Here is a 57,671-nt window from a genome sequence, read left to right as displayed (position 1 = left end):
GTAGTTAATTAATTCCAGCACACGGCCAAAAATTTCATTTAGCCACACCCGATCTTCAGGCTTGTTATATTTTTCTTGTAGCTGCTGCATAATCCATTCAGTAGTGCGCTTTGATGCCAAACAAGCTTGGTTTTGCTGCCATTCTGCAAAGGTCATTTTTTCAAGCTGCATGGCCGCTAAACGTAAAAATAGATCGGCCTGCAAAAATAACGGCGTGCGATTTAAGATATGCTCAAAAATCTCTACACCTTGGCTGGCTTCTTTTACTAATTGCGCACGCTTGTTCTGCGCTATCGCAACAAACTTGCCGCCAGGCTTTAAAACTCGCAGTATTTCTTTGGTTGCCGCAGCGGTATCACCGTACTCAAGGCCGAATTGGCTTAATACACAATCCACCGATTCATCGGCAAAGGGTAGTTTAGCCATATCGGTATTGCCGTGAAATTGCACATTTTGCACACGTTGGGCAAGCTCTGGCTTATCTTTCAGTGCGGCTTCGGGATTAATCTCGGCGCTATCTATACCCTGTATCTGCCAATCTTTGCCATGTTTTTTGGCATATGCGGCTACTACTGCAGCAAGTGCACCATTACCACAGGCAAGATCAACAATAGTTGCTTGTTTGGGGAATTCACTTAATTCTTGTTCCCATAATGCGGTTAATTCCGGCTGATAGCTTGGATCTTTATCGCCTGCAGCAAAGCTGCTTAGAGTTTTAGAGTACTGCCAATGGTTGTTCCAATGCTTCATATTATTATTCTCTTTAAAGGTAAGATTTGTTTCTTGCCGAATTCGCTTTACACTGCTGGATAGCTTAACCTGCCACTTACACGAAATACACTAACGGAATTTAATAAAATGACCGACTTTCGTCAGCAAGCTCTGGATTACCATGCTCTTCCCACGCCCGGCAAAATTAGTATTGAACTTACTAAGCCAGCGGAAACCGCGCGTGATTTAGCTCTCGCATATAGCCCTGGTGTAGCCGAACCGGTTCGGGCAATTGCTGAGAATCCTGAAGATGTATATCGTTACACTGCGAAAGGCAACCTCGTTGCGGTGATTAGTAATGGCACTGCGATTTTAGGGCTTGGTAACCTAGGGCCGAGTGCCTCAAAGCCGGTTATGGAAGGCAAAGCTTTATTGTTTAAGCGCTTTGCCGGCCTAGATTCTATTGATATCGAAGTAACCCACCGCACAACGCAAGATTTTATCAATACCGTTGCCAACATTGCGGGTACGTTTGGCGGTATCAATTTAGAAGATATTAAAGCTCCAGAGTGCTTTGAGATTGAACAAGCACTGATCGAGCGTTGCGATATTCCAGTATTCCATGATGATCAGCATGGTACGGCCATTGTAACGGCAGCTGGTTTATTAAACGCCCTCGAAATTCAAGGTAAAAACATCAAAGATGTACAAATTGTGTGTTTAGGGGCCGGGGCAGCTGCCATTGCTTGTATGGAGCTGTTGATTAAGTGCGGCGCTCAGCGTGAGCACATCTACATGCTCGATTCTAAAGGTGTAATTCATACTCGCCGTACCGATTTAAATGAATATAAACAATTATTTGCCAACAACACGGATAAGCGCACGCTACAAGAAGTAATTAACGGCGCCGATGTATTTGTAGGTGTATCTGGCCCCAACTTACTTGGTGCAGACGATTTGGCATTAATGGCAGAGAACCCGGTAGTGTTTGCCTGCTCAAATCCAGATCCAGAAATAGATCCGGATATCGCGAATGCAGCGCGCGATGATTTAATTATGGCCACAGGCCGCTCTGATTATCCAAACCAAGTAAATAACGTGCTGTGTTTTCCATTTATTTTCCGTGGCGCACTTGATGTTCGCGCTAGCGCGATTAATGATGAAATGAAGCTAGCGGCTGTAAATGCCATTCGCTCGTTAGCAAAAGAGCCAGTGCCTGAAGTGGTTCTTACTGCTGCAGGTATTGATACACTTGAATTTGGCAGAAAATATATTATACCAAAACCGATGGACCCAAGATTATGTGGGCGAGTAGCACGCGCAGTGGCGTTAGCCGCCGTTGCATCAGGTGTGGCAAGGATTGATTTACCTGCCAACTATATGGAAGATCGTTCTTAGGTACACTATTTGAGGGCAACACGATGTTTATATCAAGCATGAAGCGTTTGCTAACCATGAGCGTATTACTGGCTACCGTAGTTGCGTTAAGCGCTTGCCAATCGGCTCCCGATGAAAACGGCGCCCGCGTGGAAATTAATTATAACCCAACTATTTTGCGGCCATTTCCAGATGACACCAGCATGCCAATGCGGCACTCCGGGCCAATTGATATTGAGTGGTATGATGAAGCGCTTAGCAAAGCTCATCGTGAGTTTGTGGCCGGGGGCAGCCGTTCCGATGATAAACCAGAGATTTTATTAGAGGCAGAGCGGCATTTGCGCCGAGCACTCAACCAGCCCGTACGTTTTGGTGTAACAGGCCATCGTTTATGGGTAGAGCCGCGCGGCTTAGATGTAAATTACCGCTTAGTGGCGGAAGCTTTCGCTGGAACAGGATTGTTTAAACGTGTGCAGGTAGGCCATTTGAGCTATCAATAACTGGCGGTAGCAAGTGTTGCCGTAACAGCAAAAACCAGAGCATATGCTCTGGTTTTTTATTGCTTACGCAGCTAGTTATTCATCACATAAATCATCTTCAGAATAGGGGATGCCATGCGCATCAAGGTATTCTCGCACCGCTTGCGGGATTTTATGTGGGTTGTCTTTGCGTAAATCATGATCATCCGGCAGTGGCTGCCCGGTGAATGCATGGAGGAATGCTTCGCACAGCAATTCACTATTGGTAGCATGGCGCAAGTTGGCTACTTGCCGGCGGGTACGCTCATCGGTGAGCACTTTAAGTACTTTTACCGGAATTGATACGGTGATCTTTTTTACCTGCGTACTCTTTTTGCCGTGTTCCGCGTACGGGTAAATGTATTCGCCATCCCAATCCATAATGAAAACCTCCGGTAAATAGGGTTCGTAGCTGCTAGAAAAACGTTATTATGCGGTAATGTTCTATATTATGCCCTTTTTTAATCTATTTAGCCATCTAAACTTCTATTTAAAGGAAGTTTTCGTTATGATGTATACAATTCAATTCATTTAGTGAGGCTACTAGCTGTTCGCATGAATACACTTCAATCTCCTACGCCAGAACGCATTCGTGCTATTGCCGATGAAATTCACGTGCATAAGTTCGGCGGTAGTAGCCTCGCCGACGCTTATTGTTATCGGCGGGTAGCCCGTATCGTAACTGAGCACGCTGGCGTAAGTGATTTAGTGGTTGTTTCCGCTGCCGGTGATACCACCAACCGCATTATAGCCATCGCGGAAGCACGAGAGAGCCAGCCCGATTATGCGGCAACGCTCTTTTCTTCACTAAAGCGTTATCAGCAGGGGCTAATTGAAGAACTGTTAACTGGGCGCTCATTGAACCAACTATTAGCAGATTCAGAAGCCGATTTTCAGCGCTGGCAGCGTTGGCTAGTTGGCGAGGAAGATATTGACCGTGCTGAGCTATGTGCCTATGGCGAACTTTGGAGTTCACGATTGCTGGCCGCATTGTTACAAAAGCAAGGTTCACGTGCCGATTACATAGACGCGCGCACTTTTTTAGAAGCAACGGATGCCGCCGAACCAGTAATTGATAGTGCAGCCTCGCGCGAAAAGTTGCTCGCCCGGTTAGGCCCTTATCCTGGCACACGTTTTATTGTTACCGGCTTTATCTGCAGTGAAAGTGGTAGTGGCCGCACTTTGTTACTCGGAAGAAATGGCTCGGATTATTCAGCAACTTTAATTGCTAGCCTTATTGATAGCCGCCAAACCACTATTTGGAAGGATGTAGCCGGCGTTTATTCTGCAGATCCGCGTAAAGTTGAGCGCGTGGTGAGCCTACCTTCGTTAGATTGGAGCGAAGCTGAAGAGCTTGCTCGCCTTGGCAGCCCTGTGTTGCACCCGCGTACCTTTCAACCTGTAAATCGCGAGCGCATGGTAATTAGTGTGCGCTCAAGCTTGAAAGTTGAAAGCCAGCAAACACGAATTGGCCAGTATGATTACACCGAGGCGCAAGGCAAAGTACTTACCTCGCTGGCCGATGTGGCGTTATTTAGTATTGGTTTACAACATGCGGGCCTCATTTCACGTTTTGCAGGCAACCAACTGCAACCACTAGTAACCTGGGATGAAGAAAGCACCAGCGAGCGCTTCTATGCCTTTCACCAAAACCATTTAGATTATATCCGTAATTGGGTAGCACAAAACGATGCAGAACATCATGTACATGAGGTAAGTGGCTACAGCATGGTGGCGCTAGTAGGCGCGCGAATTCAAGAAACTAAGCAGTTTGCTGTATTGCGCCGGGAAGTGGGTGAGCAAGAACTGCGCCGATTCATTGTGGCAGAGAACAAAACCTCGGCAATCGCGATACTGGGCCAGAAACTCGATAACCGCTTATTTAACCGCTTGCATAGCCAGCTCTTTAACTTCCGCCGGAGCGTAGGGATTTTAGTATTTGGCTGCGGCAACATCGGTAGTGAGTGGCTGGATTTGTACCGCCAGCAGCTTGATCGTATGAATGAGAACGTGGATGTGCGGGTGCTGGGTATCGCCAACTCAAAGCGTTTATGGCTTGATTACAGCGGTGTTGATTTACAAGATTGGCATGAAACTTTTGCTCGCCTAGCACGCCCTTATCTACTTACTGAGTTATTGCGGGAGCTACCGAATGCCCCTTGTGATGAGCTTATCTTAATGGATTTAACCGATTCCGGTACCATTGCGCAACTCTACCCAAGCTTCTTCGCCAACGGCATGCATATTATTAGTGCCAATAAGCGTGCAGGTTCGGCAGAGGAATCGCTGTATCGAGAAATTCGTACCATCCAACACGAATATAAACGTGAGTGGCTATACAACACCACGGTTGGCGCTGGCCTACCGCTAAATTATGCGCTCAATGATTTGATTCGCAGCGGTGATAATATTCGCAGTATTTCCGGAATTTTCTCTGGCACCATGAGTTGGTTATTTGAAAACTTCGATGGCCAAGTGAAATTCAGTGATTTAGTGCTGCAAGCTAAAGCTGAAGGTTTCACCGAGCCAGATCCGCGGGAAGATTTATCCTGCCATGATATCGTTCGGAAACTGCTGATTGTGGCGCGGGAAATTGGCGCCAGCTTAGATTGGGATGATATTGAAATTAATGGCTTAGTGCCTGAGCACTTACAAAACTTGCCCGTTGCGGCGTTTATGCAACGGTTGAATGAGCTTAACGCCCCCATGCAAGCATTATGGGAAGAGGCGCAACAAGAGCGCAAAGTGCCACGCTTAATGGCGAGTTTCTCAATTACGGAAGGGCGCAGCCATGCACGGGTTGGTATCGAGTACATTTCTGTAGAAGATATGCTTACTAACCTCATTCCAGGCGAGAATATCTTTGTAATCTACAGTGAGTGGTACCACGATATGCCGTTGGTAATTAGCGGCCCTGGCGCGGGCCGCAAAGTTACTGCTGGTGGAGTGCAATCTGATTTACATCAATTACTCGCCAAACTTGCTGTAGCCGAGCGTTAAAATAACCGCTCCTCGTCTTCAAATATCTCTGGTGTACGCCGAGTTGAATCTGCGAAATCTGTAGGTTCAGTGCCGCGAATAAAGTACTCAAACATACTGGTATGATCGTTACGATTAGTAAGCTTACCGCTAGGCTGATCGATACGCACAGACACCATATTTTCAGGCAATGCAAAGGCTGGGCTACTTACATGTTGTAGCGCTGTTTCCATGTAGCGCACCCATCCTGGTAATGCAGTAGTAGCACCCGCTTCTGAGCCAACAATCGGCTGCCGTTGCCGGCCTAAATTACTATTCAAGCTAGAGCGGCCTAGGGCGAACTCAAGATTATCGAAACCCACCCAAGTAGCGGCTACAGTGCCGCGAGTAAAGCCTACAAACCAAGTATCTCGAACATCGTTCGTGGTACCTGTTTTGCCGGCCAAGTTGCGGTTACGTAACGATTGCGCGCGCCAACCGGTGCCGTTCCAGCCAGTTTGGTGTGCCCAACTACCGCCGCCCCAAATCGCTGATTGCAATGCTTCAGCCACTAAATAAGCTACTTGTTCTGGAATTACCTGCGGTGCTTGCGACCACTCACTTAAAATTGCCGCATTCACATCATCATCGTTACTAAATTCCACGCCAGCTTCTTCAGCCGCGCAACGTGCGCAGGCGTAGGTAGGGCTTGCCTGAAACACAATGTTGCCATCTGAATCTTCAATTCGATCAATAAAATGCGGCGTAACTAAGTAGCCGCCATTGGCAAATACGGCAAAGCCACGAGCCATTTCTAATGGGGTAAATGAAGCCGCTCCGAGTGATAACGATTCATTGCGTTGTACATCGTTTGCTAAAAAGCCAAACCGCTCAAGGTAATCGGCGGTTTCATTTACACCTAACTCGCGAATTAAACGCACCGACACCACGTTTTTAGAACGTGCAAGAGCTTCCCGAAGGCGAATTGGCCCATCATAAACTTCCGGCGAATTTCGCGGCCGCCATGCCGAACCTGAACCTGGATTCCATTGTGTTATCGGCGCGTCATTTACCAACGTGGCTAAGGTGAAATTGTGGTCTAGCGCTGCGGCGTAAATAAAGGGTTTAATAGTAGAGCCCACTTGCCGTTTGGCCTGGGTTGCACGATTAAACTGGCTATGATTAAAGCTATACCCACCCACAATACTTTGTATGCTGCCATTGTTCGGATTCAGCGCCACAATTGCCGAGCTAGGTGCAGGCATCTGCGCTAAACGATATGCCTCATCAAATGGCCGCACGATAATATGATCACCAACATTGAGGATATCGCCAGCCGTTTGTGGTGCGCGCCCTTGCCGCTCTGCATCAATATACGCGCGGGCCCAATCTAGATTCTTCCATGCAATCGTTGTTCGCGAGCCAGAACGCAACATCACCGTAACCGATTGTTCGCCAACATCCATTACCACGGCATGCTGTAAACGGCCAAAGCGAGGTTGCCGCTGTAGATAGGCAATAATTTCACCATCTGGCCATGCCTGTCCACCGAGCTCAATCATGGTTGCTAACGTACGCTCATCAGGAAGTTGCTGCACTCTGCTGCTTTGCGCCTGAAAGTACTGCTCAGGATCTACGCCCCACAAGCGCATTTCTGGGCCTCGATATCCGTGCCGCTCATCATAGGCGTGCAGGTTCTCTCGCAGCGCATCTTCCGCTGCTAGCTGAACTTCAGAGTTCACCGTGGTGAATACTTTATAACCGCCATTATATGCGTCATCTAAACCGAAGCGTTCGATCATTTCTTGGCGCACCATTTCCGCTAAATATGGCGCGTTTAGCTCTAGTTCTGCAGTGTGATAACGAGCCGTTACTGGCGCCAGCGTAGCAGCTTCAAATTGGTCTCGAGTAATGTACCCCTCATCGAGCATCCGCGTTAGCACGATGCGCCGACGCTGCACAGATGCCGCCGGGTTAGAAATAGGGTTTAAAATTGAAGGGCCTTGCGGCATGCCTGCCAATGTAGCAATTTCCGCTAACGTAAGCTCATGGATATCACGGCCATAATACACTTGCGCAGCCGCGCCCACACCGAACGCACGATGCCCCAGCTCAAGTTTATTCAGATACAGTTCAAGGATTTCTTCTTTGCTCAACAGTTGTTCAATGTGTAAAGCGATAAAAGCTTCCTTTATCTTCCGCATCCAGGCCCGTTCTCGGGTAAGGAAGAAATTTCGCGCAAGCTGCATGGTAATCGTACTGGCACCTTCGCGAATTTCGCCAGTACTTACTAATACGCGGAAGGCACGCATTACGCCAATGGGATCTACACCTCGGTGGCTATAGAAGCGCGAATCTTCGGTAGCCAAAATTGCATCAATCATCTCTTGCGGGATTTCATCGAGGGTAAGCGGAATACGGCGCTGCTCACCGAATTGCGACATCAATCTGCCATCAGCGGTATACACTTGCATCGGGGTTTGAAAGCGCACATCTTGAAGGGTATCTACGCTTGGCAACTCATCCTTTACGTATAAATACAGCCCGGCCACTGAGGCAACGCCAAGCATACCAACCGCAATTATGGTGAGTAGAAAATATTTTAAAAATCGAATCACAAAAATTCCGCCATTGCGTCGTTATAAGCTGCCCATTATAGGCGAATTTTCAGCTAAATTTAACTGTTAGCAAATACTGATCGTTCATCTTAACAGCCACAAGGATAGTGCAGATATGTTTTTACAGATTAAATTACCCACATTACCAACAATTTACACAAACATTACCGGCGGTATGCATTTACAAGGAAGTACCCTTACCATTGTGTTGCTTGATACACCGAGTGATAACCCCGAGCGCTGGCAACTGGTGCATTGCGCACAAGTTAATATGGATGATAACCCACAGCTAGATTGCGCCGAGTTTGATGCACGCCAATTCCCTATCTTTTGGCATGGCTGCAGCACAGAAGTTCGCAGCATTCCGCTTATGTTGCCTGCGGGCTACAACTACGATGATGTTCTTGCTCACGCCGAGCAAAAATTCAAAGAAATTCCCAATCACGAAACCTTACAGTGGGAATTGTGGAGTGATGACAATGATAGCGAATATGAAATTTACGTAACGGCAAAACAAAGCGTTGCGATGATTCGCGAGTTTCTAACCTTTGATATGCGAAATCTGTTAGAAAGTTGGGTGCCGATCTCCTGCTTACCCGAGCATTTAAAGCAAGCCGAAACACTGGCAAATCGCCAACAACAGCAAACCAGCAGTGGAACTTGTAATGCACCGCAACCAGCCTTATGCGCGGCCATTGCCGCCGTTATTTATGGCGTTATGAACGCGGAAAGCCTGTATTAATGGCGAACTTCATTAGGCCATTTGCGCAGCGTTTGCAGGCAAAACGCAAACAAATGGCCATTGAAATTACGGTAGTAGCCGCTGTTGCAGGCATCACCATGCTATGGCTTTGGTGGCAGCTACCGCCTGCGCTTAGCCATAATCAACAGCAAACGATTGCGCGGGCTAATACGCCTCAGCCGATTCTCGAAACGCATCGTGTGGCCGCTCAGTTGAACCTGTTGCAAGATATTGCAGTGCAACTTGCTCTGGTTCCTGCCGCAGAGTTAACGGATATCGAAATCACCGGTAGCCAAGCAAGTGTTCATTTTGTGGTGCAGAATTCAGCAAGCGCTCATCGCTTTAATCAATGGCAATTTCGAAACTGGCAGTTAAGCAAGGTACGTTTGCATTCGCATGGTGATGATTGGCAAGTAAACCTACAACTCACATTGCAATAAATAGAATAACCAAAGTTATGCAAATACATTATTTCGATCGATTATTAGTACTTTCTAAACTACAGCGCCGAAGCATACTTTTTCTGGGCGCTACGCTTGTTGTTACGGCTGTTTACAAGCTAGGCATAGGCCAGGAGTGGCAGCAGCGAACAGCATTGCAACATAGCTTGGCAAGCGCTAAAGCACAACTTTCTGTACCTAGCGAAGAAGTGCGTTTAGCAACTTATGCTGAATTACCAACAATACCCCATAACATTCATTTAAAAGCCTTTAGCCGCGAAGGAAGTTTAGTGCAACTTACCCTGCATGGAGATTTCGCCGAATTAGCAAACTGGCTGCAACAACTGGCCGGTATCAATTGGGCGCCAACTTATAAACGTTGGCAATGGCAGCCCCAACACATTGAACTTATATTGCACCTGCAGCAGTTGAGTATGCAGGCTGCAGAGTTCACTTCGGCTCCACAAAACCCCTTTCCAGCTCTATCGCATACCCCAAAAGCTGCAGAGGTGCCGATTTCTGAGCCTTGCTGGCATCGTTTTCCTGAAGATTTTTCAATAGTAGCGATACGCAACCAAGAAGCTTTGCTGCACTACAATAATCACACCACACGATGGCTTAGTGTGGGCGCAGCGATTCCGCCTTATGCGTTGATTATTCAGTACATTGGCGAGGGTAGTTTGGTAATTGCGCACCATCACAAAAATACGGATACAGAATTACCCTCGGCTAAACCACTCAAAAGTGAGTGCGCACCCAGCACGCTTCAGCTCAACATCCCAACACAACAATACTTACGTTGGTTGCCATGAGAGGTACAAATTGCGATAATCGCCTGTCTTTTTTTCTGGGGCACAGGGGTGAATCCACACTCGTTAATTCGTAATAGTATTTATAGAAGTGATGTACCGAAGCTATGGCTGACAAGCGTAACATTTTTCTGATTGGCCCTATGGGGGCAGGTAAAAGCACCATTGGGCGACAACTCGCTAGCGCTCTTCATCTAGAGTTCTTTGATTCCGATACTGAAATTGAGCGCCGCACCGGTGCCGATATTAGCTGGGTATTTGAATTAGAAGGGGAAGAAGGATTTCGTGATCGTGAAGAAAAAATGATCAGTGAGCTTACTGAACATAACGGCATTGTGTTGGCTACTGGTGGTGGCTCGATACTGAGTAAAGAAAACCGCAGCAAACTTGCGGCACGTGGTGTTGTTGTATACCTGCAAACCAATATTGACAAGCAAGTAGCACGTACCCAACGAGATAAACGCCGGCCGTTAATCGCGAACGCAGATAACCCGCGAGAAGTGCTGGAAAACCTTGCCGAAGAGCGTGACCCTCTGTACGAGGAAATTGCTGATATTGTGATTCAAACGAACGAACAAAGTGCCAAAGTGGTTGCCAACGAAATTATTGAGAAGCTGGGGTTATAATGATGAGTGCACCAACGCAGAGTTTAACTGTATCCCTTGGTGCACCCGCGCATGGCGCCCGTAGTTATCCAATTTTTGTAGGCAGCGGCCTAATCAGCACTGCAGTAGCCGATATTTTTAATAACGTGCTGCCAAGTGCTGGCAAACAAATCTTAATTGTTAGTAATAACACAATTGCAGAGCACTATTTAGCCACTCTTATCGCCAACTTAACCGCTGCTGGTATTGAGCGTGAACACATTCAGCAAGCGCTGATTCCCGATGGGGAAACGTTTAAAAATCTCACGATTTACAGCGAGATTATGGACGTACTGGTGAAGCACCGCTTTAATCGCGATTGCACCATTATTGCTTTGGGTGGTGGCGTTGTTGGCGATATGGCCGGCTTCGTAGCCGCTACATGGCAACGTGGCGTGCCGTTTCTGCAAATCCCCACCACACTGCTGGCGCAAGTTGATTCGTCGGTAGGTGGAAAAACGGCTGTAAATCACCCTAGTGGCAAAAACTTAATTGGCGCGTTTCACCAGCCTGCTGCAGTAATTATTGATATTGATTCCCTCGCTACACTTCCTGCTCGTGAATTCAAAGCAGGGTTAGCCGAAGTGATCAAATATGGCGTTATGGCTGATGCAGATTTCTTTGCTTGGCTAGAAGAAAACATGCCGCTGCTACTCAGCCGCGACGCGGAAGCGCTCATCTACGCCATTACCAAAAGTTGTGAACTGAAGGCAAGAATTGTAGCTGCCGATGAAACCGAGCAAGGTGTTCGTGCGTTACTTAACTTGGGCCACACGTTTGGCCATGCAATTGAAGCGGCAACCCATTATAAAACTTGGTTGCATGGTGAAGCAGTTGCCGTGGGTATGATCATGGCCGCATATTTAGCAGTGCAGCAGGGATATCTTGCTAGCAGCGATGCCACTCGTATCGAACAGCTTATTGATGCCGCCGGATTACCGAAGTATCCACCGAAGAACATCAGTAACAGCGAATGGCTAGAACTTATGGCTCGCGATAAAAAAGTGAAGCACGGTAAATTGCGTTTTATTCTTCCTACCGGTTTAGGCCGAGCCAGTATTTTCAGCGATATCTCGAGCGATGCGCTAGTTGCTGTTATTGAATCGCTCTAAACAATGCCTTTTCGCGGCTTTCACGATACACTCACTGCACTAGTTAACCACAAATAATAATATGAAAAAGCAGCGCGCGTTCCTGAAATGGGCAGGTGGAAAATACACATTAGTTGAACCCATTCGGCAGTTACTGCCGGCTGGCGATAAGCTAATTGAACCCTTTGTGGGTGCGGGCTCGGTGTTTTTGAATACGGATTACGATAAGTATTTATTAAACGACATCAACGCCGATTTAATAAACCTCTACAAATTTTTAAAGCGCCGGCCGAAAACCTACATTGAAGATGCTCGTAAATTATTTGTGCCTAGCAATAACGAAGAACAAGCCTATTACGCGCTGCGCAAAGCATTTAACGCCAGTACCGATACCTACGAACGTTCATTACTATTTCTGTATTTGAATCGGCATGGTTATAACGGCCTCTGCCGCTATAACTCCCGTGGCTTGTTCAATGTGCCCTTTGGCCGTTACCGTGCACCGTATTTTCCTGCCGCTGAGCTTGAGTTCTTTGCTGAGAAAGCCAAAAAAGCAACCTTCACCTGCGAGCCTTTTCAAAATAGCTTTCGCCGCGCTCGCCGAGGCCATGTAGTGTATTGTGATCCGCCCTATCTTCCGCTCAGCCCAACAGCGAATTTCACGAGCTACTCGGGCAATGGTTTTGGGCTTGATGAACAATTGTTACTAGCGCAAAAATCCATTCAAGCGGCAAAAAAGCGCGGAATTCCCGTGTTGATCAGCAATCATGATACCGAAACGGCGCGGCTATTTTATGAAGCAGCTGAGTTAACAACCTTGCAGGTACACCGCTTTATCAGCCAAAATGGAGCTAATCGTAAAAAGGTGGGTGAACTGTTAGCTTATTTCGCCCCCACGTTAATTGCCCAAGCAAAATAATTGCGCTACGGAGGGAATGCATGCTGCACTTCACCACAAGTACCTTTGCAGAATTGAATGGCCGCCAAGTTCACGACATCTTTAAGCTACGGCAAGATATTTTTATCGTAGAGCAGAATTGTCCGTACCACGATATCGATGGTACCGATGCAAACTGGCTGCATTTATGTGGCTTTGATAACGAAGGTTTAGTGGCTTATGCCCGCTTACATTGCCCTGGTGATGAAACCTCAGAAATTGGCCGAGTTGTGGTACACCAACGCGGCCGGGGTAAAAGCTATGGCCGTGAGCTCATGGAGCGGGCGGTAACCGAGATTCTGGCACGCGCTCCAAACCAGCCAATCGAATTGAATGCGCAAACCTACCTACTTGAGTTTTATGGTTCGCTGGGCTTTGTGCCCATTGGCGAAGAATATCTAGAAGACGATATCCCTCATAAGCTCATGGAATACCGCAAGTGAGCTTTCCAGTGCCATTACTAGCAGCTGAACCGGAGCTACAGGCTGCAGCTGCAGCGTTAGCAAGCGAGTATCAGTTGCCCGCCACTGATACCGGTGCTGATTTTCTGCTGGAGCTCACCCGCGAAGGATTACAGTTACGCTGGCGCAGTAAGCCTGAATACCAACCATTAACCCTTGATTACACCCGCGGTAAGCAAGCTTGGCGGCAACAACTTGGCGGCGGTAAACAAGAAGCGGTAGTTAGGGCAGTGGGCCTAGGCAAAGGCTTTCGCCCACGGGTAATTGATGCTACCGCAGGGCTTGGCCGTGATGGCCTCATGCTTGCGCACGCAGGCTGCGAGGTATGGTTACTAGAGCGAAATCCTGCCATTCACGCTTTATTAGAACACGCCATTGTACATCTACAACAATTCCATCTAGAGCAGGGGCACGCCGAGCACTGGAGTTGCCACCGAGTGCATATGCTGCCGCCGGGAAGTTTGTTAAATGCCGCCGATATTCAGGAGCAACTACTTGCCATTGCACCGCACACTATCTATTTAGATCCGATGTTTCCAGAGAAAGAAAAATCAGCTGCGGTTAAAAAAGAAATGCAAATTTTACAACATTTGGTGGGCGCTGATTTAGATGCCGATAGCCTGTTACCGGCTGCATTAGCAGTTGCAAGCTGCCGGGTGGTAGTGAAACGCCCAGCACGCGCACCATTTCTTGCTGGGCAAACCCCAAGTAGCCAAATCGCCAGTAAAAAACATCGCTTTGATGTTTATATTAAGCAGGCTTACCCGAGAACAACTGCATAGCGCCGCTTTCAATTAAGCTGGCCATCCTCTCAGCGCGATGGCGAAATACGCAACGCGCCACTTTCAACGGTAAGTGATAAAGGAACCTGCATAAGTAGGTTTTGCGTGCGATCTTCTGGGTTTAACCGATATACCGGCTGTTGCGCTAAATACTCATCTAGAATATCCAGTACCTGCTGATCAATGGCGTTCAAACTGCCACTGAAGCCCGCCGCGTTAACGCTCGAATTAATAATATTTAAACGCCGCACGTAAATGGCTTTCTCTTCACCATCATACATGGGCGCCCCTTCAACCCCCAAGGTGAGTTGCACCGGGTATTTGCGCCCAAACACTTCAAAAGCCAAGCTAAAATCACCTGCCAAACGCACTAGATCCGTATCGTCTGGGCCTATTTCAGCTTGTAGTGAATTTACTTCTAAAGGTACACCAAACCCCATAATGCGTACTTCCTGCTGAGCCTGATCAAGCTGCCGCACAATCATCCGTTCTAACTCTGGTTCAGTAATTCGGTAGCTACTGAGCTCTGCCAGTTGCGCACATGCGCCAAGAATAATTGCCGGGATAACAAAGCTTAATGAGAGAACAATTTTACGCATTTCAGTAATTCCTTAGTAGAACATTGGTAACAACGATACCCACAAAATAACTAGAAACAAAGTTAATCTTGGTTGGCTAGGCCAGTTCAGGTATTCTTAGCGCCAGATAGCTTAGAATATACTCGCTTATAGTTTAAATAACTGATTCGAAAATATAACAACAAAGGCACCCGTATGGAGAATAAGAAACCGTTTAAGGTTCCGCACACGCTCACCTTGCTATTTGCAATGATGATTGTGGCAATGTTTGCTACTTGGATTGTTCCACAAGGCTTTTTCCAAACTGTTCTTAACGAAGCAAACCGTGAAGTAGTTGTTCCGGGCACGTTTACGTTAGTAGAAGAGCGCCAGTATCTTACCCCATGGCAATTACTTACTGCAGTACCGCGCGCCTTTGCCGCCGCACAGGATATTATCTTCTTCGTGTTTATTGTAGGTGGTGTTTTGGCGATTGCGCGCCGCACCGGCACCGTAGATGCGTTAATTGGTAATCTACTTGAGAAGAACAAAGAAACGCCGCAAAAATTAATTTTTATGGTGATTTTTATGTTCTCGTTGGCCTCTGGTGCCATTGGTACCGCCGGCGAGTATATCCCATTTGTATTAATTCTGGTGGGCTTGTGTAAAGCGATGCGGTTAGATGCCATGACCGCCGTGGGCATGACAGTAGCCGGTTATGGTGTTGGTTATGGTGCTTCTGCATTTAACCCATTCACCGTACTGATTGCACAGGGCATCGCAGAAGTGCCACCGTATTCAGGATTATGGCTGCGCCTCGCTATTATTGTACCGTTCGTACTTATCGCCTATCACCATGTGTGGAAGTACGCGAAGAAAGTAATGGCAGATCCGCAGCAATCGCTGGTTGCCGATTTACCTTGCCCACTGGATGGTAAGGAGAAAACGGAATATCCAACGCTTAATCGCCGCCATCGCTCAATTTTGTTTACCTTCCTGATTACTATTGGTATCGCTATTTATGGTATCTCACAGCATGGCTGGTATTTATACGAGCTGGGCGCTTGTTTTGTGGGTTGGGGGATTCTCATCACCCTGCTAGGCCGCTTGAAGTTTGATGAAGCCGCCGATAGCTTTATTGAGGGCGTAAAAGATTTAACCACCACAGCCGTACTTATTGGTGTAGCCCGCGGTATTGCACTAATTCTCGAAGATGGCCAGATTCTACATAGCATTGTAAATGGCCTCGCTATGCCTCTATCTCATGTTCCTGCTGCTATTTCTGCGGTAGGTATGTTGATTATCCAAACCATTCTGAACTTGTTTGTACCTTCTGGTTCAGGGCAAGCATTTGTAACTATGCCGCTGATGGCGCCACTCAGTGATTTAGTTGGCGTGCCCCGCCAAGTTGCGGTATTGGCCTACCAGTTTGGTGATGGCTTCTCAAATATGATTGTACCAACCAATGCGGTGCTCATGGGGATTATCGGTATTGCCGGCGTGCCTTATGATCGCTGGTTCCGTTTCTGCCTACCGCTCCTTGGTAAGCTTATGTTGTTTGCAACCATTATATTAATACTAGCAGTGGTATTCGGTTATGGCGCCGATCATCACTTAGCAGAGGTTACAGCTCAGCTCGTAAGCTAAGCACTGGTAGTAAAGAACGAGTATTTAGCACTTCGTAACAAAAAACCTCTACAGGCTTCGCCGGTAGAGGTTTTTTATGCTTTAACGAGCAGTAACGAGCACCAAGAATTGGTGTACTAAACCTTAATTAACGGCCATAACCATAAATTAACTCAGAAACTGAACCAGCGGGGCTATCAACACCGTTCGTGCGATCGAACACAACCTGACATCCTAAGCTTTGCACACCACAATCTTGTGCTCTACGAATACGCGTGCCGGTAGTTGGCCGGCGCATTGTTTCTGTTAACCGAGCAAGAGTATTCGCAAATGCTGCCTCGCCACGAATTTCAATTACTTCCATGTTTAAGCTGCTCTCGATACTAGCAACTATTTCCGCAGATGCTTCCGTGTTTTGCTGGCTAAAAAACCGTGCATAAGCGCGCAATTTCTCTCGTGAATCGCGATAATTGCGAATGGCTAATGTTGAATACAGCGCCGCAGCTTTTTCTATTTCCGGTTCACCGCTCACCATCCCATTTTCAAGCAAACCCGCCAGCAAGTACATTGACCCGAAGTGACCCGTATCGGCCGCGCCAGCAAGTAGCTCTATTGCGTTTTGATCAGCCATATCCTCTCGCAATTTCCGCGCTGCTTTCTCGTACATCGCTGGTGCATGCCCAGCTCCCACTGCACGCTCAAGAAAATAATCGGCACGCTCAAGATCAGCATCAACTACGTGCCCGTTGCGTAACCATTGTGATTTCACAAAATAGGCTTGCGGATTACGATTCCGAATCGCCTCACGCATCCATCGCATGGCAATCACTTCATCTGGCTCAACGCCTTCGCCGTTCGCATAAGTTACCGAAAGCATAATCATCGCCTCGGAAGAGCCGTGCTGAGCCGCGCGCTTCAGGCTTTCTAACTGCTCTTCACTTTCAATGCCAGCAGCTTGCGCACTGCCTTGCACTGCCAGAAGCCCTGCGATTAATATAAGCTGCTTTATATTCATAGTTGTTCCCTTCTTTCACGATAGTTTGGAGAACCCATATACTTACAGGTATAATTCATCTTAAGAGCTTTACTACTCTTTACTCCGTAGCTTTTTGGTTTTCGTATAACTCTCGATTGCTACCACCTTGCTCTAATAATAGGCAAATCATTCGCTGAATGCATAGTTGATATGTAACAAGATATGTTGATGATAGCCATAACACAGCATTGCATGTGCTTTTGGAACGTTCGAAGATGCCCGCAACAGAACTCTCTACGTTTGATACCGTTGTTATTGGTGCCGGTGCCGCTGGCCTAATGTGCGCGGCTACTGCCGCCAAGCGCGGTTTATCGGTAGCGGTGCTCGAACACGCCAAACAAGCAGGTAAAAAGATTCTCATTTCAGGTGGTGGCCGTTGCAACTTCACCAATATGTACACTGCACCAGAAAATTTTCTTTCCGATAATCCGCACTTTTGTAAATCTGCTTTAAGCCGTTACACCCAGTGGGATTTTTTGGCCATGGTAGAAAAGCACGGTATTGCATGGCATGAAAAATCACTCGGCCAACTATTTTGCAATGATTCGGCGAAAGATATTGTGCGAATGCTCCTCAAAGAATGCCAAGGTGCCGGCGCGCAGGTTAAGCTTCGCACCGAAATAATTACCGTTGCCGAGCACAACGGTATTTATCATGTAAATACCAGTGCCGGTGAGTTTACAACAACGAACTTGGTAATTGCCTGCGGCGGATTATCAATGCCGAAACTTGGCGCTACCCCATTTGGTTATAAAGTAGCAGAGCAATTTGGCCATACCATCAAGCCAGTGCGTGCTGGTTTAGTTCCATTTACATTGCAGGATACCGATAAAGCCGCACTCGCTGATTTATCCGGCGTTGCGGCCGATGTAGTAGCCAGTAATCAACGCGCCAGCTTTAAAGAAGCCATGTTGTTTACCCACCGCGGATTAAGCGGGCCCGCCATGCTGCAGATGTCTTCCTATTGGTACCCTGGGGAAACCTTACAGGTAAATCTACTACCTAACGAAGACGCTCACGCCCTAATTAAGCAAGCTAAGCAACAACAGCCGCGTAGCTCCTTAATTGCTTTATTCAGCAAATATCTGCCCAAGCGTATGGTGCAAACACTGGCAGCTCACGGCCAGTGGCCAACGAAAAACCTAGCGGATATCAGCAACAGCGAACTTGAACGTGTTGCCGGGCTAATTTTCGCATGGCCAATAAAGCCGAATGGTACCGAAGGGTATCGCACCGCCGAAGTAACCATTGGTGGTATTGATGTAAACCAAGTAAGCTCAAAAACTATGGAAAGTAAGCTGCAACCAGGCCTGTACTTCATAGGCGAAGTGCTAGATGTAACTGGCTGGCTTGGTGGCTATAACTTCCAGTGGGCGTGGAGTAGCGGTTGGGTATGTGGCGAATCGATTCCGCATATCTTCCAGAATCTCTAGTAGCGCTTCATAGCTTTCTATATCTTCAACTCGGAGAGCTTCGCATGATGCGGTGCATTCGACGTCGTCACTGCCAAAGCCGACATTGAAAGCGGAGTACGAGCCGGTTGCATCTGAGTTGCTCTGAGCTATCTGATAATCGAGAAGCCTTTTACCACTTTCGAATGTTCTAATAAATGCCCGATAAAAAGGTGCAAACTTGGATAGTTCAACATCGGCTTCTTTCGCTAGCATCGCTGTCTCTATTTCGTACCGCTTCCATATAATCGCCATGGATTCATCTGTTATTTCTGCATAAGGTTTAGTGTAAAAATCAATTTCACTTAGAATTTCGCGATCGGATAAAGCATCAAGCTCTGGGAGGGGGAGCATACCCGCTTGAAATTTGACTATAACGAGGAACGCGCGGTTTAATTCAGCGTTATTCATTGCCAGTGAATGTGCGGACACTCGCATCGCTTCAGCAATTGGGTTTATTTTCTTTTGCTCTGTTTCAGCTATTCCGGCAAAGCTAATAAAGCATGAGAAAATTGCGAGTGCGGTTATTCCTATTATCGACTTGAACATTGGTTAATTCCTTTTACACTTTGATTGAACATCTAAACCCTAGATGAGTGCTACTTTAGCAACACCAAATACTTTTCTAACATCCCCTCAAAAAAATAGCAAATTGTGAAAACATGCTGTATGACCAACTACAACATACTGATATTCTACATATAAAAGCGCCGCACCTTTACCTGAGTAAAATGTGCGGCGCTTTTCATATTGGCTACACTTATCCGCTATTCGCAGTTGAATTTCACTTCAAAGTGCACAATCATATTGATTACGTCACCTTCAATCTGCTCGTAGTAGTTCGCATAAGTAACGAGATTATCGTTATCTTCACTTTCGTTCAGGCGATAAGGGAAGCCGCCATTGGCAACAACATTCTCTGGATAGCCTTCGCCAGCAAACAGATGAATTGCAGCAAACACATAACCAGGGTTTGCATACGCATCAACATTTAACCAGCCATTTTCATCAAATGTATATGAGATCTCGCCAGCTTCGTGTCCTTTCGAAAGATCATTTTGTCCGGCGCCTGCCCATACCGTGGCGGTAGCATTCTCAGTACCACGTTCGATACCTTCGATTGCCCAACCCCAACGGCTTACGCCAGCAAAGCTATCTAGCGTTACATTGCCAAATGCATAGCCTGTATCTTCGCCTGTACACACCACAGGATCATCACCACCGTTGCCGGGGCAAACAGCTTGGTATTGGAAGTAGGTTGCCCAGCCGCCACGTTGGGTAAACCGATCGCCATCAGCCCATGCTGTTTCTATTTGATCGCCGTTACTCACTACCGCGTGAAAAGCGATATAGAAATTCGAATCACAGGTAGCATCGAAATCCGCGAGATCAAAAACGTAGATTAAAGAAGTGCCATCTACATACTCTTTATACGAAAACTGCCCTATCATAGGGTTGCCTGGGCGATTGGTGGGAATATCATCGAATGATGTTCCTAACGCCAACTGCGTTTCGCCCATCGTCCATCCATCTTGGGTGGTAACGGAAATTGTGATTGTATCCGTGTCGTTACTTACACACAGGGTTCCTGCATCATAATTTTGCCCGGCAATTAATGTTTCACATTGCTCTGCTGCATTTGCATTTGTTAATGCCATTGCACTAAATAGCATCACAAAGCCAGCTAACCACATACTTACATGTTTCATTTCATCCACCTTAGCGGAAACTGCTTTGATAAAAGTTGCATCAATTCTGCTAGATACTGCTTACATTCTTAGAACAGAAACCTACTCTACGCACAACATGGTTGCGAGTGGTTAAAATATAGGCGATGGGTGGTGGAATGCATATATCTGACGATCCTCATAATAACGTAATGCATTGTTTTAAATGGAATATTTTTAATATTATGATTGCTATATGAAAGTATTCATAACGCGCTTTCTGAGCACTTGCGTGCCCAAGCTGGCGTTTGAATTGTTCATTTATCGCTCTATTTTTTTATGGGGGATGAACGCCTTAGCGCCAACCTAAGGTGATATGCTCAGCGTTCTCTTGTTTTAAACGTTCGCGTAATTTGGCCATAGGTTCACGTAATGAGGGTACTTGCAGCTGGAATAAGGGTAACGTTAGAAAAGTGCTGAACGCGTTCTTGCAATGCAGCTGAGCTTAATAAACGGAGCGGTGTATAACCAATGAGTATTCGTGAGAGAGAAGTGGGTGACCTCATCCTTGAGGTCATCGAAATCCTTTCGATAAGCTCTCCCGGAGCATTCCTATTCTTCCTTATCCATTCCATGAATTTGTTACGTGTAGCATCTTGGTTAGCTCGGTTTGTGATATGCTTATCACTACCATCGGCGGTGAGGAGGAGGTGCACACATCCATGTGCGCTAAACTTCTGTTTTTATCGATTTGTAAATTCGTTAATTTGTACTCTTTAACTTATAAGCTAAGGTTACCATCGTGGTTGCTAATGAGGAACTCATAAAGTGTTACAAAATGTTAACATTAAGGTTCCCTAATAAGACCAAAGCCCAGATAAAATCTGGGCTTTGCAGTACGCCTACATATTTCAACAGCTTATAACTGTAGTTTAATTGAGAAATTCCTGAATCAAATCAGCCTGTAATTGAATATTAAACACACCATCTAAATGCCCCCATGGCCCTTCTATTTCTGCGTATTCACTATCTACCCCATGAGCTAACAATACATTATGCGCACGCTTAGCTAGGTACGGTTGTAACAATAGATCGTTGGTTGCTGGCAAAAACAGGGTTTTTGCGGTTACGCTTTCTAAGCCCTTTTCAAGGTTTTCCGCATATCCCGCCATAAATAGCTGGTTGGCCCGCACTAAATACAAGATATGATTGGCATCAGCGTATGTTGCACGCAGCTTCGCTGCTGCCTGGAGTTGCTCAACCACCATAAAATTACTACGTATATCGCGCAAAGGCGCTTCCTCTCGCGCCGAGCTATCGGCATACAGTTGGTTAATAATTAGCGGGTGCATTGCGGTTAAGGTAATCATGCCTAATGTTTGTTCAAGCCCTGCATTAGGCGCTTCACCATCGTAATAATTACCATCATTCCAATTCGGGTCATGCACAATTGGGTTAGCCCATTGCTGCAAGCTGGCAATAGTCCATGGATCGGCTTCACCCATCCCAATTACCGAAATCATCCGCGCTACACGATCTGGGTATGCCGCCGCCCAATCCAATGCTTGTAAAGAGCCCATTGAAGCACCTATCACGGCATGCAGCTTCTCGATTCCTAAAGAATCAATAACCAACTTTTGCACATTCACAAAATCACGAATGGTAACCACCGGGAAATCTAGCCCCCATGGCTTGCCAGTTTCTGGGTTAATGGTTGCGGGGCCGGTAGTAATTACATTTGGGTTGGTTGGCTCTTGATTTACCAACGTATCAACACTGATCACATAGAATTTGTTGGTATCTATGGCTTTGCCCGGGCCAATAATTGCGTTCCAATACCCTGGTTGGGCATCCTCCGCACTGTATCGGCCAGCTGCATGGCTATTGCCAGAAAAAAAGTGGGCAATTAAAATGGCATTATCTTTGGCTTCATTCAATTCGCCATAAGCTTCCCAGCCTACCCTTACCTCTGGAATGATTTCACCACCATAGGTTGTAAAGTTGCTCGTTTGAAACTCTTGTTTTTCAACCAATGGCAGTTCAGCAGCTTGTGCCGTTAAACTTACCACAAACATACTAATGCAAATGATGAGAGCCGCAGTAACAGCGTGTTGATATTTAATAACCCTTAAAACGCTCGCATATCGCGATTGCAAATAACGCTGCATTTTATACCCCTCGTTCTTCTAGATAATTAATGTAAGCATCGCGCAATTCATTCTTACGCACTTTGCCCGTTCCTGTTTTCGGCAACTCATGCACAAATTCAACGGCATCAGGCGTCCACCATTTCGCAATCTTGCCACTTAAATACTGCAAAATATCGGTTTCGCTAGCCTGCATCCCTTTGTTCAAAACTACCAGTAACAGTGGCCGTTCATCCCATTTCGGATGCTTTACTCCCACCACCGCGCATTCATTTACGGCCGAGTGTAAGCTCACAATATTTTCAATTTCCAGCGAGCTTATCCATTCACCACCACTTTTAATAACATCTTTCTTGCGGTCTACTACCCGCATGTATCCTTCATGATCAATTACGGCAATATCACCGGTGGCTAACCAACCATCGGGAAAACTACTGAGATCATCATTCTTATAGTATTGGCTACAAATCCATGGCCCACGCACGCGCAGTTCGCCCGAGCTTTCGCCATCATGGGCTACCAAACTATCGTCAGCAGCAAATATGTCCATTTCCACACCAAATGCCGCTCTGCCCGCCGTTGTTTGTAATGCATAGCGCTGCTCTAGCGGCAGCTGCATAATCGCTGGCGTTGGCGGTAAGCTCGTGGCAAGAGGGCCCGTTTCGGTCATTCCCCAAATGGGTTGCCAATATACGCCATACCGTTCTTGATACGTACGTACCATCCCAATCGGGGATGCTGCACCACCTACACACACACGCTCAAGCGGTACTTTACTTATCCCTTGCTCTTGCAAATAATTATGTAGGGTTAGCCAAATCGTGGGTACGCCCAAGCCAACATTTACTTGTTCTTGTTCAATTAATTGCCACATGGCGGCACCGCTCATACCACTGCCAGGCAGCACCAGCTTACAACCAGCCAATGGCGCTGCGTAAGGCGCACCCCATGCGCCAGCATGATACATAGCTACCATTGGCATCAATACCGTATTGGCACGCAAATCGAGTAACGCTGGAGACACCGTTGCTTGCGCATGTAACACCATGGCGCGGTGCGAATACAGCACACCTTTCGGGTTTCCGGTAGTACCCGAGGTGTAGCACAACGAGGCCGCTTGATTTTCATCAAACCGCGGCCACAGGTACGTATCTCCTTCATCACCCACTGCGGCTAATAGGGTTTCATAACAATACACATTAGTAAGCGAGGTTTCTGGCATGTGCTCTGCATCGGTAAGCACAATAAAGCCTTTAACCGTGGGTAAACGCGGCTGAATTTCTTCTAGCATGGCCAAAAAGCCTAAATCAACAAACACATACTTATCTTCTGCATGGTTGATGATGTATTCCACCTGGTCTGCAAATAACCGTGGATTTACCGTGTGCAATACTGCGCCGATGCCTGAAACGGCGTAATACAATTCAAGGTGTCGGTAAGTATTCCACGCCATGGAAGCAATGCAATCATTCACACCCACACCTAGCTGCTCGAGCGCATGCGCTAAGCGACAGCTACGCTGCCACGCATCACGATAGGTATAGCGATGGATATCACCCTCTAAACGTTGGCTCACAATTTCCTGATGGGGAAACTGCTGCCGAGCGTAATCAAGTAAATCGATCACCAAAAGCTGGGTGTTCATCATATTGCCGTGCATACCTATCTACCTCATGTTCTTACTATACAGCTCAACTGCATCGTTACTCACTAAGTGCCTACAACATTGCTACGTGCTGCGCTGCAGAAGCCCAGCATTCCCGCACTTAAAACAGGTTAAACAACAATATCGCTATGCTTAAACCAATTACCGGTACTACCACGGTAACCGCACCCACAGCCCAATACGCATCTTTATGCGTTTCATTACAAATGCCGCGAATGGTAGTTACTACGTAGCCGTTATGTGGCAACGAATCGAGAGCACCCGAAGAAATAGATACCACCCGATGCAGTTGGTCTGGGCTTACTCCTGCGGCTAGGTAATGTGGCCCTACTTCGGGTAACGCAATTACTTGGCCACCGGATGCTGAGCCGGTTAACCCGGCAATCACGCTTACGGCTACCGCGGCACCCACAAGCTCGTTGCCCGGTAGCGATGTCATGGCCACTACCGCTTGCTCAAAAGCTGGCGTTACTCGCGCTACTGCACCAAAACCAACTACCGCAGCGGTATTACCAATCGCTACTAAGGCGCCAGTAGTAGCTTGCGCCAGCGCATTTTGCATATCATTAAAGTATTTAAAGTTAATAATCATGATGGCAAGCACGCCGCCTGTTAAGGCAATAATCAGTGCCATTTGCGAGTATTTTTCATGAAACATAAACGATAAACTCAGCACCACAATTAACGGAATTAAGCCCGTAATCGGGTGCGGCCGGCGGCGATCTACCAGCTGCGGATCGCTGGCCCGCTCAACAAAATGCTCACCGCGTGCTACCGCTTTGTTAATAATCTTCATTAACCACCAGTAGCCAATAATGGCCATAATTACCGCCACTACCAAGCTCACTTCCCACGCTGCATAAGGTGAAGTGCCTAAGTACTGAATGGGAATCCAGTTTTGAATTTCCGGCGAACCGGCCGAGGTCATCGTGAAAGTTACCGAGCCGAATGCCAGTGCTGCAGGAATAAAGCGGCGTGGTAAATTGGCATCTTTAAACAAACTTAATGCCATTGGGTAAACAGAAAATGCCACCACGAAAACACTTACACCGCCATAAGTAAGAATGGCACAGGCCATAACTACGGCTAACACCGCCTGCTTCTTGCCGAGCTTGTTAATAATGAATTCAGCAACACTATCGGCGGCGCCCGTATCTTCCATGAACTTGCCGAAGATAGAGCCGAGCAAGAACATAAAGAACCACGAGGCCACAAAGCCAGAGAAGCCGTTCATGTAGTTTTCTACGAAGTTAACATCGCCAAGAAATACAGGAATACCGCTACATAGGGCCACAATCAGTGCACAGATCGGCGCGCTGATGAACAAATTCCAACCACGCAAGGTAAGCAGGATAAGCAGCACCAAGCCCCCAACTAAGCCAATCATACTTAGCATAAAAACCTCTTTTTCTTATTTACCCAGTGTGAACACTGGTTATTATTCTCGATTTTGTTGATGTTCGTATTGTTGTCCAAGATGCTCAGTTTCCATACTGTACTATGGTACAGGTCACAAATTCTTCAACTTAAGCTAATGTTGCATCCGTAACAAAAAATAACGTCCAAAAAGGGCACACCCTTGGGGGAATAACAATGACAACATTTAATCGTACATCATTTCGCCGCAGCCTTTGTGCTGTAGCAGTATCAAGTGCAATTCTGGGGCTCAGCGCGCCAGTACTTGCTCAAGATACAGCCGAAGAAGAACAAGCAACACGCCTAGAACGTATTGAAGTTACTGCCCGCCGTACTGCAGAAAACCTACAAGAAGTTCCGGTTGCGGTAACTTCTATTAGCGAGGCGCAATTACTTGAGCGGGGTATTTCCAACATTCTTGAAGTTGCACAATTCTCGCCCAACACAACCTTGCAAACGAGCCGCGCAACGAACTCCACCATTACGGCATTTATTCGTGGCGTTGGCCAAGAAGATCCGCTGTGGGGTTATGAGCCTGGTGTGGGTATTTACATTGACGATATCTACGTTGCCCGCCCACAAGGTGCAGTACTTGATATCTTAAACGTAGAGCGTATCGAAGTATTACGAGGCCCACAGGGCACGCTGTATGGCAAGAACACCATTGGTGGGGCAGTAAAATATGTAACCCGCCGCATGTCGGGTGATCGCGAATTTTCCATTTCAGGCACTGTGGGTAGTTACGATCAGCGTGATGTAAAGGTAACGGGCGAATTACCGATTATCGATAACACACTGTACTTTGGTTTTGGTTACGCCAACCTGCAACGGGATGGCTACGGAACGTTCTTAACTAGCGATCTACCAAACCAAGACCGGGAAAATTACAACAAAGATGTACAAGCAATGCGGGCTACTCTCGAATGGACCCCATCAGATACCACATTTGTACGTTTAGCTTGGGATAAAACCGATGATAAATCCAACTCTAAAGGTGGCTATCGCTTATTACCAAGCATTCTCACTAATGCTCCAGTACCTGATAGTATTTACGATTCTTATACCAGTTTACCTACCGAAAACCGCGTAGAAACAGAGGGCGTAAGCTTAACGATTGAGCAAGAAATAAATGCTGAATGGCAGTTCCGTTCCATCACCGCGAATCGCGAAAACTTCTCACCGGTGAACATCGATTTTGATAATACATCATTACGTATTTTTGATGTGCCCGCAATTTATGATGATAAGTGGTTTACTCAGGAGTTTCAGTTTAACTACCGTTCAGATAACTTAAGTTTTGTATCGGGCTTGTATTACTACGATGCAGATTCGTGCGGTACCTTTGATGCCATTCTTGAAGTGCTCGGCCAAACAGCATTTGGCACTCCTGGCTTAACTCGTGAAGTATCAGGTTGCTCAAATAGTACTAGCACTGCTGCATATGGCCAGGGTACTTATCAACTGGATGATAAATGGTCTTTCACCGCTGGCTTGCGCTACACCCGCGATAAAAAAGAAGCATTGGTTCGAAATGGCCTAATTTTCGATACGGTATATCCGGCATCAGGCTGGATTCCTGGCTACGTGCGCGACCCATCAGTTGGTACGCCAGTAGTGTTAGATGATAGCAAAACGTGGAATAAGGTTACTCCGCGCTTAGGTGCCGAGTACCGTTACAGCAGCGATACCATGTTCTATGCAAGCTTTGGCCAAGGTTTTAAATCGGGAACCTTTAACCCCCGTGCAGAAACCGCAGAGCCAGCAGCAAACCCAGAAGATGTGTATTCATACGAAATTGGTGTGAAAAGTGATATTACTGATCGCTTACGTGTGAATGCTACTGCATTTATGCTTGATCATAAAAATCGCCAATATGTTTCTGTAATTCCAGATCCAAACGATTCAACAGTATTGAACCAGCGCTTAGCGAACGTGGGGCAATCAGATGCAACTGGTTTGGAGCTTGAGTTTACCTGGATCGCAACCAACGATTTAACCATCTACGGTAACCTTGGTTTAATTGATGCCAGCTTCAAAAACGTTTCTAGTTTTGATGCGCAAGGCAATCCAATTGATATTACCGATCAGTTCGTGATTACCAATACGCCAGATACTACCGCGAACATCGGTTTTAGTTATGATTTCCGCATTGCCAATGGCGATCTGGTATTTAATGGTAACTACAGCTATCGCAGCAGTTATGGTTTAACCGAGCTAAACAACCTACTCACCCAAGATGCGTATGGTTTGTTAAACCTTGGTGTGAACTGGTATAGCGCGAATGGCCAATGGCGAGTGGGGCTGCATGGGAAAAACCTTACCAACGAGAAATACCTTGTAGGTAACTATGCTTTCCTCAGCCCTGATCCAAATAATCCTGGCGAATTCTTACCTGGATTAGGCGGCGATACCACGCTAATTGGTTACTACGGCGATCCACGCACCGTTTCACTTACCGTGGGGTACCGGTTCTAAGTAATGCAGTAACGTTAAAGGTAGTTTTCTCTGGTACACCTTTGCCACCGTTATTGCAAAATAGCGGTGGCTTTTTTCTACCAATTTTGAAGCGCGGCTTGCAGGCTTGCCGCGCATCAGGTACAACAAGGTTCCATGCCCAATGAAGAAGACGAATAGCATGGCTAGAGCCATAATTGCCGATGATCATCCACTGTTTCGTGCTGCCCTAAAGCAGGCCTTAGCTGCGCCTTTGGGTAGCGATGTGCTGGAAGCTGAAAACTTCTCCGAATTACAAACAGTACTTGCCCAAGAGCGGCAAGTAGAGCTGTTGTTCCTTGATTTAAACATGCCGGGAAATAAGGGGTTAACTGGCCTCACCGCGATTCGCAATCAATATCCCGATGTGCTTATTTTAATCGTTTCAGCCAATGAAAACACCGATGTAATTCGCCGAGCTATGGCGTTTGGCGCCAGCGCATATGTGCCAAAATCAGCGCCGTTACCGATGCTAATTACCGCTGTAGAAGCCGTGCTTGCTGGTGATAGCTGGCTGCCCGAGCATTTGCAAGATGAACTCAGCCGCCCACCGAGCGCCGAAAGCCAAGATTTTGCCAGCAAATTGGAACAACTTACGCCGCAACAATTTAAAGTGCTAGCGTGCATTGCCGATGGCTTACTGAACAAGCAAATCGCATATGAATTGGATGTGCAAGAAACTACGATAAAACAGCATGTTTCGGCAATTTTACGTAAGCTTGGCGTGTACAACCGTACCCAAGCCGGCGTGATCTTCCACGATATGCTAAAAGCTGAAAACGACGCGTAACCGTTTCAGTAAGCGCAACAACGCCGCCTGCTTTAAAGGTTTTGGTAAGAACGCGGCGCGAATCTCTACCACCTGCTCACGAATACTCTCATCTGGATCGGCAGTGCTAATAATGGCGGGTAATTCTGCTTGCCATTGTTCACGTAACCGAAGAATACCGGTAACCCCTACCTCATCGTTATCAAGATGATAATCTACGAATAATAAATCGGGTTTACTAGCAACGGCTAAGGCCTCGCTTATTGAGTGGCATGAAAATACCGTGGCGCCCCAACTTTCTAATTGTTTGCAAATGGCGGTGCGCAAGGCTTCATCATTATCCAATAATAACACCCGTACGCCCTGCAGAATTTGCTGATTGCTGCCCACGGTTATCGGTGGCGCAGAAAACGCAGCATCTTGCACCCAGCCACTCACGGGCAATAAAATACCAAAGCTGGTGCCTTTGCCTAGCTCAGAGTGCAAGGCAATGGGTATTTCCAGTAATCTGCACATCCGTTCTACGATAGCGAGCCCCAAACCCAAACCTGGGTTCTCGGTAACCCCATCAAGTTGGTGAAACTCCTTGAATATTTCATCGCGTTTATCGGCTGGTATACCTACTCCAGTATCAATAATTTGTAGCTCTACATGGTTGTTACCGCGCCGCCGAATACCACAGAGTACTCGGCCATTTTCAGTGTATCGAATGGCATTAGAAATAAGGTTTTGAATCACACGTGAAAGCAAACGCTTATCGGTGGTAACCCGAACGCCACTGGTGCGCACTCGCAACCGTAGGCCCTTTTCTTGCGCCAACACGGTAAAGGATTCCGCTAACGGCTTCAAAATATCATCAAGCGGCACATCGCGAATATCTGGCTTTAAATTGCCCGATTCCAACTTGGTCATTTCTAACAACATGGTGAGTAGCTCTTCGGCATTGCTCAATGATTGCTGCAATTGATTCGCCAAAGCAAACTCTTCTGCCTGTTCAGCTAACCGCAGCCGCTCGCGCAACATTTCGCAAAACAGTGATGCGGCATTAAAAGGCTGCATCAAATCATGGCCTGCCGCTGCAAAAAACCGCGATTTGCTTACGTGGGCATCTTCCGCTACTCGCTTGGCTACTTCCAACTCACTATTTGCTTCACTTAATGCCTGAGTTCGATCGGCCACACGCTGTTCCAGCCCAACATTAATCTCGTGCAATTGCTGCTGCGCATGCACAAGCTCGGTTATATCGGTATACGCAGTAACAAAGCCACCCTCTGGCATTGGGTTCCCTTGCAGCTCTATTACCCGGCCGCTGTGCTCGCGTTGGTAACGATAACTGCTACCATGGCGCAAGTAATTCAGGCGCTTTTGCACTTCTTTCTGAATATCGGCATCAGGCTCACCAAACAAGCCTCGTTTGGCGTTGTAACGTAGTAATTCCACCACGGGCATGCCAGCACGAATAAAGCCTTCAGGATAATTAAAAATCTCCAGATAGCGGCGATTCCAGGCCACTAAGCGCAACTCTTTATCAATCACGCTGATGCCTTGGGGAATGTTTTCCACACTCGCCTGTAATAGTTCTCGATTAAAGCGATACATGCGAGAAGCTTCACTTGCCCAATCCGCCATATCGTCTACATTAGCGGGAGAGCTGCGAGCTAGGCCATGCAGAATTAAACGGCTGGCGGCAGTACCTACTGCGCCAGCAAGCTCGCGTTCAATACGTTGTAATAGCCCCGGCGGAACAAGCCCTTCCGCGGGCGCCGCCGCTAACGTTAAACCCAACCGCTGATCAAGCTGAGCCGTATCTTTATCGTCTATAAAGCGGGCTAAAACCGAACGTAAACGGCCCCAATTCACTTGCCGCTTCGAACCGGTATCGGCGTGTTCACTATCCGGCTTTAAAAAGCGCGCTGCGTGTTGTTGCTCTGCTTCATTATCGGCAAACAGTAAGGACCCGAGAATATAGAGCAGCAAATTCATCGCCAAACTGCTTAAAACACCATGGCTAATCGCCAAATCAGTAATTTCTTGGCGCGCACTCAGCGAAGGCAGTAATAACATCACTATCCAAATCAAGGTACCAGCAGCCATACCGGCCATTGCTCCCACACGGCTGCTGCGCTGCCAATACATTCCGCCCACTAAAGCCGGCGCCAGCTGGGCCAGCAGCGCCATCGCTATCAAGCCATTACTTACTAATGGCACGCCACTTTCAGTAGCTTGGTGATACCAATAAGCCAGCGCAATAATGAGCACCATGGTAAGCCTGCGAATGGTAAGTACCGAACTTGAAGTAAGCTGTAACTCCTGTTGTTTTGCCTTGCGCAGACGCAACCAAAGTGGGGTAAACACATCATTCGACATCATAATACTGAGCGCTAATGTAGCCATGATCACCATGCTTGTGGCGGCGGCTAAACCACCAATGAAGGCGATTAAGCTTATATCGGGGCGGTTCATTAGCACCGGTACCGCGAGCATTAGCATATCTTCACCTCGGCTTTCCGGAACGAGTAACATGGCCGCTAATGCAATCGGTAGAATGAAAAAATTAATGGCAAACAAATACAGCGGAAACGCCCAACGCGCCTTTTTCAATTCTTCTGGGCTAGTGTTTTCAACGAAGTTCACGTGAAACTGGCGCGGCAACAAGAACATCGCCAGCGCCCCAAGTAGCATGTGCGTTATATAAATATAAGTGCCATTGGGTACGCCGGTAAGCATCGCTTGGGTTGCAGGCTGGGCGGCTGCCTGAATAAACAGATCGGCAAAGCCATCAAAAAGCTGATAGGTACAAAACAGGCCTACCGCGCTAAAAGTTACCAATTTCACGATGGATTCAAACGCCACGGCATCCATTAAGCCTGGGTGTTTCTCCGCAAGGCTTAAGCGCCGTGCGCCGAACAAAATGGCAAACACCATCATTACCAATGCAACCCCAGCACTTACATCGGTAAACCAGGGAATACGAGTAGCATCAAGGCCGGTAATTGCTGAAAAGCTCGCACTCACCGCGCGTAATTGCAAGGCGATATACGGAACCAAGGCCACAAATGCAATAAAGGTTACACATACGGCGATGGTTTGTGATTTCGCGTAGCGGGAGCCGAGCAGATCGGCAATGGAGGTTAAGTTCTGCTGCTTTACCACGGTAAGCAACTTCAATAAGAAACGATGAGCAAACAAAAATACGATAATGCCGCCAAGATAGGTAGGCGCTAGCCACCAACCGTAATGAGCCGCTTGTGTAACCGTGCCGTAAAATGCCCAGGTAGTGCAATGCACACCCAGCACCAAAGAATAACGCCATGGTTTGGGGGTATTGTTTTGCTTTCGCTCACCTCGGGAGGCAATTAAAAACAGCAGCGCCAAATATAAAAACGCGATAAAGATAACCAGGGAAGCTGGCAACATATCATTCTCTTTTGCGGCTGAGGTTGTTTAGAGTGCTCATATAGCAATTGCACGAATCGAACTGCAGGTGCTACAGGCTTATTTTTGTTAGTATATTTAATTACTCGATATGCGTTATGCGTATGCTTTACATTAGGGCATCGCGCCACAAAATTGAAGTGTAATTTTAGCTGTAAGTTGGAATTCTATGAACGCTCAGCAACAACAATCAAAGCTTACTAATAGCAGCCCCCAATCTTGCCCTCTTTGCGCGGCGCAAGATAGCCAGCACGCACCTCACGTTTGGCATACTGAGCAACGCAAGCCGCTCGCTGGTCGAGTACATTTACGTTGCCCTAACTGCGCTCTGGTATTTGTACCTAGCCTTTACCATTTAAGCGCTACCGCGGAAAAATCGCATTATGATTTGCACGAGAATAACCCTAGTGATGCTGGTTACCGAAAGTTTTTAAGTAGAGCCGCAGAGCCGATTCTACGCTTAATGCCAGTGGGCTCACATGGCCTAGATTTTGGGAGCGGCCCAGGGCCAACCTTATCATTGATGTTAAATGAGGCAGGTATGCAATGTGCGGATTATGATCTGTATTACGCCCATTATCCTGAGCTTTTGCAACAACAATATGATTTCATTACCAGCACCGAAGTATTTGAGCATTTAGCAAACCCCCGCGCAACGCTGGATCAGCTTGTGCCATTACTGAATAAAGGTGGGTTGTTAGTGATCATGACCCAGCGCCCTCGGGATATTACCGCCTTTGCCCAATGGCAATATATTCTCGACCCCACTCACATCACGTTTTTCAGCGAGCAAAGCTTTGCATATATTGCTAAGCACTGGCAGATTGAACTACTTGAGCTACACCAAGATGTTGCGGTGTTTCGCAAGCCGCTGATCTAAACCTTGTTGATCCTGTATTCAGCTTACCGGTTCTGCTTGGTTTTTATTACGTTAAGGCGCCTCGCGTTCACCGCGTAGTTCTTGGCCTGCTTGATACAGCGTAAGCGCTATTACCTCGCCTTCTTCGTTACGTTCAAACACAAAGCGCGCACCAAACATCGCGTTTTCAAATACGTCTGTTTCCTTGTAAAACACCTCCGCGGCAGGCTGACCCGTTCCTTGAATCATTAACTTAGCATCTTCTGCAAAAACACGAATGGAAAAGCCAGGGAACAGTGGATAAATCCCTTCGTAATCGGCTAATGCAACCGTGCTTGGCATTGCTGCCAAGATATAAGGAGTTCCAGGGGGGATATTTGCATCCAATAAATGAATGCCTAAACGCTGAATATCTCCTGTTTGATATAGCGCGGCATTGCTCATTACTACGCTCGCCGTTTGTTGCTCCGCATCGATCACAACAACGGTAGTAAAACCTATCGTTCCGCCGCCATGCATTAGGTACTCACGTTCGCCCACCGTTGCGTACATCCAACCCCAGCCATATTTACCCTCAGCTACTTGAGCCAAAGGCTCTTGGCTTACTGCTAAAGCAGCTGCTAACCATTCTGGCCCAGCGCCCAAGTGCCCAGCCAACCATGCTTCCATATCAACAAGGCTTGCGCGCACACCGCCCACACCCTGCATGTTCATTGGGAAGTTCCAATTCACCACAGGCTTGCCATCAGCACTGCGGGGCTGCATGGTTTCGCCAGAAAAACTAGCCGTATTCATACCCAAGGGTTCATAAAGGTACTGAGCGTAAAGCTCATCAAGTACTTTTCCGCTGGCTTCACTGGCAATCATTGAAAGTAGCATATAAGCAAAATTCGAATAACCAAACTGCAGGCCGGGCTCTCCCTCCAGTTCCGCTTGCGCTAGTGATTGCCAAAGTGCTTCTGCCGTAAAATCAGCATAGGGATCATTCACATCTTCCGGAGTCAACAATATCGGCAAGCGCGGCAAGCCAGAGGTATGGGTAAGCATATGGCGCAATAGAATAGGCTGCTCGCCTACTTGAGGCACCTCTATACCCTCGGGCGCCCATTCTGCAAGCGTTTGATCTGGATGTAGCACCCCTTCTGCCTGCAGTTGCGCAATAACCCCGCCAAGCATTACTTTCGACACTGAACCTATCTCATAACGCGAATGTTCGTTGGGGAGTGTGATTGCATCATGTTCATCACTGGCAGCACAATAGAAACCACGCTCGCTTTGCAAAGCACCCGTTGCCGTTCGGCTCACACGAGCCGCGGCTAGGCACGCACCAGAGGCGTCACCTTGAATCCGAGCCTGTAAGGCTTCAGTGATTTGCTCTGAGGCTTCTACGTGAATGAGTTGCGCATTATCTGGTTGCGAACAACCACTTAACGCAGTAATACTTACTAACAAAACGCCAAAACCAAGCTTAGTTATTGTTTTATTCATCTATTTTCTCCCCTGAATGCTGTAGTTTGTTCTACAGTGATGAACAAACACTATAGCTTAAACGCGTTATTTTTGAATTTATTCCTAATCTGGAGAGATAGTTATGCTTGATTTAACAATGTACCAAACCAGTTTACTTTGGGTTGGCATTTTATTAGCCGTTATTATTCTGCAATGGTTAATCGCCGCATATGCAAAAGCTTCGGAACCCGGTGCCATCCCCGGGCAGCCACCGCGCGCATTTGGCCACGCCCACTTTGCCTTCCGGGCTTGGCGTACCCACCAAAACTCACTAGAAAACGCCAGCACCATGGTCGGTGGCGCAATTTTCGCTATTTTGGCCGGTGCCAATCCAGCTTGGTTGCAGGGGTTATTGGCGATTATGGTAGTAAGCCGCATTGCTCATATGGCCCTTTACTATAGTATTGCTACAGATAAAAACCCAAGCCCGCGCAGCTACTTCTTTATGATAAGTTGGCTAGCGAATGTTGCCGTTATTGTTTTGGGCATCATTGCCATCATCGTTTAGCGGCTACACGCTCGTATTCAAGCGAGCGTGCAGTTACCACCTTATCGTTTGCGAAAGGGAATGATCATGAAACTATTTGTTCGTAGCCTACTAAAAGGCTTAGCTATTCTACTGCCATTGATTATTACCATCGAACTGATTCGCTGGTTATTAAGAACGGTGGAATCAAGTTTATCGCCGGTGCTTGAAGTAGTGTTACCAAACCAATGGTACCTTCCTGGCATGGCCATTATCTGCTTCATTTTACTCTGTGTATTTATTGGCTTTAGCGCGCGGTGGAAAAGCTTTGATTGGTTGTGGAGCTTACCTGGCAAAGTAATGATGAAAATTCCGGGCACCAAGCAAATTTACGGCATCATGCAAGATGTAATAGATGTGATGTCGGGGAAGAATTTCGCTGATGAATCGGTAGTTCTCGTTCAACTCCCACAATCTAAGGTTGAACTGATTGGTATTGTAACCAAAAAGAGCGGGATAAAAAATGACCGTATGTCGTCGCTAATTGAAGACGATCATATCGCGGTATTTTTGCCTATGGCATATAACGTGGGTGGCTATACCATCATTGTGCCGCGCTCGTGCACCAAGAATATTGATATGAAGCCAGCAGAAGCATTGCAGCTGGTATTAAGTGGTGGTTTGGGCTCTTCCAACATGCCAAAAAAGAACTAAGGCAATAAGAATTTCAGCAACCTTATGCTCAGTTTAATCTAGAAATGCGCTTACATCTAGGCATAAAAAAAACCGGCGATTGCTATGCAATTGCCGGTTTTTAATTCTGCTTTACTTACTAAATCAAATGATAACTTATCAGATGATTAGAACTGGTAACGAACACCAATTTTAGCAGACCAAGTTGAAGCACGTGCATTGAAGCGAGTTGCTGACGCAGGTGTTTCATCGAAGCCACCGAAAGGTGTACTGTAAATGTACTGTCCAGTTTCAGGATCAACTGCCACTGCAGCTAAGTTAACACCAGTATCTGAGAAGCTTACAGTGTGGCGCTGGTTCTTAATACCAACCATCTCTAAAACGTTACGAATATCTACGTAAATCGCACCTTTATGGCCTTCCATTAAACCTGGAATTTCTTGCTCGAAGCGGAAATCTAGGTTGGTGTTCCAAGGGCCACGGTTGCCTTCATTACGCACCGCATAACCACCAGCGAACTGGCTTAGGTTAGCTGCATCTAACCACTGAGAGAACTCAGCGTAGGTTAAACCACCGCTATAACGTACGTTTGGATCATCTGCTCCACTTGGAATGTACGGCAAATAGTTGCTTGAAGACCACAAGTTGTTTTGTGAGCCATCACCAAAACCACGGAAACGGAAGGTATCAAGCGCGTAGCTATATGGACGGCCTGAAGTACGGTCCCAGAACAGTGCGAAGTTCGAACGGTAACCCGGGCGCAGCTCATACGAGTAATTCACTGACGCCATAAAGCGGTGCTCGATTTCATATGAAGCTCGACCAACAGTAGGGTTGTTCTTATCGATCGCAGTTTGGAAGTTGTAGTTTGAGTGTGCAGTAGATGAACCACCAGAAGTGATATCTTTCACGTCTTGGTTGGTATAGCTAAGGCGCAAGCTCAAGCCGTTATCCCAAGTGTTACCAGCGCTGAAAGTAGACACGATACTACGGCCACCAGAAACGTTATTCAACAAGATATCGTAGCGATTGGTATTAAAGCCACCTACGGTATCAGGACGTGGGCCTGCTAATGGATCCCAGCTTACATACAATGGACGACCGCCAGCTGAAGTAACTTGGTTGCCAGCATCGTCGAGTAGTGCCGCTTTAGCTAGGTTAGTCCACGCTACTTCACGGTTTTTCTCGGTGTAAATTACTTCCGCAGATGCAAACCACCCTTCACCTAACGGGCCTAAATCTAACTCTGCATAATCAAGCGCTAAGCTGTAACGCGTATCGTATGGCATTTTGAAGTTAGGATCGATTGGCGTAGTGTTACCATCACCGGCTTGCAATGCATCGCGCATTGATTGTGGAACACTCTTAATATCTACATTTTCAACGTTGTTTAGGTTTGGCGCTGCAACAATGGTTACACCATCGTTGGTATAGGCATTAGAGATCCACACATTCGGACGACCACCAGAGAACATACCGGCACCACCACGAATAGTGATGTTATCGTTGTACTCATAGTTGAAGCTAAAGCGTGGTAGCCACAGGTCTAACCCATCCATGTTGTTCGTGTTATCAAAACCATAGCGATCCACGAAGTTTTGGTTAAACGCTGGTCTATCGCTTGAGCTAAAGCGCTCATAGCGTAAACCGAAGCTTAGCGTTAAATCCCAGTTCACATCCCAAGTATCTTGTAAGTACAACGCGGTGCTGCTGTATGCAAATTCTGCCGCGCCATCATCTGAGTTGTTCGTGAACGCATTTTGATACTGAACTTGTGAGGCAGAACGATTCTCAAAATCGGCAATGCTATCGAAGAAGAAGTTACCCAACGAGTTTTGTACGAATACGTTAAACACGTCAATTTCTTGATGTTCGATACCAAACTGAATTTGATGCTCGTTCATTAAGTATTCAGCATGCAACTGCAATTCTGTAGTAGTAGTTTCCAAACGGTTTGCATGGCGCGAACGATCTGGACCAAGGTTAATTTGACCAGCGTTACCGCCTGGGTTCTCATCGTCAAGGAAGCGAACTTGCACTTGGCCAAAGTTACGGCCTAATGACGGATCCTGGCCAGTTGTTACATCTTTAACAGAGGCTTTAAATTCAGTACTGAAATTGTTTGCCCAATCTGAATATACTTGTAGTGCAAAGTTATCCATTTCTTGGGTACGCGTGTACCAGTAAGAATTTAAGTTTAAGTTAGTTAGGCCACCGGTAGTTGTATTGTTGGCTGCAACATCTTTAGCGCTTTGGTAAGTAAACGATAAGCGGTGGTCGTTATTAATGTTCCAGTCGATTTTTGCTAAGATTTTTTCATCTTGCTGATCCGGCTGCACATTCCAATCACCAGCATCAACACCGTAAACATCCCGAGCAATGCCCTGAATACGGTTAATTACGCTAGGATCAATGTTCTTTGTTTCAACAGCAGATGAGCCCAACGGGCCTTGCGCAATTGAAGTTGGCTCTGAATATTCTTCGTAGTTTACAAAGAAGAATAATCGATCTTTAAGGATAGGCCCGCCAAGGCTGAAACCATAGGTTTCTTCTTTATAATCAAGGTTCGGCCGCGCCGCATTTGGAGTATAACGGCTTGCTTTTGGACTGCCAGCTAAATCATCGCTGGCGAACTCATAAAATACTGAACCACGGAATTCATTGGTACCAGAACGAGTTACTGCGTTGATACGCGCGCCTGTAAAGCCGCTATAACGTGCATTAAATGGAACTGATTGGATTGATACCTGCTCTATAGCATCAATAGATACCGGTGAACGGTTAGTTGGATAGCCACCAGAGTTCAAACCAAAATCATCGTTCTGGCCGATGCCATCTACAGTGATACTGTTATAACGTGGGTTATTACCACCAACCGTAAGTGAACGGTTATCATCACCTAAATCGGTTGCTAATGGATTTTGCCGTACAACATCTTTCAAATCACGATCGAAAGTTGGCATGTTGCGAATTTCACTTTCACCCCAAGTGCTCGAAGAGCCTGCTTGCAATGAAGTAGTATTGATTGTGCGACCCGTTACGGTAATTCGCTCTATGTTATCGCGACGCTCATCAAGTTGAGCATTCAAACGATAAGCATCACCTAACTGCAAGAAGATATCTTCTAAAGTTTTGCCTTCGTAAACATCTGAATCGATGATAACAATGTAAGGACCACCAACGCGCAAACCTGTTGCGGTAAATACACCCGCTGAGTTGGTTGTTGCTGTTGAAATAGTACCGGATGGAACGTGCTGGATGATAACGCGAGTATTGGCCACTACTTCGCCTTGTGGACCAACAATCTGGCCACGCATTGCAGATGAAGTATCTGCGATTGCGATTCCAGACATACCTAACGTAAGCGCTACTGCTGCAGCAATGCGAGTCAGTTTCGTCGTTTTAGTCATGCCAATTTTCCTGCATAGTTAGTGTGTGAGAGTTTTGAGTAATCTTGGTCGCGCTACGATAATCAAGGAATGTTGCAATTCAATGACAATCGACAAAATTAAGCGCGCGTATTCTATGACAAATTCGTGACAGTTTCACCGCTTTTCTGCCGAAATTTGCCGCCTTTTTGTTATTTAATTGTAACTTACCAGTTATGTTTTCGAGTATAGATTATACAACTAAGATGACAAAATTTTTACAATTGCCATAGATTAATTATTGATCAGCAGCAAGATATTCGCTTATTTCGGTTATAAAGGCGTGGCCATATCGCTCCAGCTTAATTAAACCAACACCTGATATACGCAGGAATTCTTGTTCAGAGGTGGGCAGTAACAAGGCCATTTCTTGGAGGCTCACATCACTGAATACCACAAATGGTGGCTTACCTTCGGTTTCAGCGATTTCTTTACGCAACTTCTTCAAGCGCCTAAATAACGCTTTATCATGTTGGCCTTGCTCAACCACACTGTTGAGCCCACTAGTGGCAGCCAACCGCGGTTCGGCAAGCGTAAGCGCTATTTCACCACGCAATAACGGCCGAGCCTCTTCGGTAAGCACCAAGGCGCTATGCCGACGAATATCTTGAATGAGCAAGCCCCGATGAATTAATTGCCGAATCACAGAAACCCAATATTCAGCAGAGTGATCGCTACCGATACCATAGGTGGAAAGTTGCTCGTGGTTGAACTGTTTAATTTTTTGGTTTTGGCTGCCTCGCAGTACATCTACCACATGGTTCACACCGAACTGTTGGCCCGTTCGATATACACAACTTAGCGCTTTTTGTGCATCTACTGTGCCATCATACTGGCGGGGAGGTTGTAAACAGAGATCGCAATTACCACAGGCTTTATCGCGATACTCATTGAAGTAGTTTAATAACACTAAACGGCGGCAGGTTTGCGCCTCCGCAAATGAATTCATGGCGGAAAACTTTTGCTTTTCCACCCGCAATTGCGGTGTTTCATCATGCTCTTCCAGCATACGCCACACCCAAGCCGCGTCGCCTGGCTCGTACAACATAATCGCTTCGGCTGCGGCGCCATCACGACCTGCTCGGCCAGTTTCTTGATAGTAGGCTTCGATGCTGCGAGGCAAATCAAAATGCATAACAAAGCGCACATTCGGTTTATTGATACCCATGCCAAAGGCAACCGTGGCCACTACTACATCAATATCATCACGAATGAAGCCTTTTAAGGCGGCATTACGCACATCATGATTTAATCCAGCATGGTAGGCGGCCGCGCGCACTCCTTCTCGCATCAGCATTTCGGCAAGCTCTTCTGTGCGTTTTCGGCTACCACAATAAATGATGCCAGATGCACCACGTTGCCGTTTCACATATTTTAGTACTTGAGTACGAGCCTTATATTTTTCTTGCACGATATAACGAATATTGGGGCGATCAAAGGAGCCTTGCACTAAGCGTGGTTCACGCAGTTGCAAACGATCGATAATATCTTGCCGGGTTACCGCATCAGCAGTTGCCGTAAGTGCTAGAACAGGCACGCTAGGCAACCACTCGCGCACCATTCCTAGCTGCCCATACTCAGGCCGAAAATCATGGCCCCATTGCGAGATACAGTGTGCTTCATCTACTGCGATCAACGCTACCTTGAGCTCTTGCAAACGCTCACGGAAATGAGCCTGCAACAACCGCTCCGGCGCCAAATACAGCACCTTCAGCTCACCACGGTGTAATAGGCGAAAGGTTTCCATAATTTCTGGGGCATTTAAGCCAGAGTGAATAGCAGCGGCAGGCAACCCTACTTCCCGCATTGCGGCAACTTGGTCGTCCATTAAAGATACCAACGGTGAAACTACAATGGTAACGCCATCGAGTAACATAGCGGGTAGCTGGTAGCATAGTGATTTACCAGCACCCGTTGGCAACAAAGCAAGCGTATCGCCACCAGCAAACACATTACTAATAATCTCTTCTTGGCCAAATCGAAAAGCATCATAGCCGAATACCTTTTTCAGTAATTCAGCCGCCTGAGTAAGCGTTGCACCTTGGTGTTCGGTTGCGTGATGATTGGCCATGGAAAACTGTGGCAATAGATTCTCACTTTGTTGTTATGGTATTCGCATTGGGTGTGTTGCTTAAGCATCTTCCTTTAGCTACCTAGATTCATAACGATTTCGGCGCAAAAACAAGGCGATCCGCTGATTCAACATTGACTCAAAGTTTGATGCTGCCTATTGTATGCATCCTAGCCACAGATAACCATGAGCATATGACGCATTCTGCCGTAATTGAGCAAATTTCCGCCTTTATGAACGAACGGATCCCTTTTCAAAAGTATCTGGGTATCCAAGTAACCAAATTTGACGCGCAAGAATCGGAAGTGCGCTTTCAATGGAAAGATGAACTGGTGGGCAACGCGCCCATGCAAATTCTGCATGGTGGGGCCACAGCTACCGCTTTAGATACCGCTGGCGGCGTGGTGATTATGGCGAGCGTTATTGAACGTTTAGATAAAGGTCTAACCGCTGAGCAAATCGTAAAACATATGGCCCGCTGCGGTACTATTGATTTACGTGTGGATTATGTGCGCCCCGGCCGTGGTAAAGAGTTTATTACTACCGCTACCATTATTCGTTCAGGCAGCCGGGTAGCTGTTGCGCGTATGGAGATGCATAATGAAGAAGGCATGTTAATTGCTTTTGGTACTGGCACTTATATCGTTGGCTAAAAACACCTTCCACCGTATTAAGGGCCTAATCTGCCTCTCACATAGGTAACATTTGTGGCGAACTCAAATACCCCAGACACCGGTACAAACACTGCCCGCCAAGGCGTTTTCTTCGCTCTTGGCGCCTATATGATTTGGGGTTTAGCGCCAATTTATTTTAAAACACTCGCCCATGTGCCAGCCCTAGAAGTGCTTGCTCATCGAATTATGTGGGCGTTTCTTTTTATGTTGGTACTAATTTTAGCCAGTGGCCGCATGCAACAGGTGGTGCGCGCCTTTGATTCCCCAAAGCTACTACTACAACTGGCACTTGCTGCCTGTTTAATTGGCTTGAACTGGTTTTTGTTTATTTGGGCTGTGGCCAACGACCATATTCTTGATGCCAGCCTGGGTTATTATATTAATCCGTTACTGAACGTGGCCATAGGTATGCTGTTCTTCGGCGAACGTTTGCGCCGCTTGCAAGTGATTGCCGTATTATTGGCGGTTATTGGTGTGGCGATTCAAATCATTACTTTCGGCTCGGTACCATGGATAGCACTGGTGCTAGCGGGTTCTTTTGCTACCTATGGCGCAATCCGCAAAAAACTGCCATTTGATTCGCTTACTGGCTTATGGCTGGAAGTAATTCTGCTATTACCTTTTATCTTGGTTTATTTCTTTATATTTGCTAATAGTAGCGCTAGCAACATGTTGGAAAATACATGGCAACTCAATGGCTTGTTAGTATTGGCTGGCGTTATTACCACGGTGCCTTTGCTGTTCTTTACTGGCGCCGCCAAGCGCATTCGCTACTCCACCTTGGGGCTGTTCCAATACATTGCACCCAGCATGATGTTTATCTTAGCAGTACTGATTTATAACGAACCACTTTCCGCAGATAAGCTGATCACCTTCATTATTATCTGGAGCGCCCTCGCCATCTACACTGTAGATGCAGTACGCACGCATCAGCAAGTGCGCAAAGCTGCGAAAGCGATTCGGGCGAGCGAGTAATGCTAACTTAATGGCGTGAGCTTGGCGTAGCTCACCATGAGCCATTTGCTTCCCACTGCATCAAAATTTACTTGAATGCGGCTTTGCGGCCCGGAGCCCTCGTAGTTCAGCACGGTTCCTTCGCCGAACACTTGATGCAAAACACGCTGCCCTAAGCGAAAGCCCGTTTCCGTAAAAGATTCATGGGAAGCGCCACTATGGAAACGGCTACGCTGTTGCATGGGTTGCTGTACCCGGGTTTGCGCCCGCACTTCATCAAGATACTCCACAGGAATTTCGGCGATAAAGCGGCTTGGCGTATGAAAGTTTTCTTGGCCATATAAGCGCCTACTTTCCGCGTAGGTAAGAATGAGCTTTTCCATGGCTCGGGTCATGCCCACATAACAAAGCCGCCGCTCTTCTTCCAGCCGCCCAGGTTCTCCTGCCGACATTTGTGAAGGAAAGGTTCCTTCCTCCATGCCGGTCATGAATACCAAACGGAATTCCAGCCCTTTAGCACTATGTAAGGTCATCAGCTGCACCGCATCTTGATATGCATCCGCTTGCTCTTCACCCGATTCTAATGCAGCATGAGCGAGAAATTCGGCCAGAGGGGTTATGCCTTCCTCGCCAGTAGGGGCAAACGTTTCCGTAGCACTTACTAGCTCTTGCAAGTTTTCTACGCGAGTTTCTGCTTTATCACTTTGTTCGGCTTGGTACATTGCCAACAAGCCACTGCGCTTCATTACAGTATCCGCTTGCATGGAAAGTGGCTTATCTGTGCAGTGATCTTCGAGCTCATTAATTAAATCCAAAAAGCCTGCCACTGCGCTTTTTGCCCGGCCACTCAGCAGCGATTCCTGCACCATAACGCGAGCCGCATCCCACATCGTAAGCTGCCGACCGCGAGCTAATTCGCGCACTAATCCAAGTGTGCGTTCGCCGATACCCCGGGTGGGTGTATTCACCACACGCTCGAACGCGGCATCATCTTGGCGATTGCTCAGCAAACGCAAATAGGCCACGGCATCTTTCACCTCTTGGCGATCAAAGAAGCGCAAGCCACCATAAATGCGATACGCCAACCCTGCGTACAACAAGCCTTCTTCCAGCACCCGCGATTGCGCATTATTACGATATAACAATGCCACATCACTAAGCGCGCCGCCTTGATCTTGCCAGCGCTTAATTTGGCTCACAATGTAACGGGATTCTTCTTGTTCATTAAATGCCGCATACAGGGAAATTTGCTCACCCTCTTGGCCTTCGGTCCATAAATCTTTACCAAGCCGATCGCTATTATTACCGATTACTTTGTTGGCAGAATTCAAAATGGTGGCCGTAGAGCGATAGTTTTGCTCTAAACGGATTGTTTGCGCGTTGGGGAAATCACGTAAGAAATGTTGCAGGTTTTCCACCTGAGCCCCACGCCAACCGTAGATCGATTGATCATCATCACCAACAATCGCCACATGGTTTTCTTGCCCCGCAAGCATGCGTACCCAGGCATACTGAATTTGGTTCGTATCTTGGAATTCATCTACCAAAATATGCCGGAACCGGCGCTGGTAATGCTCGCGCACATGTTTGTTATCGCGTAATAGCTCGTGTACGCGCAATAAGAGTTCGGCAAAATCTACCAAACCCGCTCGATCGCAAGCCTCTTGATAAGCGCGATAGATTTGCAACTGGGTTTGCTCAGTAGGATCAAAGGTATCAATGTGCTGCGCCCGCAAACCATCGTCTTTCTTGGCATTGATGTACCATGCTGCTTGCTTAGCAGGCCATTGCTTTTCGTCTAAATTAAGCGCCTTAATGGTGCGTTTCAGCAGGCGCTGCTGATCATCCGAATCGAGGATTTGAAAGTTCTGCGGCAAACGCGCGTCTTGATAATGCGCTCGCAATAGCCGATGAGCTAGGCCATGGAACGTACCTATCCACATACGCTGCACATCACGGCCAAGCAGTTTTTCTACGCGCCCGCGCATTTCCGCTGCAGCTTTATTAGTAAATGTTACCGCCAATATCGACATGGGTGAGTAATTCATTACTTGAATTAACCAAGCAATACGATGCACCAATACTCGAGTTTTGCCGCTGCCCGCTCCCGCCAGTACCAGCATATCTTGCTCGCCGGCACTAACCGCCTCACGTTGGCGATCATTTAAGCCATCTAAAAGATAAGAAACATCCATTGGGGTACCTTTATTCATATCGGGCGGTTTTGGTTTTCAGCGCTGTTAAGTGAGCAATGTTACTGTATAAAAAACCAGTAGGCAATGCGCAATTAACGCATTTGAGGAGGCCGTGTTGGTAGCTGAATTCTAGGAAAAAACTGCGTTAAGCTAACGTGGTAATAAGGCAGCAAGCGCCTGCACATCGCTAATGGTGGCGTGCGGTAAGCGAGTAGCTGGGCCACTTTCCGCTTTCCCTGAAGCCGCGGGTTGTAGCCAAATCGCTTGTGCTCCGAACGTATGCGCTCCTTGCACATCACTTACCGGATGATCCCCCACGTGCAGAAGTTGCCCCGCATCACGTAACAACAAATGCTGCGCTGCTGCAGTAAACATATCACTGAAGGGTTTACCACGCAGGCCATTACCCGGCTGATACGCCGCTTGAAAGTAATCACCTAAACCAATTCGCTGTACATCGGCATTACCGTTACTAATGGCTACTAACGGATAAAACTCTGCTAACTGCGCCAGCAGCGCATGTACTTCAGGGGTTATTTCTACGCGATTACGTGCACTTAAAAACTCGGCCATGGCTGCCCGCGCTGCGCGCTCTGCATCAGCAATACCATACTGTTTAAGCGTGCGTTGCAGGGTGGCCATCCGTAACGCAGTCATGTTACTGGCCAATTCCGCATTCTCGGCAGCAACTTGATTACGCAGCGCTCGCCACGCCAATACATCAAGCTCAGCGGTTTGCGGGTAGGTATCAGCGAGAAAATCAGCCACATGCTGCTCAGCACGCAACATTACCGGCACGTTATCGTACAACGTATCATCAAGATCGAAGCTAATTGCCGTGAACGGCCGCAAACGTTGGTGAAATTGCCACATAACTGCTCTTCTCTGTAACTACTCTGTTGTTCGCTTAGCGCCGTTTCGCGCGCGGGTGCGCTGCATCATAAACTTCAGCTAAACGTTGAAAATCTAAATGTGTATAAATTTGTGTGGTGCTCAAATTGGCGTGCCCAAGCATTTCTTGTACAGCACGTAAATCGCTACTGGCTTCCAACATATGGGTGGCAAAGCTATGGCGTAATTTATGCGGGTGTAAATTATCAAATAGGCCTTGCTCTACTCCCCACTTCTTCAAACGCAGTTGCACCGATCTAGGAGTTAAGCGCTTTTGCTGTTTACTTAAAAACAATGCAGGTTGATCACTGCTAGGCCAAGTATTGCGCTCAGCAAGCCATTGCCGCAGCCATTTCGCGGCTTCCTTACCATAGGGCACAATGCGGGTTTTATTGCCTTTACCTGTAACACGGAGCTCACGGTCGGGTTGAATATCGTTTACGTTTAGCGAAACCAGCTCTGCTAAGCGCAAACCACTGCTGTACATGAGTTCAAACATCGCCCGATCGCGCAGCGCCAACGGATCATCGGCTGGAAACTCTAATAGCTGCAAAATTGCATCAATATCGAGGTTTTTCGGTAATCTTTTCGGGGATTTCGGTGCTTTTACTACTTTCGCAGGATTGGCACTCAGTTCACCGCGTGCCACCAGTGCATCAAAAAATGTGCGAAGGGCGGCCAAACGTTGGTGCAAGGTACTTGGCCCTGCACCCGCATGCCGCCAAGCCATTACTAAGCGCTCTACAGTAGTTACATCTACTTCTTGCCAACGTTCCACACCAAGCGCTTCTAACTCTACAATAGCTTTGGTTAACTGCCGTTGATAGCTTCCCACGCTGTGTGTGGAGTAGCCGCGCACGTCGCGTAAATAATCTATAAAGCGGGTTACTTCAGCGGCTAATGTCATATTAGCGTTCTGTGTTACTGGCTATGCTACTAACCGCGGCAGATTCCTTTGCATTGGCTGCGAGATTTTCAGAGGAAAGCATGCCAGGTAGTAAGAAGCCCAATAATACCTGTAATTGGGAAATAAGCAGGAAATCCATAGCCGGCTCAAAGTGCAATGAATCTCGGCTACCCACAGCCAGAATACCTAGCTCGCCTTGTGCACCTAACTGCAATAAGGCCGCCGATTGCACTTGCTGTTCGGCACTAAATAGTAACTTTTGTTCATCTTGGCTTAAGCGCCCTAAGTACACGGGCTGCCCTTGAAAGCGGCGAGATAATAATTGTTTGTGGGTGTCAGCAGAAAACTGATACTGCTCTGGCACAGCCAAGGCATTATCAAACAGCTTCAGGCTACACGCGGTTAAACCCATTTCTTGGGTAAAGGTATTTTCCAATACCGCCACTAATTCAGCAAAGCCATTGGCTTTTAACAGTTGTTGATAGAGATTGCTGTAGCGCCGAAACAATAGTTCATTATGCTGAGCGTTGGCCATTAACGCTGTAATTTCATCTTCTAAAGCAGCAATCTTGTCGCGTAGCGCACGCTGTTGGCGTTCAATCAAAGAAACCGAGCCTTGCGCCTGATGCTTCATATTTAAATGCGCCAGTACCTCTGGCTGTTGCTCGAAGAAATCTGGGTGGCTTTGTAAGTAATCAACCACCATTGCAGCATCAAGCTGTGCAACCGCTTGCATTGATTCAGTAACTGCCACTTTGTTCACGCTTGTTGCTTTCTTATTGCTCATAATGCCATTTGTCCATCAAATACATGTTCAGTAGGGCCGCGCATCCATAACCGCCCCCCAGGTTGCCAACTAATTTCTAGCTTACCACCAGGTAACTCTACCGTTACTGGTGAATTCAATTTATTTTGCTGTATGCCCCATACCGCCGCGGCACAGGCCCCGGTGCCACACGCTTGAGTTTCGCCTACGCCGCGCTCGAATACCCGTAATTTCGCCGAATTCGTACCGGTAATTTGCATAAAACCAATGTTTGCACCTTCAGAGAACCGTTCATAACCTGTAAGTAGAGCACCCACTTCGGCCACTGGTGCGGTATCCACATCGTCTACTAACATTACACAATGTGGGTTGCCCATACTGAGAACGCCCACCAAAAAGGTTTGCTCATGCGCTCGCAATATATAAGTGGTTTCAGCTTTATTCGCCCGAAATGGAATTTTGCTCGGCTCAAAAATAGGCTCGCCCATATCCACATTCACTTGCCCATCTGCTTCCAGGCGAATTTGTATCACGCCTTTCTTCGTACTTACTTTAATCTCGTTTTTATTGGTAAGGCCTTTCATTTTCACAAACCGGCCAAAGCAACGAGCACCATTACCACACTGCTCTACTTCTGAACCATCAGCATTAAAAATTCGATAATGGAAATCCACATCAGGATCATACGGTGGCTCAACTAACAGCAGCTGATCAAAACCAATACCGCGATGGCGATCGGCCAAAGTAGCTATTTGCTCACGGTTCAAAAAAATGCTTTGGGTAACACTATCAATTACCACAAAATCATTGCCTAAACCGTGCATTTTTGCAAAGTGAATCAGCATGTTTATCCTTCAGAAGCGGGTATCAAACTTTCACCACGCCACACATCTTCAAGCGTTTCCCGCGCCCGAATCAAGAACGCTTGATCACCGGCAACCATTATTTCGGGCGGCCGAGGGCGAGTATTATAATTAGAGCTCATAGTGAAACCATAGGCTCCCGCGCTTTTAACTGCTAGTAAATCTCCGGCAGCCACTCGCATCGTTCTATTTTGGCCAAGAAAATCACCCGTTTCACATACCGGGCCAACCACATCACCATGTACTTCTGGCGCATTTGATGCAGCCACGTTCACAATATCGTGATGGGCTTGGTACAACGAAGGGCGCAATAAATCATTCATGCCCGCATCAACTATAATAAAATGTTTATGGCCGTTAAACTTTAAGTATTCCACTTTTGTAAGTAATACACCTGCATTAGCAACAATAGCTCGGCCTGGTTCTAAATACAGGGAAAGATGCGGATAATCGGCTATCCGTTTCAGCATGGCTTGAATATAACTTGCTACCTGAGGCGGCTCTTCATCTGTGTAAGTAACACCCAAACCGCCCCCCATATCAATATGCTGTAAGTGAATGCCCACTTCGGTAAGGCTATCTACCAGCGCCAGCATACGCTCAAGGGCTGCTAGGAAGGGTTCAATCTCGGTAAGCTGCGAGCCGATATGGCAATCTGCACCCACGATTTTGATACCCGGCAGCGTGGCAGCCCGCTGATAAGTAGCAAGTGCTTCTTGCATGGGTATGCCAAATTTGTTGTCTTCCAAGCCAGTGGCGATATAGGGATGGGTTTTCGCATCTACATCTGGGTTTACCCGAAATGAAATGCGCGCCGTGTGTTGCATTGCGGTAGCAATGGCACTGATACGTTCCAGCTCGGCATCCGATTCCACATTAAATTGGCCAATACCAAGTTCCAGCGCATAACGAATTTCTGCATCAGATTTCGCCACCCCCGAGAATACAATATCAGCAGCCTTACCGCCCGCTCGCATTACGCGGGCTATTTCACCACCAGAAACCACATCAAAACCGGCACCCAAATCGGCCAACACCTGCAATACCGCTAAGTTGCTATTCGCTTTTACTGCATAACACACTTTATGCGGCGCTGGTAATTGTTCACTAAAAGCACGCCAGTTCTCAGTAATCACCGCACGTGAATACACGTAGCACGGTGTACCAAATCGCTCGGCGATATTGGCAAGGGCGATTTGCTCCACATACAGCACGTTATTACTGCTGTGAAAAAACGGTTGCTGGGGCTTAGCGTTTGGCATGTTCTTCCTGTACTAATTGAAGTTGCTGGTGATTTAAAAGGCTTTGTTCTAAACGCGCTCGCTCATGCGTAGCTTGCTCGCTATCTACTGGCTTAGTTTGCGTTGTTTCTGGCTCGGGCTCTGGCAAATACAGGGGCCCTTTTTGGCCACAACCCACTACCATTCCGATAGCCAAGCACAACAAACTCACCTTAATGAATGGCCATTGCCACTGGGTTCTCGTGCGTTTTGTCATAAGTAGCGTTACACTTAACCTTAAAGTTTAGAATAAAGAGCCTTATAATCGCATTCACGTGCCATTTTGTCACCCGCAAGTGTGGTAAATGCATAACCTCACTGCAGCGGCATTCGCATCGTTGCAGCGCAAAACACGGAACTATTACATGAGCAACACGCAAACACTTACCATCGCAACTCGTAAAAGTGCACTTGCACTCTGGCAAGCGGAGCATATTAAAGCGCGTTTAGAAGCCCTGCATCCTGACTTGCAAGTTGATCTGCTGCCCATGAGCACGCGCGGTGATGTAATTCTTGATACGCCCTTAGCGAAAATTGGTGGCAAAGGATTATTTGTAAAAGAACTTGAAGTTGCCATGATCGAAGGCCGCGCCGATATCGCTGTGCATTCAATGAAAGATGTTCCGGTTGAGTTTCCGGATGGGTTAGAACTTGCCACCATTTGCACTCGTGAAGACCCACGTGATGCGTTCGTTTCTAATACGTACTCAACCCTCGCAGAAATGCCACCGGGCGCTGTTGTAGGCACATGCAGCTTACGCCGCCGTTGCCAAGTGAGCGAGCGATTTCCACAGCTAATCATCAAAGATTTACGCGGCAATGTGCAAACTCGCCTGCGCAAGCTGGATGAGGGGCAGTTTGATGCCATTATTCTAGCTGCCTCGGGTTTAAAACGTTTAGAGCTTCACGATCGTATCACCAGTTGTTTAAGCCCTGAAGATTCACTGCCCGCAAACGGCCAAGGCGCACTTGGCATTGAGTGCCGTAGTGATGATGCTCGGGTAAAAGCACTACTCGCTCCTTTAGAAGATTTCGATACTCGCGCTTGCGTATTGGCTGAGCGCGCTATGAACCGGCGCTTAGATGGCGGCTGCCAAGTACCCATTGGGGCCTATGCTGAACTACAAGGTGAACAACTTATCCTGCGTGGCTTAGTTGGCGCTACCGATGGTTCGCAAGTAATTCGCAACAGCATCCAAGGCCCGGTAGCGCAAGCCGAAACATTAGGCCGCGAACTGGCGGATAAATTACTTGCTGCTGGTGCTGGTGAAATATTGGCGGCTGTATATGCTGCCTCAAACGATTAAGGATTATTCATGCGCCCGGGAGTTTTGCTCATTCGCCCAAACCAACACAGCGATCCGCTGGAGTTAGCGCTGCGCGATTTGGGCTACCCGGTGTATCAGCATGCGGTGGTAACCATTCAGCCTGTACCCATTGCAGATGAAGTGCTGCAACATTGGTGCGAAGGGGATTGGCACGGCGTTATTGTAATTAGCCCGAATGCCGCGCGCATTTTTGCAAAGCAGATTAGTAAGTTTAATCAGGCCAACGATACCGGGCAACTCAGCTGGCCGAAAAGCAATTATTATGCCGTTGGTGAGGGTACCGCCGAAACACTGAAACCATTGTGCCAGCAGCCGGTAACCTATCCGGCCAGCCAATATACCAGTGAGGCATTATTAGCGCTAAGCGAGTTCGCCGAGGTTAGCCAACAGAATTGGCTGATTATTACCGGTAAAAATGGCCGCGAATTATTGCCAAATACCTTACACAAACGCGGCGCAACAGTAACCGTAGCAGAAGTATATGAGCGCCAGCCAAGCATAGAAAGTTTGCCCGCAGCGGAACCTGAATGGCAAGAAAACGTCCAATGTATTATGGTATCAAGCGTAGAGCAGTTGCAGCTGTTCTACAGCAATCTTTCCGAGCAAGCTCAACAATGGGCATTGCAGCAAGTTTGGGTAGTACCAAACGGCCGAGTAGCCGATAAATTACAAGAATTCGGGGTTGCTAATGCGCGTATTCATCGTGCTGAAAATGCAACGCCAGCAGCACTTACCCATTGTTTTCAGTTAATTAGGGAATCGCAGTTCATGAGTGAACAGAAGCACACAGAAGAAAACGAACAGCAACCTAACGTAGATACGAGCGCTGCGAGCAAATCACCGGCGCCTGGCAAAAAGGAAGCCACCAAACAAAAGAATAGCAAAACTGCTCGGCGGGAACCGAAAACAGGCCTTGGTTGGTTTGCAAAGTTCATGCTCGTGATTATTTTTCTGTGTGCAGTGGTGTTATCGGTTGGCGGCTATTGGTTATGGCAACAGCAAGAAAAAATTGCCGCTGATACGGCTATCCAACTAACCGCAGTGCAAGACCGATTAGCGCAAGCGCAAAACGATCAGCCGATATTTCAACCTGAGCAATTACAGCAAGAACTTACCAACATGCGTGAGAGCATACAGCGGGAAATGGATAATCAGTTTGCCCGCGAACGCCAAGCCAGAGAGCGTGGTTTAGAGCGGATAGATGCATTGCGCGAAGATGCTATTGCTTCCTTACAAGTAGCTACCGACCAGAACTCCAGACAGCTTACTCGCCTTAGTGAGCAGGTGCGTACTACCGATGTGCGCCAAAGTTCGCATTGGCACTTGTTGGAAGCATTCGATTTCGTGAGTGCTGCCGTTCATCGGCTCAGCTTCGATTATAATCGCGCTAGCGCCATGAACCTTTTAGAGCAGGCGCGTGATTTACTCACCGAACAGAACCCCACGGAGTATCAGCAAATCATTCGACAAATTAATTCTGATTTGGAGATGATTGCAGAGTTGCCTGAAATCAACACTCAGGCCATCGCGTTGCGCCTGCTGCGAATGCAACCACAAGTTAGAACCTTGCCATTCGCTGCCGATTTTCGCGGTACCAGCACCCCGGAAGCTGAGGAGCTCGATACCAGCATCAAGAATTGGCGTGCGAACCTCGCTAGTGCCTGGGAATCATTCAGTGAAGATTTAATTAAAGTGCAGCGCCATGATGGCGTGCCCATGCGCCTTAACCATGATCAGCAGGCATTATTAATGAGCCGTGTTGAACTGCAACTGCAAATTGCCCAACAAGCTGCCTTAAACCACCATGGCGAATACTATCGTAATACCCTACGCGATATTATCGACATGCTAGAGCGTTTCTTTGCCACCGAACATCGTGATGTGGTGCAAATGATTGCCGAACTTGATGCGTTACAAGCGTTATCCGTAGAGCCTGATTACCCCACCAGTTTACTTTCTCGCGCCATGCTGCGTGATCGCATTGATGACATTCGCAACAATAGCCAAGGGGAGTAAGCTGCGTGCTAAAAGCATTTGTTATTCTTCTTATTATTGCTGCAGGGCTGATTATAGGTCCAATGTGGTCTGGAGATTCCGGCACCCTTATTTTGCTCGTGGGAAACTACTCGATTGAAATGAGCTTGGTAGTGGCCACGGTGATTTTATTCATTGCACTGTTTGTAATTTGGCTCATAAAGCTGGCACTACAAAAACTATTTCGCGGCCACTCCGTTACTTTGCAATGGCTACGCAACCGTAAACACCGGCAAGCAGAAGAGCTGCTTGAGCGCGCATTTACAGAGTGGTTAGCAAAAAATTACGCGGCTACTGCGCACCTAGCAGAAAAGGCGGCCCGCCACCACATTCGGCCTACCCAGTGCTACCTAATCGCCGCCTCAGCACATCAAGCATTAGGTAATGCGGCTGAGCAGCAGCGTTTAATTACTCTCGCTACCCAGCAAGATGGGGCCACACTTGCCGTGCAGTTAACCAAGCTTGAATACAGCAACGATTCGGGAGAAGCGCTGCGTATCGCCCAGCATCTGTTGCAGGAATATCCTCGTAACATGAGTGTACTACGAGCAGCCGCAGCGGCGATGTTCCGGCACAAACATTTACAATCATTACGCGAATTACTGCCAGCATTAAATGATGAGCAAGCTTTGCCTCGCGCTCGTTTAGCCGAATACACCCGGGCCTGCTACCGCAGCCACTTTAATGCACTTGGTGCCGATCGCGAAAAACTGCTTGAGGCTTGGTCGGCTCTGCCGAAGAAGCAACGCCGCAATACGTCAATACGCCTTGGTTACTTAGATGTATTAACCGAACGTGGCTACGGCGCGGTGGCAGCCAAAGTAGCGGCGCGTGGCTTACATTACCAAGCGCTTACCGCTAGCGATTTACTCCCATATGATGCTCGCAGTTGGCGAGAAACAGCAGAGCTTCGCAACGAGATTGAGTTACAAGTAAAGGCTCACCCTCAGCATCCAAATTGGCTATTGTTACTTGCGATTATTGCGATTCAAGAAGGCGATGCGGGGCTCGCAGAGCGCGCCGCACAGAAAGCCATTAGCATTAAACCTGATTTTCTAGCATATCGTGTTTTAGGTGATGCGTTACTCGCGAATAATCAACGAGACGGTGCGCTCAATGCATTTCGCCAAGCCGTTATCTTACGGCAAGGATAGAATAGGCTATGCTGTTTAGTTGGTTATGTAGTAACTACCAGCTTAAAACCGTTGCCGTAGCCCCGCGCAATGCCACTGCAATATGGCTGATGGCGTTTACATGCCTGCTTATTACTGCATTTATATTACCCGAAGCAAAGGCGCAGCAAACAAGCTCTGCAACTGTGAATGTTCGAATTGAGGGCGTTAGTGGCCGAGCCGCAACAAACGTGCGCAATCGCTTACAAATTTACACCTATCACCAACAAAACGCGCCAGGCACTAGCCGGCTTAGATATCTTCACGATATGGCCTTTCGCGATATTCGTAATGCGCTTAGCCCCTATGGTTTTTACCAGGTGCAAGTAGAAAGCTCATTAGAACTGATAGATGGCGTATGGCAAGCGCATTATCAAATCACTCCCGGTACGCCAATCAATATCGCCTCAGTTTCGATTACAATTGTTGGTGAAGGTGAACAAGACCAAGCATTCAATAACCTGATTCAACGCTTAGCAGTGCGCAGAGGCGCTCGCCTGCAACATGCGGATTATGAGAATGCTAAATCGCGCTTGCGCACACTAGCCGCCGAACGCGGCTATTATCAATCGCGCTTTGTTAAACAAGAGCTGCGTATCGATTTAAACGCTTACGAAGCGCATGTAGTTCTTGAATTAGATAGTGGCCCACGCTACCGGTTTGGCGAAATCCGCATCACCGATAACCATCTTGATCGAGATGTGATGCTGCGGTTTATCGGTTTTAAAGAAGGCGATTATGTAAGTAGCAACGAACTGCTCATGCTGCAATTAGGCCTCTCCGATAGTGATTATTTTAGCCGAGTTGAAGTACAGCCATTATGGCGTGAAGCCGATGATGAGTTTCGTGTACCCGTAGAAATAGAGTATGAACCGATTCTGCGTACTCACTACCAAACCGGTATCGGCTACGGCACAGATACTGGGCCGCGCCTGCGTTTTGATTTAAATCGGCGCTGGGTAAATACCCGTGGCCATCGCTTTAACTCGCAAGTACAAATATCAGAAATACTTTCGAGTGTGGGTGGTAGCTATATTATTCCTGGCCAAAGGCCACAAACAGATCAATATGCAATACGTACCTTATGGACCGATGAAGACACCGGCAATACCCGTTCGGAAAGGCTTTCTGTGGGTGTTACCTGGCAAACGCAGCTTACTCGAACCCAGCGCATTTTAGCGCTTGATTGGCTTACTGAGCGTGATCGCTTAGAAGGCGAGCGCCGAGATAGTGAGTTCTTATTGCCAAGCGCACAGTGGAGCCGAGTGCATACCGAGAACCGCTTTAATGTAAATGATGGCTTTCGCTTAGCGCTTTCCGTGCGCGGTGCTTCTGATGCACTGTTCTCCGATACAGATTTCGGCCAAGCAACATTAGAAGGCAAATTTGTATACCGCTTAGCCGATCGCTGGCGCATTCTCTCACGCGCAGAAGTTGGTACTTCAATCAGTGGCGATTTCGATAAAGTGCCTACGTCACTGCGATTCTATACGGGTGGTGATAACAGCGTACGCGGCTACGCTTATCGCTCAATCGGCCCACGCGATGATTTAGATGCCATAAAAGGTGCGCGGCATTTACTGGTGGGAAGCGCAGAAGTAGACTATGAATTCCGCGCGAACTGGCGTATTGCCGCCTTTATCGATTCTGGGAATGCCTTTGATGATATTAGTGAGCCCATGAAAACAGGCGCAGGCTTTGGTGTTCGCTGGCAAAGCCCCATCGGGCCAGTTCGTATTGATTTAGCGCATGCGTTTTCTCGGCCCGGTGATAAGATCCGCTTGCATCTAACCATAGGGCCTGATTTATGATGTTCTGGCGCTGGGTAAAACGCACTATATATAGCTTGCTCGCGTTGCTACTGATTGTGGCAACTACGCTTACTGTATTGTTAACTACACAATTTGGCACAACAGTTACGCTAGCGGCGGTGAACCCGTTTATTCCTGGCAAAATCCATTACGAGAGCATGCAAGGCGCTTTCTTACGTGATTTCGATATGCAGGGTTTGCAGTATGAGAATGAAGAGCTTTATGTTGCCGTAGAAGAAATCAGCTTACGATGGCGGCCATGGCAATTGCTTCGTAAACAACTACATATTCGCGCACTTGAAGTGCATGGCGTAGTAATACACATGCCAGAAAGTGAAGGTTCGGCAGAGCCTGGACCTGTTTTTCCTACTGCATTACCCAATATTCATTTACCTTTCGAGTTTCGTTTAGACCAAAGCCAACTTACCAATTTACAGTTTGTGCAGGGCGATAACGCCACTATTGTTGAGCGGGCGCAATTACGCGCGCGTAACCGCGGCGACACTCTGCATTTGTATGCCTTTAGCGTTACTACTCCAGAGCTTCACGCACAGCTACACGGTACCATTACGCCTAACGGAAATTACCCATTGCAGTTAAACACTCTGGTGCGTTTTGAACTACCAAATTTCGGCTTTACCACGGTTACTGGGCAGCTCCAAGGCAACATTGAGCAATTACAGTTACACCAACAGGTAAGTGGTATTGCCAATGCCGATATCAATGTAACCGTATTCGAAGCTACTACTGAGCATTTACGTTGGGAAGGTTTAATTCGTGTGCTGCAAAGCAATCCTGAGTTGATTACGGGTATCGATTGGGTAAATGCAAGCCTGCAGGGGCAAGGTACCTTGCATAGCGTTGAGGGTGATTTCCGCGTAGAAGGGCGGCATCAAGAGCATGGCAATTTCGTAATTCGTTCAGAAGCTGCTTACAAAGGGGATGAATTCAGCCTCGATACCCTATTCGCGCGAGCTGATGATATCGGCCTAATGATAGATTTATCAGGCGCTGCAACTGTTCTGCCAGCCGAAAATATTAGTGCCACGCAGATTGATTTTAATATGGATGGTGTAATGCGCTATCAAGATTATCTTGATGGGGAAATACGCCTTTCACTTTTAGGCACACCAAGCGCCGTTGAACAACTTAATCTCTCGGCTGAATCATTTGCCACAACGTTAAAATTAACCGGTGATGCAGCCTGGGAAGAGGAGTTTACTTGGGATCTGCAGTTAGTAGTTGAGAACTTTGAGCTTGATCGCATTCTTGCCAATACTGCTCTTGCCGCTGATTACCAAGGCATGCTCAACGCTACCATTCACAGCGCAGGGCGTTGGCATGAGCAGCCGGAATTAAATGTAACAATTGCGCAATTGAGTGGCCGTTTAAACGAGCAAGATTTGCAAGTTTCGGCTG

The 57,671-nt window shown here is 47.3% G+C and carries 46 protein-coding genes (1 of these 46 running past the window's edge); 25 read left to right on the top strand and 21 right to left on the bottom strand.

Annotated elements, in window-relative coordinates:
* Positions 1-750: the 5' portion of a class I SAM-dependent methyltransferase gene (locus tag ACNA7P_RS05570; protein WP_416257624.1), read on the bottom strand. It extends 234 nt beyond the left edge of the window; only the first 750 of its 984 coding nucleotides appear in the window; the start codon lies at positions 748-750; its stop codon lies beyond the left edge, outside the window.
* Positions 751-858: 108 nt separating this feature from the next.
* On the opposite strand from ACNA7P_RS05570, the gene ACNA7P_RS05565 reads away from it, so the two are divergent.
* Both ACNA7P_RS05565 and ACNA7P_RS05560 read left to right on the top strand, forming a co-directional pair.
* Positions 859-2,109, top strand: coding sequence for a malic enzyme-like NAD(P)-binding protein (locus ACNA7P_RS05565; RefSeq protein WP_416257623.1), 1,251 nt, complete (start codon positions 859-861; stop codon positions 2,107-2,109).
* A 23-nt stretch (positions 2,110-2,132) separates the two neighbouring features.
* Positions 2,133-2,588: a hypothetical protein gene (locus ACNA7P_RS05560; RefSeq protein ID WP_416257622.1), complete on the top strand. Its 456-nt coding sequence runs from the start codon at positions 2,133-2,135 to the stop codon at positions 2,586-2,588.
* Positions 2,589-2,663: 75 nt separating this feature from the next.
* Here the strand turns inward: ACNA7P_RS05560 and metJ are convergent, their stop codons facing one another.
* Positions 2,664-2,990 (bottom strand): met regulon transcriptional regulator MetJ, encoded by a 327-nt coding sequence (gene metJ / locus ACNA7P_RS05555; protein WP_416257630.1) that lies wholly within the window; start codon positions 2,988-2,990, stop codon positions 2,664-2,666.
* A gap of 171 nt (positions 2,991-3,161) precedes the next feature.
* On the opposite strand from metJ, the gene metL reads away from it, so the two are divergent.
* Positions 3,162-5,606, top strand: coding sequence for a bifunctional aspartate kinase/homoserine dehydrogenase II (gene metL / locus ACNA7P_RS05550; RefSeq protein WP_416257621.1), 2,445 nt, complete (start codon positions 3,162-3,164; stop codon positions 5,604-5,606).
* Here the strand turns inward: metL and ACNA7P_RS05545 are convergent.
* Positions 5,603-8,179: a penicillin-binding protein 1A gene (locus ACNA7P_RS05545; protein ID WP_416257629.1), complete on the bottom strand. Its 2,577-nt coding sequence runs from the start codon at positions 8,177-8,179 to the stop codon at positions 5,603-5,605. The two genes, metL and ACNA7P_RS05545, sit on opposite strands and share 4 nt — an antisense overlap.
* A gap of 118 nt (positions 8,180-8,297) precedes the next feature.
* Between ACNA7P_RS05545 and ACNA7P_RS05540 the strand changes: the two genes are divergently transcribed.
* The 8 genes from ACNA7P_RS05540 to ACNA7P_RS05505 all read left to right on the top strand — a co-directional run bounded on the left by ACNA7P_RS05540 (position 8,298) and on the right by ACNA7P_RS05505 (position 14,088).
* A complete protein-coding gene (locus tag ACNA7P_RS05540) occupies positions 8,298-8,924 on the top strand; it encodes a hypothetical protein (protein ID WP_416257620.1) in 627 nt (208 codons plus the stop codon).
* Positions 8,924-9,364, top strand: a complete 441-nt coding sequence (locus ACNA7P_RS05535) for a hypothetical protein (RefSeq protein ID WP_416257619.1) — start codon at positions 8,924-8,926, stop codon at positions 9,362-9,364. Before ACNA7P_RS05540 ends, ACNA7P_RS05535 begins: the two co-directional genes overlap by 1 nt.
* A 17-nt stretch (positions 9,365-9,381) precedes the next feature.
* On the top strand, positions 9,382-10,176 hold the full coding sequence (locus tag ACNA7P_RS05530; protein WP_416257618.1) for a hypothetical protein: 795 nt from the start codon (positions 9,382-9,384) through the stop codon (positions 10,174-10,176).
* 104 nt (positions 10,177-10,280) lie between these two features.
* Positions 10,281-10,799, top strand: a complete 519-nt coding sequence (aroK, locus tag ACNA7P_RS05525; protein ID WP_416257617.1) for a shikimate kinase AroK — start codon at positions 10,281-10,283, stop codon at positions 10,797-10,799.
* Positions 10,800-10,801: 2 nt separating this feature from the next.
* Complete coding sequence (aroB, locus tag ACNA7P_RS05520; RefSeq protein ID WP_416257628.1) at positions 10,802-11,929, top strand: 3-dehydroquinate synthase; 1,128 nt, start codon at positions 10,802-10,804, stop codon at positions 11,927-11,929.
* A gap of 61 nt (positions 11,930-11,990) precedes the next feature.
* Positions 11,991-12,827, top strand: a complete 837-nt coding sequence (locus ACNA7P_RS05515) for a Dam family site-specific DNA-(adenine-N6)-methyltransferase (RefSeq protein ID WP_416257616.1) — start codon at positions 11,991-11,993, stop codon at positions 12,825-12,827.
* 20 nt (positions 12,828-12,847) lie between these two features.
* Positions 12,848-13,288, top strand: coding sequence for a GNAT family N-acetyltransferase (locus ACNA7P_RS05510; protein ID WP_416257615.1), 441 nt, complete (start codon positions 12,848-12,850; stop codon positions 13,286-13,288).
* The gene (locus ACNA7P_RS05505; protein ID WP_416257614.1) at positions 13,285-14,088 is read left to right on the top strand and encodes a class I SAM-dependent methyltransferase; all 804 of its coding nucleotides are present in this window, start codon (positions 13,285-13,287) and stop codon (positions 14,086-14,088) included. Before ACNA7P_RS05510 ends, ACNA7P_RS05505 begins: the two co-directional genes overlap by 4 nt.
* A gap of 29 nt (positions 14,089-14,117) precedes the next feature.
* On the opposite strand, the gene ACNA7P_RS05500 is transcribed toward ACNA7P_RS05505, so the two are convergent.
* Positions 14,118-14,687, bottom strand: coding sequence for a DUF1439 domain-containing protein (locus ACNA7P_RS05500; RefSeq protein WP_416257613.1), 570 nt, complete (start codon positions 14,685-14,687; stop codon positions 14,118-14,120).
* Positions 14,688-14,861: 174 nt separating this feature from the next.
* On the opposite strand from ACNA7P_RS05500, the gene ACNA7P_RS05495 reads away from it, so the two are divergent.
* Complete coding sequence (locus tag ACNA7P_RS05495) at positions 14,862-16,292, top strand: YfcC family protein (RefSeq protein WP_416257612.1); 1,431 nt, start codon at positions 14,862-14,864, stop codon at positions 16,290-16,292.
* A 127-nt stretch (positions 16,293-16,419) separates the two neighbouring features.
* Here ACNA7P_RS05495 and ACNA7P_RS05490 read toward each other — a convergent pair whose 3' ends face one another.
* The gene (locus ACNA7P_RS05490) at positions 16,420-17,286 is read right to left on the bottom strand and encodes a tetratricopeptide repeat protein (RefSeq protein WP_416257611.1); all 867 of its coding nucleotides are present in this window, start codon (positions 17,284-17,286) and stop codon (positions 16,420-16,422) included.
* A gap of 236 nt (positions 17,287-17,522) precedes the next feature.
* Between ACNA7P_RS05490 and ACNA7P_RS05485 the strand changes: the two genes are divergently transcribed.
* Positions 17,523-18,740, top strand: coding sequence for an NAD(P)/FAD-dependent oxidoreductase (locus ACNA7P_RS05485; RefSeq protein WP_416257610.1), 1,218 nt, complete (start codon positions 17,523-17,525; stop codon positions 18,738-18,740).
* On the opposite strand, the gene ACNA7P_RS05480 is transcribed toward ACNA7P_RS05485, so the two are convergent.
* From ACNA7P_RS05480 to ACNA7P_RS05460, 5 genes are all read right to left on the bottom strand, one after another.
* Positions 18,639-19,307, bottom strand: a complete 669-nt coding sequence (locus ACNA7P_RS05480) for a hypothetical protein (RefSeq protein WP_416257609.1) — start codon at positions 19,305-19,307, stop codon at positions 18,639-18,641. The two genes, ACNA7P_RS05485 and ACNA7P_RS05480, sit on opposite strands and share 102 nt — an antisense overlap.
* 218 nt (positions 19,308-19,525) lie before the next feature.
* A complete protein-coding gene (locus ACNA7P_RS05475) occupies positions 19,526-20,467 on the bottom strand; it encodes a hypothetical protein (RefSeq protein WP_416257608.1) in 942 nt (313 codons plus the stop codon).
* A gap of 890 nt (positions 20,468-21,357) precedes the next feature.
* On the bottom strand, positions 21,358-22,500 hold the full coding sequence (locus ACNA7P_RS05470) for an E22 family MetX-like putative esterase (RefSeq protein ID WP_416257607.1): 1,143 nt from the start codon (positions 22,498-22,500) through the stop codon (positions 21,358-21,360).
* Between the two features lie 94 nt (positions 22,501-22,594).
* The gene (locus ACNA7P_RS05465; protein ID WP_416257606.1) at positions 22,595-24,232 is read right to left on the bottom strand and encodes a long-chain fatty acid--CoA ligase; all 1,638 of its coding nucleotides are present in this window, start codon (positions 24,230-24,232) and stop codon (positions 22,595-22,597) included.
* A 106-nt stretch (positions 24,233-24,338) separates the two neighbouring features.
* A complete protein-coding gene (locus ACNA7P_RS05460) occupies positions 24,339-25,634 on the bottom strand; it encodes a GntP family permease (RefSeq protein ID WP_416257605.1) in 1,296 nt (431 codons plus the stop codon).
* A 197-nt stretch (positions 25,635-25,831) separates the two neighbouring features.
* Between ACNA7P_RS05460 and ACNA7P_RS05455 the strand changes: the two genes are divergently transcribed.
* Together ACNA7P_RS05455 and ACNA7P_RS05450 are read left to right on the top strand one after the other, a co-directional pair.
* On the top strand, positions 25,832-28,129 hold the full coding sequence (locus ACNA7P_RS05455; RefSeq protein ID WP_416257604.1) for a TonB-dependent receptor: 2,298 nt from the start codon (positions 25,832-25,834) through the stop codon (positions 28,127-28,129).
* Between the two features lie 160 nt (positions 28,130-28,289).
* Positions 28,290-28,937, top strand: coding sequence for a response regulator (locus ACNA7P_RS05450; RefSeq protein WP_416257603.1), 648 nt, complete (start codon positions 28,290-28,292; stop codon positions 28,935-28,937).
* Here ACNA7P_RS05450 and ACNA7P_RS05445 read toward each other — a convergent pair.
* On the bottom strand, positions 28,914-32,333 hold the full coding sequence (locus ACNA7P_RS05445) for a PAS-domain containing protein (protein ID WP_416257602.1): 3,420 nt from the start codon (positions 32,331-32,333) through the stop codon (positions 28,914-28,916). The two genes, ACNA7P_RS05450 and ACNA7P_RS05445, sit on opposite strands and share 24 nt — an antisense overlap.
* A gap of 187 nt (positions 32,334-32,520) precedes the next feature.
* Between ACNA7P_RS05445 and ACNA7P_RS05440 the strand changes: the two genes are divergently transcribed.
* Positions 32,521-33,231 (top strand): class I SAM-dependent methyltransferase, encoded by a 711-nt coding sequence (locus tag ACNA7P_RS05440; RefSeq protein ID WP_416257601.1) that lies wholly within the window; start codon positions 32,521-32,523, stop codon positions 33,229-33,231.
* A 51-nt stretch (positions 33,232-33,282) separates the two neighbouring features.
* On the opposite strand, the gene ACNA7P_RS05435 is transcribed toward ACNA7P_RS05440, so the two are convergent.
* Positions 33,283-34,698: a serine hydrolase gene (locus tag ACNA7P_RS05435; protein WP_416257600.1), complete on the bottom strand. Its 1,416-nt coding sequence runs from the start codon at positions 34,696-34,698 to the stop codon at positions 33,283-33,285.
* Positions 34,699-34,801: 103 nt separating this feature from the next.
* On the opposite strand from ACNA7P_RS05435, the gene ACNA7P_RS05430 reads away from it, so the two are divergent.
* On the top strand, positions 34,802-35,227 hold the full coding sequence (locus ACNA7P_RS05430) for an MAPEG family protein (protein ID WP_416257599.1): 426 nt from the start codon (positions 34,802-34,804) through the stop codon (positions 35,225-35,227).
* 66 nt (positions 35,228-35,293) lie between these two features.
* Positions 35,294-35,899 carry a DUF502 domain-containing protein gene (locus ACNA7P_RS05425; protein WP_416257598.1) on the top strand — a complete coding sequence of 202 codons (606 nt, stop codon included), beginning with the start codon at positions 35,294-35,296 and terminating at the stop codon, positions 35,897-35,899.
* A gap of 146 nt (positions 35,900-36,045) precedes the next feature.
* Here ACNA7P_RS05425 and ACNA7P_RS05420 read toward each other — a convergent pair whose 3' ends face one another.
* On the bottom strand, positions 36,046-39,288 hold the full coding sequence (locus ACNA7P_RS05420) for a TonB-dependent receptor (RefSeq protein ID WP_416257597.1): 3,243 nt from the start codon (positions 39,286-39,288) through the stop codon (positions 36,046-36,048).
* A gap of 256 nt (positions 39,289-39,544) precedes the next feature.
* A complete protein-coding gene (gene recQ / locus ACNA7P_RS05415; protein WP_416257627.1) occupies positions 39,545-41,377 on the bottom strand; it encodes a DNA helicase RecQ in 1,833 nt (610 codons plus the stop codon).
* Between the two features lie 194 nt (positions 41,378-41,571).
* On the opposite strand from recQ, the gene ACNA7P_RS05410 reads away from it, so the two are divergent.
* Together ACNA7P_RS05410 and rarD are read left to right on the top strand one after the other, a co-directional pair.
* Complete coding sequence (locus ACNA7P_RS05410; protein WP_416257596.1) at positions 41,572-42,030, top strand: thioesterase family protein; 459 nt, start codon at positions 41,572-41,574, stop codon at positions 42,028-42,030.
* Between the two features lie 54 nt (positions 42,031-42,084).
* Entirely contained in the window at positions 42,085-43,026 is a 942-nt protein-coding gene (rarD, locus tag ACNA7P_RS05405; protein WP_416257595.1) for an EamA family transporter RarD, read from the top strand.
* Positions 43,027-43,028: 2 nt separating this feature from the next.
* Here the strand turns inward: rarD and uvrD are convergent, their stop codons facing one another.
* From uvrD to lptM, 7 genes are all read right to left on the bottom strand, one after another.
* The gene (uvrD, locus tag ACNA7P_RS05400) at positions 43,029-45,200 is read right to left on the bottom strand and encodes a DNA helicase II (protein WP_416257594.1); all 2,172 of its coding nucleotides are present in this window, start codon (positions 45,198-45,200) and stop codon (positions 43,029-43,031) included.
* A 150-nt stretch (positions 45,201-45,350) separates the two neighbouring features.
* Complete coding sequence (locus tag ACNA7P_RS05395) at positions 45,351-46,073, bottom strand: HAD-IA family hydrolase (protein ID WP_416257593.1); 723 nt, start codon at positions 46,071-46,073, stop codon at positions 45,351-45,353.
* 34 nt (positions 46,074-46,107) lie between these two features.
* Positions 46,108-46,998 carry a tyrosine recombinase XerC gene (xerC, locus tag ACNA7P_RS05390; RefSeq protein ID WP_416257592.1) on the bottom strand — a complete coding sequence of 297 codons (891 nt, stop codon included), beginning with the start codon at positions 46,996-46,998 and terminating at the stop codon, positions 46,108-46,110.
* Position 46,999: 1 nt separating this feature from the next.
* On the bottom strand, positions 47,000-47,785 hold the full coding sequence (locus tag ACNA7P_RS05385) for a DUF484 family protein (RefSeq protein WP_416257591.1): 786 nt from the start codon (positions 47,783-47,785) through the stop codon (positions 47,000-47,002).
* Positions 47,782-48,609 (bottom strand): diaminopimelate epimerase, encoded by an 828-nt coding sequence (gene dapF, locus ACNA7P_RS05380; protein WP_416257590.1) that lies wholly within the window; start codon positions 48,607-48,609, stop codon positions 47,782-47,784. The genes ACNA7P_RS05385 and dapF overlap by 4 nt, the downstream gene beginning before the upstream one ends.
* A gap of 2 nt (positions 48,610-48,611) precedes the next feature.
* Entirely contained in the window at positions 48,612-49,889 is a 1,278-nt protein-coding gene (lysA, locus tag ACNA7P_RS05375; protein WP_416257589.1) for a diaminopimelate decarboxylase, read from the bottom strand.
* The gene (lptM, locus tag ACNA7P_RS05370) at positions 49,876-50,124 is read right to left on the bottom strand and encodes an LPS translocon maturation chaperone LptM (RefSeq protein WP_416257588.1); all 249 of its coding nucleotides are present in this window, start codon (positions 50,122-50,124) and stop codon (positions 49,876-49,878) included. The genes lysA and lptM overlap by 14 nt, the downstream gene beginning before the upstream one ends.
* Positions 50,125-50,272: 148 nt before the next feature.
* Between lptM and hemC the strand changes: the two genes are divergently transcribed.
* The 5 genes from hemC to ACNA7P_RS05345 form a co-directional block, all read left to right on the top strand.
* Positions 50,273-51,214, top strand: a complete 942-nt coding sequence (gene hemC, locus ACNA7P_RS05365) for a hydroxymethylbilane synthase (RefSeq protein WP_416257587.1) — start codon at positions 50,273-50,275, stop codon at positions 51,212-51,214.
* Between the two features lie 9 nt (positions 51,215-51,223).
* Positions 51,224-53,251 carry a uroporphyrinogen-III C-methyltransferase gene (locus ACNA7P_RS05360; protein ID WP_416257586.1) on the top strand — a complete coding sequence of 676 codons (2,028 nt, stop codon included), beginning with the start codon at positions 51,224-51,226 and terminating at the stop codon, positions 53,249-53,251.
* Positions 53,252-53,256: 5 nt separating this feature from the next.
* Positions 53,257-54,423 carry a heme biosynthesis HemY N-terminal domain-containing protein gene (locus ACNA7P_RS05355; protein WP_416257585.1) on the top strand — a complete coding sequence of 389 codons (1,167 nt, stop codon included), beginning with the start codon at positions 53,257-53,259 and terminating at the stop codon, positions 54,421-54,423.
* Between the two features lie 8 nt (positions 54,424-54,431).
* Positions 54,432-56,252 carry an autotransporter assembly complex protein TamA gene (locus ACNA7P_RS05350; protein ID WP_416257584.1) on the top strand — a complete coding sequence of 607 codons (1,821 nt, stop codon included), beginning with the start codon at positions 54,432-54,434 and terminating at the stop codon, positions 56,250-56,252.
* A partial coding sequence (locus tag ACNA7P_RS05345) for a hypothetical protein (protein ID WP_416257583.1) occupies positions 56,249-57,671 on the top strand: 1,423 nt, incomplete at its 3' end. The genes ACNA7P_RS05350 and ACNA7P_RS05345, both read left to right, overlap by 4 nt.

It is taken from the genome of Aliidiomarina sp. (assembly GCF_047920995.1).
In the GTDB taxonomy this organism is placed as follows: Bacteria; Pseudomonadota; Gammaproteobacteria; order Enterobacterales; family Alteromonadaceae; genus Aliidiomarina.
Note: the sequence above shows the minus strand (reverse complement) of the source record. Positions and strands in the feature narration are given on the sequence as shown.

Coding starts and splice junctions, on each gene's coding strand:
- ACNA7P_RS05420 (WP_416257597.1), bottom strand. CDS start 39,288: ATGACTAAAACGACGAAACTGACTCGCATTGCTGCAGCAGTAGCGCTT.
- ACNA7P_RS05410 (WP_416257596.1), top strand. CDS start 41,572: ATGACGCATTCTGCCGTAATTGAGCAAATTTCCGCCTTTATGAACGAA.
- ACNA7P_RS05425 (WP_416257598.1), top strand. CDS start 35,294: ATGAAACTATTTGTTCGTAGCCTACTAAAAGGCTTAGCTATTCTACTG.
- ACNA7P_RS05465 (WP_416257606.1), bottom strand. CDS start 24,232: ATGCACGGCAATATGATGAACACCCAGCTTTTGGTGATCGATTTACTT.
- ACNA7P_RS05395 (WP_416257593.1), bottom strand. CDS start 46,073: ATGTGGCAATTTCACCAACGTTTGCGGCCGTTCACGGCAATTAGCTTC.
- ACNA7P_RS05475 (WP_416257608.1), bottom strand. CDS start 20,467: ATGAAACATGTAAGTATGTGGTTAGCTGGCTTTGTGATGCTATTTAGT.
- aroK (WP_416257617.1), top strand. CDS start 10,281: ATGGCTGACAAGCGTAACATTTTTCTGATTGGCCCTATGGGGGCAGGT.
- ACNA7P_RS05350 (WP_416257584.1), top strand. CDS start 54,432: ATGCTGTTTAGTTGGTTATGTAGTAACTACCAGCTTAAAACCGTTGCC.
- hemC (WP_416257587.1), top strand. CDS start 50,273: ATGAGCAACACGCAAACACTTACCATCGCAACTCGTAAAAGTGCACTT.
- ACNA7P_RS05510 (WP_416257615.1), top strand. CDS start 12,848: ATGCTGCACTTCACCACAAGTACCTTTGCAGAATTGAATGGCCGCCAA.
- recQ (WP_416257627.1), bottom strand. CDS start 41,377: ATGGCCAATCATCACGCAACCGAACACCAAGGTGCAACGCTTACTCAG.
- aroB (WP_416257628.1), top strand. CDS start 10,802: ATGAGTGCACCAACGCAGAGTTTAACTGTATCCCTTGGTGCACCCGCG.
- ACNA7P_RS05435 (WP_416257600.1), bottom strand. CDS start 34,698: ATGAATAAAACAATAACTAAGCTTGGTTTTGGCGTTTTGTTAGTAAGT.
- xerC (WP_416257592.1), bottom strand. CDS start 46,998: ATGACATTAGCCGCTGAAGTAACCCGCTTTATAGATTATTTACGCGAC.
- ACNA7P_RS05430 (WP_416257599.1), top strand. CDS start 34,802: ATGCTTGATTTAACAATGTACCAAACCAGTTTACTTTGGGTTGGCATT.
- ACNA7P_RS05495 (WP_416257612.1), top strand. CDS start 14,862: ATGGAGAATAAGAAACCGTTTAAGGTTCCGCACACGCTCACCTTGCTA.
- ACNA7P_RS05565 (WP_416257623.1), top strand. CDS start 859: ATGACCGACTTTCGTCAGCAAGCTCTGGATTACCATGCTCTTCCCACG.
- ACNA7P_RS05480 (WP_416257609.1), bottom strand. CDS start 19,307: ATGTTCAAGTCGATAATAGGAATAACCGCACTCGCAATTTTCTCATGC.
- metL (WP_416257621.1), top strand. CDS start 3,162: ATGAATACACTTCAATCTCCTACGCCAGAACGCATTCGTGCTATTGCC.
- ACNA7P_RS05535 (WP_416257619.1), top strand. CDS start 8,924: ATGGCGAACTTCATTAGGCCATTTGCGCAGCGTTTGCAGGCAAAACGC.
- ACNA7P_RS05560 (WP_416257622.1), top strand. CDS start 2,133: ATGTTTATATCAAGCATGAAGCGTTTGCTAACCATGAGCGTATTACTG.
- ACNA7P_RS05455 (WP_416257604.1), top strand. CDS start 25,832: ATGACAACATTTAATCGTACATCATTTCGCCGCAGCCTTTGTGCTGTA.
- uvrD (WP_416257594.1), bottom strand. CDS start 45,200: ATGGATGTTTCTTATCTTTTAGATGGCTTAAATGATCGCCAACGTGAG.
- ACNA7P_RS05490 (WP_416257611.1), bottom strand. CDS start 17,286: ATGAATATAAAGCAGCTTATATTAATCGCAGGGCTTCTGGCAGTGCAA.
- ACNA7P_RS05385 (WP_416257591.1), bottom strand. CDS start 47,785: ATGAGCAATAAGAAAGCAACAAGCGTGAACAAAGTGGCAGTTACTGAA.
- ACNA7P_RS05445 (WP_416257602.1), bottom strand. CDS start 32,333: ATGTTGCCAGCTTCCCTGGTTATCTTTATCGCGTTTTTATATTTGGCG.
- ACNA7P_RS05460 (WP_416257605.1), bottom strand. CDS start 25,634: ATGCTAAGTATGATTGGCTTAGTTGGGGGCTTGGTGCTGCTTATCCTG.
- ACNA7P_RS05485 (WP_416257610.1), top strand. CDS start 17,523: ATGCCCGCAACAGAACTCTCTACGTTTGATACCGTTGTTATTGGTGCC.
- ACNA7P_RS05360 (WP_416257586.1), top strand. CDS start 51,224: ATGCGCCCGGGAGTTTTGCTCATTCGCCCAAACCAACACAGCGATCCG.
- lysA (WP_416257589.1), bottom strand. CDS start 49,889: ATGCCAAACGCTAAGCCCCAGCAACCGTTTTTTCACAGCAGTAATAAC.
- ACNA7P_RS05470 (WP_416257607.1), bottom strand. CDS start 22,500: ATGTTTGTGGTAAGTTTAACGGCACAAGCTGCTGAACTGCCATTGGTT.
- ACNA7P_RS05530 (WP_416257618.1), top strand. CDS start 9,382: ATGCAAATACATTATTTCGATCGATTATTAGTACTTTCTAAACTACAG.
- ACNA7P_RS05500 (WP_416257613.1), bottom strand. CDS start 14,687: ATGCGTAAAATTGTTCTCTCATTAAGCTTTGTTATCCCGGCAATTATT.
- ACNA7P_RS05440 (WP_416257601.1), top strand. CDS start 32,521: ATGAACGCTCAGCAACAACAATCAAAGCTTACTAATAGCAGCCCCCAA.
- ACNA7P_RS05515 (WP_416257616.1), top strand. CDS start 11,991: ATGAAAAAGCAGCGCGCGTTCCTGAAATGGGCAGGTGGAAAATACACA.
- ACNA7P_RS05540 (WP_416257620.1), top strand. CDS start 8,298: ATGTTTTTACAGATTAAATTACCCACATTACCAACAATTTACACAAAC.
- ACNA7P_RS05450 (WP_416257603.1), top strand. CDS start 28,290: ATGGCTAGAGCCATAATTGCCGATGATCATCCACTGTTTCGTGCTGCC.
- lptM (WP_416257588.1), bottom strand. CDS start 50,124: ATGACAAAACGCACGAGAACCCAGTGGCAATGGCCATTCATTAAGGTG.
- dapF (WP_416257590.1), bottom strand. CDS start 48,609: ATGCTGATTCACTTTGCAAAAATGCACGGTTTAGGCAATGATTTTGTG.